Origin of the sequence: Pseudomonas lactucae, assembly GCF_036688725.1 — a bacterium.
Classification (GTDB): Bacteria; Pseudomonadota; Gammaproteobacteria; order Pseudomonadales; family Pseudomonadaceae; genus Aquipseudomonas; species Aquipseudomonas lactucae.
This window is the reverse complement of record NZ_JAQQPT010000018.1, coordinates 112,057-169,727: the sequence shown is the minus strand read 5'-3', so window position 1 is coordinate 169,727 and position 57,671 is coordinate 112,057. Positions and strand designations below refer to the sequence as shown.

The 57,671-nt window shown below is 61.4% G+C and carries 45 protein-coding genes and 1 pseudogene (2 of these 46 only partly in view); 24 read left to right on the top strand and 22 right to left on the bottom strand.

Going from position 1 to position 57,671, the window contains the following annotated elements:
• The 5 genes from clpX to V6M90_RS21020 form a co-directional block, all read left to right on the top strand.
• On the top strand, positions 1 to 477 hold the end of the coding sequence (clpX, locus tag V6M90_RS21040; RefSeq protein WP_003238279.1) for an ATP-dependent Clp protease ATP-binding subunit ClpX. 807 nt of this gene lie to the left of the window's left edge; 477 of the gene's 1,284 nt are visible here — the last part of the coding sequence; its start codon lies beyond the left edge, outside the window; it ends in the stop codon at positions 475 to 477.
• A gap of 160 nt (positions 478 to 637) precedes the next feature.
• A complete protein-coding gene (gene lon / locus V6M90_RS21035) occupies positions 638 to 3,034 on the top strand; it encodes an endopeptidase La (protein WP_003174820.1) in 2,397 nt (798 codons plus the stop codon).
• Between the two features lie 150 nt (positions 3,035 to 3,184).
• Positions 3,185 to 3,457 carry an HU family DNA-binding protein gene (locus V6M90_RS21030; protein WP_003174819.1) on the top strand — a complete coding sequence of 91 codons (273 nt, stop codon included), beginning with the start codon at positions 3,185 to 3,187 and terminating at the stop codon, positions 3,455 to 3,457.
• A gap of 231 nt (positions 3,458 to 3,688) precedes the next feature.
• Positions 3,689 to 5,563, top strand: coding sequence for a SurA N-terminal domain-containing protein (locus V6M90_RS21025; RefSeq protein ID WP_003174818.1), 1,875 nt, complete (start codon positions 3,689 to 3,691; stop codon positions 5,561 to 5,563).
• A gap of 206 nt (positions 5,564 to 5,769) precedes the next feature.
• Positions 5,770 to 6,585 carry a DUF2242 domain-containing protein gene (locus V6M90_RS21020; protein ID WP_332847083.1) on the top strand — a complete coding sequence of 272 codons (816 nt, stop codon included), beginning with the start codon at positions 5,770 to 5,772 and terminating at the stop codon, positions 6,583 to 6,585.
• Position 6,586: 1 nt separating this feature from the next.
• On the opposite strand, the pseudogene V6M90_RS21015 reads toward V6M90_RS21020, so the two are convergent.
• Positions 6,587 to 7,744 (bottom strand): annotated as a pseudogene (locus V6M90_RS21015) (transketolase-like TK C-terminal-containing protein); the annotation flags it as partial.
• A 37-nt stretch (positions 7,745 to 7,781) separates the two neighbouring features.
• On the opposite strand from V6M90_RS21015, the gene V6M90_RS21010 reads away from it, so the two are divergent.
• Positions 7,782 to 8,252 carry a MarR family winged helix-turn-helix transcriptional regulator gene (locus V6M90_RS21010; protein WP_003174814.1) on the top strand — a complete coding sequence of 157 codons (471 nt, stop codon included), beginning with the start codon at positions 7,782 to 7,784 and terminating at the stop codon, positions 8,250 to 8,252.
• Between the two features lie 193 nt (positions 8,253 to 8,445).
• Entirely contained in the window at positions 8,446 to 8,583 is a 138-nt protein-coding gene (locus V6M90_RS21005) for a hypothetical protein (protein ID WP_176156645.1), read from the top strand.
• Between the two features lie 8 nt (positions 8,584 to 8,591).
• Here the strand turns inward: V6M90_RS21005 and V6M90_RS21000 are convergent, their stop codons facing one another.
• Together V6M90_RS21000 and V6M90_RS20995 are read right to left on the bottom strand one after the other, a co-directional pair.
• Positions 8,592 to 9,626: an AraC family transcriptional regulator gene (locus tag V6M90_RS21000; RefSeq protein WP_003174812.1), complete on the bottom strand. Its 1,035-nt coding sequence runs from the start codon at positions 9,624 to 9,626 to the stop codon at positions 8,592 to 8,594.
• A gap of 4 nt (positions 9,627 to 9,630) precedes the next feature.
• Positions 9,631 to 10,761, bottom strand: a complete 1,131-nt coding sequence (locus V6M90_RS20995; protein ID WP_305427433.1) for a carbon-nitrogen hydrolase family protein — start codon at positions 10,759 to 10,761, stop codon at positions 9,631 to 9,633.
• A gap of 212 nt (positions 10,762 to 10,973) precedes the next feature.
• Here V6M90_RS20995 and V6M90_RS20990 point away from each other — a divergent pair, with 212 nt between their 5' ends.
• Together V6M90_RS20990 and V6M90_RS20985 are read left to right on the top strand one after the other, a co-directional pair.
• Complete coding sequence (locus V6M90_RS20990; protein WP_003174810.1) at positions 10,974 to 13,013, top strand: NADPH-dependent 2,4-dienoyl-CoA reductase; 2,040 nt, start codon at positions 10,974 to 10,976, stop codon at positions 13,011 to 13,013.
• 68 nt (positions 13,014 to 13,081) lie between these two features.
• Positions 13,082 to 13,972, top strand: coding sequence for a 1-aminocyclopropane-1-carboxylate deaminase/D-cysteine desulfhydrase (locus V6M90_RS20985; RefSeq protein WP_141064872.1), 891 nt, complete (start codon positions 13,082 to 13,084; stop codon positions 13,970 to 13,972).
• Here the strand turns inward: V6M90_RS20985 and V6M90_RS20980 are convergent.
• The 3 genes from V6M90_RS20980 to V6M90_RS20970 form a co-directional block, all read right to left on the bottom strand.
• A complete protein-coding gene (locus V6M90_RS20980) occupies positions 13,962 to 14,519 on the bottom strand; it encodes a cytochrome b (protein WP_003174808.1) in 558 nt (185 codons plus the stop codon). The two genes, V6M90_RS20985 and V6M90_RS20980, sit on opposite strands and share 11 nt — an antisense overlap.
• A 248-nt stretch (positions 14,520 to 14,767) precedes the next feature.
• Positions 14,768 to 15,595 (bottom strand): phosphonoacetaldehyde hydrolase, encoded by an 828-nt coding sequence (gene phnX / locus V6M90_RS20975; protein ID WP_332847082.1) that lies wholly within the window; start codon positions 15,593 to 15,595, stop codon positions 14,768 to 14,770.
• The gene (locus V6M90_RS20970; RefSeq protein ID WP_305427431.1) at positions 15,592 to 16,719 is read right to left on the bottom strand and encodes a 2-aminoethylphosphonate--pyruvate transaminase; all 1,128 of its coding nucleotides are present in this window, start codon (positions 16,717 to 16,719) and stop codon (positions 15,592 to 15,594) included. Before V6M90_RS20970 ends, phnX begins: the two co-directional genes overlap by 4 nt.
• A 111-nt stretch (positions 16,720 to 16,830) precedes the next feature.
• On the opposite strand from V6M90_RS20970, the gene V6M90_RS20965 reads away from it, so the two are divergent.
• Both V6M90_RS20965 and V6M90_RS20960 read left to right on the top strand, forming a co-directional pair.
• A complete protein-coding gene (locus tag V6M90_RS20965; protein WP_042945855.1) occupies positions 16,831 to 17,688 on the top strand; it encodes a LysR substrate-binding domain-containing protein in 858 nt (285 codons plus the stop codon).
• Between the two features lie 98 nt (positions 17,689 to 17,786).
• Positions 17,787 to 18,494 carry a YebC/PmpR family DNA-binding transcriptional regulator gene (locus tag V6M90_RS20960; protein WP_003174804.1) on the top strand — a complete coding sequence of 236 codons (708 nt, stop codon included), beginning with the start codon at positions 17,787 to 17,789 and terminating at the stop codon, positions 18,492 to 18,494.
• Positions 18,495 to 18,554: 60 nt separating this feature from the next.
• On the opposite strand, the gene V6M90_RS20955 is transcribed toward V6M90_RS20960, so the two are convergent.
• The 4 genes from V6M90_RS20955 to V6M90_RS20940 form a co-directional block, all read right to left on the bottom strand.
• Complete coding sequence (locus V6M90_RS20955) at positions 18,555 to 19,856, bottom strand: protein kinase (RefSeq protein WP_332847081.1); 1,302 nt, start codon at positions 19,854 to 19,856, stop codon at positions 18,555 to 18,557.
• A gap of 39 nt (positions 19,857 to 19,895) precedes the next feature.
• Positions 19,896 to 20,990 (bottom strand): cell division protein ZapE, encoded by a 1,095-nt coding sequence (zapE, locus tag V6M90_RS20950; protein ID WP_332847080.1) that lies wholly within the window; start codon positions 20,988 to 20,990, stop codon positions 19,896 to 19,898.
• Positions 20,991 to 21,068: 78 nt separating this feature from the next.
• Positions 21,069 to 21,806, bottom strand: a complete 738-nt coding sequence (locus V6M90_RS20945) for an anti-sigma factor family protein (protein ID WP_332847079.1) — start codon at positions 21,804 to 21,806, stop codon at positions 21,069 to 21,071.
• Complete coding sequence (locus V6M90_RS20940) at positions 21,803 to 22,309, bottom strand: sigma-70 family RNA polymerase sigma factor (RefSeq protein ID WP_003174800.1); 507 nt, start codon at positions 22,307 to 22,309, stop codon at positions 21,803 to 21,805. The genes V6M90_RS20945 and V6M90_RS20940 overlap by 4 nt, the downstream gene beginning before the upstream one ends.
• Before the next feature lie 169 nt (positions 22,310 to 22,478).
• Here V6M90_RS20940 and V6M90_RS20935 point away from each other — a divergent pair, with 169 nt between their 5' ends.
• Positions 22,479 to 23,561, top strand: a complete 1,083-nt coding sequence (locus V6M90_RS20935) for a catalase family peroxidase (protein ID WP_332847078.1) — start codon at positions 22,479 to 22,481, stop codon at positions 23,559 to 23,561.
• Positions 23,558 to 24,097, top strand: a complete 540-nt coding sequence (locus V6M90_RS20930) for a cytochrome b (protein WP_003174798.1) — start codon at positions 23,558 to 23,560, stop codon at positions 24,095 to 24,097. Before V6M90_RS20935 ends, V6M90_RS20930 begins: the two co-directional genes overlap by 4 nt.
• Before the next feature lie 56 nt (positions 24,098 to 24,153).
• On the opposite strand, the gene V6M90_RS20925 is transcribed toward V6M90_RS20930, so the two are convergent.
• On the bottom strand, positions 24,154 to 25,305 hold the full coding sequence (locus V6M90_RS20925; RefSeq protein ID WP_332847077.1) for a M14 family metallopeptidase: 1,152 nt from the start codon (positions 25,303 to 25,305) through the stop codon (positions 24,154 to 24,156).
• A gap of 460 nt (positions 25,306 to 25,765) precedes the next feature.
• Positions 25,766 to 26,116: a DUF6124 family protein gene (locus V6M90_RS20920; protein WP_003174796.1), complete on the bottom strand. Its 351-nt coding sequence runs from the start codon at positions 26,114 to 26,116 to the stop codon at positions 25,766 to 25,768.
• A gap of 130 nt (positions 26,117 to 26,246) precedes the next feature.
• On the opposite strand from V6M90_RS20920, the gene V6M90_RS20915 reads away from it, so the two are divergent.
• Positions 26,247 to 26,882 (top strand): LexA family protein, encoded by a 636-nt coding sequence (locus tag V6M90_RS20915; RefSeq protein WP_003174795.1) that lies wholly within the window; start codon positions 26,247 to 26,249, stop codon positions 26,880 to 26,882.
• Here the strand turns inward: V6M90_RS20915 and V6M90_RS20910 are convergent.
• The 4 genes from V6M90_RS20910 to V6M90_RS20895 are packed head-to-tail and all read right to left on the bottom strand — an operon-like array spanning position 26,879 to position 32,405.
• Complete coding sequence (locus V6M90_RS20910) at positions 26,879 to 28,804, bottom strand: acetyl/propionyl/methylcrotonyl-CoA carboxylase subunit alpha (RefSeq protein WP_332847076.1); 1,926 nt, start codon at positions 28,802 to 28,804, stop codon at positions 26,879 to 26,881. The genes V6M90_RS20915 and V6M90_RS20910 overlap by 4 nt on opposite strands.
• Positions 28,801 to 29,607, bottom strand: a complete 807-nt coding sequence (locus tag V6M90_RS20905; protein WP_003174793.1) for a gamma-carboxygeranoyl-CoA hydratase — start codon at positions 29,605 to 29,607, stop codon at positions 28,801 to 28,803. The genes V6M90_RS20910 and V6M90_RS20905 overlap by 4 nt, the downstream gene beginning before the upstream one ends.
• Positions 29,608 to 29,622: 15 nt before the next feature.
• The gene (locus tag V6M90_RS20900) at positions 29,623 to 31,230 is read right to left on the bottom strand and encodes a carboxyl transferase domain-containing protein (RefSeq protein ID WP_141064880.1); all 1,608 of its coding nucleotides are present in this window, start codon (positions 31,228 to 31,230) and stop codon (positions 29,623 to 29,625) included.
• 11 nt (positions 31,231 to 31,241) lie between these two features.
• Complete coding sequence (locus V6M90_RS20895) at positions 31,242 to 32,405, bottom strand: isovaleryl-CoA dehydrogenase (RefSeq protein ID WP_003174791.1); 1,164 nt, start codon at positions 32,403 to 32,405, stop codon at positions 31,242 to 31,244.
• A 150-nt stretch (positions 32,406 to 32,555) separates the two neighbouring features.
• On the opposite strand from V6M90_RS20895, the gene V6M90_RS20890 reads away from it, so the two are divergent.
• Both V6M90_RS20890 and V6M90_RS20885 read left to right on the top strand, forming a co-directional pair.
• A complete protein-coding gene (locus V6M90_RS20890) occupies positions 32,556 to 34,187 on the top strand; it encodes an AMP-binding protein (RefSeq protein ID WP_332847075.1) in 1,632 nt (543 codons plus the stop codon).
• 99 nt (positions 34,188 to 34,286) lie between these two features.
• Entirely contained in the window at positions 34,287 to 39,410 is a 5,124-nt protein-coding gene (locus V6M90_RS20885) for an NEL-type E3 ubiquitin ligase domain-containing protein (protein ID WP_332847074.1), read from the top strand.
• A 548-nt stretch (positions 39,411 to 39,958) separates the two neighbouring features.
• On the opposite strand, the gene V6M90_RS20880 is transcribed toward V6M90_RS20885, so the two are convergent.
• From V6M90_RS20880 to V6M90_RS20870, 3 genes are all read right to left on the bottom strand, one after another.
• Entirely contained in the window at positions 39,959 to 40,858 is a 900-nt protein-coding gene (locus V6M90_RS20880) for a hydroxymethylglutaryl-CoA lyase (protein WP_332847073.1), read from the bottom strand.
• 16 nt (positions 40,859 to 40,874) lie between these two features.
• On the bottom strand, positions 40,875 to 41,267 hold the full coding sequence (locus tag V6M90_RS20875; RefSeq protein WP_003174785.1) for a MerR family transcriptional regulator: 393 nt from the start codon (positions 41,265 to 41,267) through the stop codon (positions 40,875 to 40,877).
• A 138-nt stretch (positions 41,268 to 41,405) separates the two neighbouring features.
• A complete protein-coding gene (locus tag V6M90_RS20870; RefSeq protein WP_003174784.1) occupies positions 41,406 to 42,341 on the bottom strand; it encodes a LysR family transcriptional regulator in 936 nt (311 codons plus the stop codon).
• 166 nt (positions 42,342 to 42,507) lie between these two features.
• Between V6M90_RS20870 and V6M90_RS20865 the strand changes: the two genes are divergently transcribed.
• A complete protein-coding gene (locus V6M90_RS20865) occupies positions 42,508 to 43,737 on the top strand; it encodes an acyl-CoA dehydrogenase (RefSeq protein WP_003174783.1) in 1,230 nt (409 codons plus the stop codon).
• A gap of 115 nt (positions 43,738 to 43,852) precedes the next feature.
• Here V6M90_RS20865 and V6M90_RS20860 read toward each other — a convergent pair whose 3' ends face one another.
• Positions 43,853 to 45,184 carry a substrate-binding domain-containing protein gene (locus V6M90_RS20860; RefSeq protein ID WP_003174782.1) on the bottom strand — a complete coding sequence of 444 codons (1,332 nt, stop codon included), beginning with the start codon at positions 45,182 to 45,184 and terminating at the stop codon, positions 43,853 to 43,855.
• Positions 45,185 to 45,313: 129 nt separating this feature from the next.
• Positions 45,314 to 46,126, bottom strand: a complete 813-nt coding sequence (gene xthA, locus V6M90_RS20855; protein ID WP_078825242.1) for an exodeoxyribonuclease III — start codon at positions 46,124 to 46,126, stop codon at positions 45,314 to 45,316.
• A 169-nt stretch (positions 46,127 to 46,295) separates the two neighbouring features.
• Here xthA and V6M90_RS20850 point away from each other — a divergent pair, with 169 nt between their 5' ends.
• The 7 genes from V6M90_RS20850 to V6M90_RS20820 all read left to right on the top strand — a co-directional run bounded on the left by V6M90_RS20850 (position 46,296) and on the right by V6M90_RS20820 (position 57,247).
• Positions 46,296 to 46,946 (top strand): GNAT family N-acetyltransferase, encoded by a 651-nt coding sequence (locus tag V6M90_RS20850; RefSeq protein WP_003174780.1) that lies wholly within the window; start codon positions 46,296 to 46,298, stop codon positions 46,944 to 46,946.
• 63 nt (positions 46,947 to 47,009) lie between these two features.
• Positions 47,010 to 48,737 carry an autotransporter assembly complex protein TamA gene (locus V6M90_RS20845; RefSeq protein WP_141064886.1) on the top strand — a complete coding sequence of 576 codons (1,728 nt, stop codon included), beginning with the start codon at positions 47,010 to 47,012 and terminating at the stop codon, positions 48,735 to 48,737.
• Positions 48,737 to 52,408 carry a translocation/assembly module TamB domain-containing protein gene (locus tag V6M90_RS20840; RefSeq protein ID WP_332847072.1) on the top strand — a complete coding sequence of 1,224 codons (3,672 nt, stop codon included), beginning with the start codon at positions 48,737 to 48,739 and terminating at the stop codon, positions 52,406 to 52,408. Before V6M90_RS20845 ends, V6M90_RS20840 begins: the two co-directional genes overlap by 1 nt.
• A 173-nt stretch (positions 52,409 to 52,581) precedes the next feature.
• Positions 52,582 to 53,055, top strand: a complete 474-nt coding sequence (locus V6M90_RS20835) for a MarR family winged helix-turn-helix transcriptional regulator (protein ID WP_003174777.1) — start codon at positions 52,582 to 52,584, stop codon at positions 53,053 to 53,055.
• A complete protein-coding gene (locus tag V6M90_RS20830) occupies positions 53,052 to 54,503 on the top strand; it encodes an efflux transporter outer membrane subunit (protein ID WP_141064888.1) in 1,452 nt (483 codons plus the stop codon). Before V6M90_RS20835 ends, V6M90_RS20830 begins: the two co-directional genes overlap by 4 nt.
• A 15-nt stretch (positions 54,504 to 54,518) precedes the next feature.
• Positions 54,519 to 55,718 (top strand): HlyD family secretion protein, encoded by a 1,200-nt coding sequence (locus V6M90_RS20825; protein WP_003174775.1) that lies wholly within the window; start codon positions 54,519 to 54,521, stop codon positions 55,716 to 55,718.
• The gene (locus V6M90_RS20820) at positions 55,718 to 57,247 is read left to right on the top strand and encodes a DHA2 family efflux MFS transporter permease subunit (protein ID WP_141064889.1); all 1,530 of its coding nucleotides are present in this window, start codon (positions 55,718 to 55,720) and stop codon (positions 57,245 to 57,247) included. The genes V6M90_RS20825 and V6M90_RS20820 overlap by 1 nt, the downstream gene beginning before the upstream one ends.
• A gap of 108 nt (positions 57,248 to 57,355) precedes the next feature.
• On the opposite strand, the gene lpxH is transcribed toward V6M90_RS20820, so the two are convergent.
• A protein-coding gene (gene lpxH, locus V6M90_RS20815) for a UDP-2,3-diacylglucosamine diphosphatase (RefSeq protein WP_141064890.1) crosses the window boundary here: on the bottom strand, positions 57,356 to 57,671 show its 3' portion. Its footprint extends 434 nt past the window's final position; only the last 316 of its 750 coding nucleotides appear in the window; its start codon lies off the right edge, out of view; the stop codon is at positions 57,356 to 57,358.

Genomic DNA, 57,671 nt, shown 5'->3' with positions numbered 1-57,671 from the left:
GGTTTCAGTGCAGAAGTGCGCAGCAAGGAAGAAGGCAAGAAGGTGGGCGAGTCCCTGCGTGAAGTCGAGCCTGACGATCTGGTCAAGTTCGGTCTGATCCCGGAATTCGTTGGCCGTCTGCCGGTTCTGGCCACGTTGGACGAGCTGGATGAGGCTGCTCTGATTCAGATCCTCACCGAGCCGAAAAACGCCCTGACCAAGCAGTACGCCAAGCTGTTCGAAATGGAAGGCGTGGACCTCGAGTTCCGTACCGATGCACTCAAGTCGGTGGCCAAGCGGGCACTGGAGCGCAAGACCGGTGCACGTGGCCTGCGTTCCATCCTCGAAGGCGTGTTGCTCGACACCATGTACGAAATCCCCTCGCAGTCGGAGGTGAGTAAAGTGGTGATCGACGAAAGCGTTATAGAAGGTAAGTCCAAGCCACTGTATATCTATGAAAACAGTGAGCCGACCGCCAAGGCTGCGCCAGACGCGTAAGCGTTGCGCAGTTTCGGTACAGACAAGGGGCCTCCAGAGGCCCCTTTGTTTTTTCAGATTTTTTTACTGTGTTTAACTGCTGGCAATAAGCTTGTTTTTTTTGCATGCAGCCCCCATCTTGGCTTCATGCTTATTTTTCAACTGTCATAGAGGCGAAATCATGAAGACAACCATCGAATTGCCTCTCCTGCCGTTGCGTGATGTCGTCGTCTATCCGCACATGGTTATCCCGCTGTTCGTGGGGCGCGAGAAGTCTATCGAAGCCCTCGAGGCCGCGATGACGGGCGACAAGCAGATTTTGCTGTTGGCCCAAAAGAATCCAGCTGATGATGATCCAGGCGAAGACGCCTTGTATCGCGTCGGCACCGTTGCCACTGTTCTGCAACTGCTCAAACTGCCGGACGGCACCGTCAAGGTGCTGGTCGAAGGTGAGCAGCGCGGCGCGGTGGAGCGCTTCATGGAGGTGGATGGCCACCTGCGCGCCGAAGTGGCATTGATCGACGAGGTCGAGGCCCCTGAGCGCGAGTCCGAAGTCTTTGTACGCAGCCTGCTCTCGCAGTTCGAGCAGTATGTGCAGTTGGGCAAGAAAGTCCCGGCTGAAGTCCTCTCATCGCTCAACAGCATCGATGAGCCAAGCCGCCTGGTCGATACCATGGCCGCGCACATGGCCCTGAAGATCGAGCAGAAGCAAGACATCCTCGAAATCATCGACCTGTCGACCCGTGTCGAACACGTGCTGGCATTGCTGGATGCCGAAATCGACCTGTTGCAGGTCGAGAAACGCATCCGTGGTCGTGTGAAAAAGCAGATGGAGCGCAGCCAGCGCGAGTACTACCTGAATGAGCAGATGAAGGCCATTCAGAAGGAGCTTGGCGACGGTGAGGAAGGCCACAACGAAATCGAAGAGCTGAAAAAGCGCATCGACGCCGCTGGTCTGCCCAAAGATGCTCTGACCAAAGCCACTGCCGAGCTGAACAAGCTCAAGCAGATGTCGCCCATGTCGGCTGAAGCCACTGTGGTGCGTTCCTACATCGACTGGCTGGTGCAAGTGCCGTGGAAAGCCCAGACCAAGGTGCGCCTGGACCTGACCCGTGCCGAAGAAATCCTCGATGCCGACCACTATGGCCTCGAAGAAGTCAAAGAACGCATCCTCGAATATCTTGCCGTGCAGAAGCGCGTGAAGAAGATCCGGGGTCCGGTGTTGTGCCTGGTCGGTCCTCCTGGTGTGGGTAAAACCTCGCTGGCCGAGTCGATTGCCAGTGCCACCAACCGCAAGTTTGTGCGCATGGCCCTGGGTGGCGTGCGTGACGAGGCGGAAATTCGGGGGCACCGCCGTACGTACATCGGTTCTATGCCCGGTAGATTGATTCAAAAGATGACAAAAGTGGGCGTGCGCAACCCGCTGTTCCTACTCGATGAAATCGACAAAATGGGCAGCGACATGCGTGGCGATCCGGCATCGGCGCTGCTTGAAGTGCTCGACCCGGAGCAGAATCACAATTTCAACGACCATTACCTGGAAGTCGACTACGACCTGTCCGACGTGATGTTTCTGTGCACCTCCAACTCCATGAACATTCCGCCAGCGTTGCTGGACCGGATGGAGGTGATTCGTCTGCCGGGCTACACCGAAGACGAGAAAATCAACATCGCCGTCAAATACCTCGCGCCCAAACAGATTTCGGCCAATGGCTTGAAGAAAGGCGAGATCGAATTTGAGGTCGAGGCGATCCGCGATATCGTCCGCTACTACACTCGCGAGGCCGGCGTACGGGGCCTCGAGCGCCAGATTGCGAAGATTTGCCGCAAGGCAGTCAAAGAGCATGCGCTGGAAAAACGCTTCTCCGTGAAGGTCGTTGCCGACTCCCTGGAACACTTCCTGGGTGTGAAAAAATTCCGTTACGGACTGGCCGAGCAACAGGATCAGGTAGGGCAGGTGACAGGGCTTGCATGGACCCAGGTGGGCGGCGAATTGCTGACTATCGAAGCTGCGGTGATCCCGGGCAAGGGCCAACTGATCAAGACCGGTTCCCTGGGTGACGTGATGGTCGAATCCATCACCGCCGCGCAGACCGTGGTGCGCAGCCGCGCCCGCAGCCTGGGGATTCCCCTGGACTTCCACGAGAAGCACGACACCCACATCCACATGCCGGAAGGGGCGACGCCCAAGGACGGCCCTAGCGCCGGCGTAGGCATGTGCACCGCGCTGGTGTCGGCCCTGACCGGCATTCCGGTGCGCGCCGATGTCGCGATGACCGGGGAAATCACCTTGCGTGGCCAGGTATTGGCCATCGGTGGCCTGAAAGAGAAATTGCTGGCGGCACACCGTGGTGGTATCAAGACCGTGATCATTCCTGAAGAGAATGTTCGCGACTTGAAGGAAATTCCTGACAATATCAAGCAGGATCTGCAGATTAAACCGGTTAAATGGATTGACGAGGTCCTGCAAATTGCGCTGCAATACGCGCCGGAGCCCTTGCCGGATGTGGCTCCGGAGATAGTCGCTAAGGACGAAAAGCGAGAGTCTGATTCCAAGGAAAGAATTAGCACGCATTAATGCGATTTAGCCTGGGGGCTTCCTTGACAGTTTTTTAGAGCCCTTGTTATAAAGCGGCTCTTAAGTGTCTGTAGGCCATTCAGCACTGATTTTTTGCTGTTTACCAAAAAACTTAGAATCATACTCAATAGAAATATAAGGGGACTTAGAGTGAACAAGTCGGAACTGATTGATGCTATCGCTGCATCCGCTGATATCCCGAAAGCTGCTGCTGGCCGTGCGCTGGATGCAGTAATCGAATCCGTCACTGGCGCTCTGAAGGCCGGCGACTCCGTGGTACTGGTAGGCTTCGGTACTTTCTCTGTGACTGACCGCCCAGCTCGCACTGGCCGTAACCCACAGACTGGTAAAGCACTGCAAATCGCTGCTGCCAAGAAACCAGGTTTCAAAGCCGGTAAAGCCCTGAAAGAAGCCGTTAACTAAGCTTCGATCAAGCCTTTGCTTACCCGGGTCGGACGCAGGTCTGGCCTGGCAGCGGAGCGGTAGCTGACCCACGTATTCATTGGGTCGCCACGCCGGGGGTGAGAATTCAAATCCCCGTCCGCTCCGCCAGTTACGAGAAGGCGCATCCTCGGATGCGCCTTTCTTCTATCCGGACTCTACCCACGCTCCACGGTTGCCTATTTTTGAAGTTCAACCGTTTCTGGGGGACGCATGCTGCAAAATATCAGGGACAATTCACAAGGCTGGATTGCCAAGACCATTATCGGGATCATCGTCGCATTGATGGCGTTCACCGGTATCGAAGCCATTTTCCAGGCCTCGGGTACTAACAAGCAGGACGTGGCCAAGGTCAACGGTGAAGCCATCACCCAGCCCGAGCTGAGCCAGGCCGTCGATATGCAACGTCGCCAGCTGATGCAACAGCTCGGCAAGGATTTCGATGCTTCGCTGCTGGACGAAAAACTGCTGCGCGATGCGGCCCTCAAGGGGCTGATCGATCGCAAACTGCTGCTGCAAGGCGCGGCCGATTCGAAGTTCGGCTTCTCTGAAGCTGCGCTGGACCAAGTGATCCTGCAAACGCCGGAATTCCAGGTGGACGGCAAGTTCAATGCCGAACGCTTTGACCAGGTGATCCGTCAGTTGGGCTACAGCCGTCTGCAGTTCCGTCAGATGCTGACCCAGGAAATGCTGATCGGCCAGGTTCGCGCAGGTATTGCGGGCAGCGGTTTCGTCACTGATGCCGAAGTGCTGGCGTTCGCCCGTCTGGAAAAACAGACCCGCGATTTCGCCACCGTGAACCTCAAGGCCAACCCTGCGGCGGTGAAACTCACCGACGACGAGGTCAAGGCTTACTACGACCAACATGCCAAAGAGTTCATGACCCCCGACCAGGTGGTCATCGACTATCTGGAATTGAAGAAGTCGTCCTTCTTCGACCAGGTCACCGTCAAGGATGATGAGCTGCAGGCCGCCTACGAGAAAGAAACCGCCAACCTCGCTGAGCAGCGTCGTGCCGCGCATATCCTGATTGAAGTCAACGACAAGGTCACCGAGGCGCAAGCCAAGGCCAAGATCGAAGAAATCCAGGCACGCCTGGCCAAGGGTGAGAAGTTCGACGCCCTGGCCAAGGAGTTCTCCCAGGATCCAGGTTCGGCCAACAATGGTGGCGACCTTGGCTTTGCCGGCCCTGGTGTCTACGACCCGGATTTCGAAACCGCCCTGTACGCGTTGAAGCAGGACCAGGTCTCGGCGCCGGTACGCAGTACCTTCGGTTGGCACTTGATCAAGCTGCTCGGCGTTGAAGCACCTGAAGTGCCGACGTTTGCCAGCCTGAAAGACAAGCTGACGCGTGAACTCAAGGCCCAGCAGGTCGAACAGCGTTTCGTCGAAGCAACCAAGCAATTGGAAGATGCGGCATTCGAAGCGTCCGATCTGGCTCAACCCGCGTCCGACCTCAAGCTGACCGTGCATACCTCCGCGCCATTTGGCCGTGAAGGTGGCGAAGGTGTTGCGGCCAACCGTGCCGTGGTCACCGCCGCGTTCAGCCCGGAAGTGCTGGATGAGGGAGCCAACAGCACCGCCATCGAGCTGGATCCGGAAACCATCATCGTGCTGCGTGCCAAAGAGCACCGCAAGCCTGCACAACTGCCGCTGGAAAGCGTTGCAGCGGCGATCCGCACCCAGATGGCCAAGGAACGCGCCAGCGCGGCGGCCAAGACTCACGCTGACGAACTGATCGCCAGCCTGCGTGATGGCAAGACCCCGCTGAATCAGCCGGTCGACGGCCAAGCCTGGAAAGTCACCGAAGCGGCTAGCCGTAGCGCGGAAGCGGTTGATCCTGCCGTGCTGCAAGCCCTGTTCCGCATGCCCAAGCCTGCGGCCAAGGACAAGCCGACCTTTACCACCGTGACCCTGGCTGACGGTAGCCTGGTGATCGTGCGCTTGAACGGCGTGAACGAAGCGAGCGCCCCAACGGACGAAGAAAAGGCACAATACCGCCGCTTCCTCGCTTCCCGTGTCGGCCAGCAGGACTTCGCGGCTTACCGTAAGCAGTTGGAAACCCAGGCTGACATCAAGAAGTACTGATGGCGGTTTGAATAAAAGCCCCCGGCCTGAAAAGTCCGGGGGCTTTTTTTTGCGCCGAGGCCAGGATGGTAGAGCACCCCGCAGGTGGCAGCTGTTCCTGGAGGCCCCGTCGCATACGCCTGTGACGTTTTACCGACAGGAATGCGCGCGCCAAGGCCACTTTCTGTTGCACAATACCGGCCAGACCGTTTTCCTCAGGATTATCAATGTCGACATCATTTTACTTGCGCAGCCTCGGGGTGGCGCTGGTGTTGGCGGGCGCCGCGGGCTGCTCGTCACCCAAGACCGCTATTTACGAACATGAGAGCTTCGACGACTCCGGTACGTTTTCCCGGGATTACCCGGTCAGTGATACCGCTGCGTGCGAAGCTGCCCGGCGTGCCTTGCTGAGCCAGGGCTACATCATCACCAGCAGCGATCCGAAGCTGGTGGTGGGTAACAAGAGTTTCCAGCAGACCGGCGAAACCCATCTGCAGATCAGTTTCAACGTGGTGTGCGCCGATGACGGCAAAGGCACCCACCATTCGACGATGTTTGCCAACGCCTTGCAGGACCGCTACGCGTTGAAAAAGGTCAACAACTCGGCGAGCCTGGGTGTGGGCGTGCTGGGCTCGGTGTCGATGCCGATCGGCTCCACCGATGACTCGATGGTGAAAGTGGCCAGCGAGACCGTTTCGGCACCGAAGTTCTACGAGCGTTACTTTGCGCTGGTGGACGTGTTCCTGCCTCAGGAAGTAAAAAAGGCCGCGCATATTTCCGAGCAGCCGAAGGCGGAGCTGGGTGTGCCGGAACCCAAGGCCATACCGGCTGCCGAGAAGGTCGAAGCGCCGAAAGAGGACCCCGCCGCTTCGCAGCCTCTGGCACCGCCGGCCGAGCCTGCGCCGATCGCGCCTCAGCCAGAGCCGACAGCGGCACCGACCGAGACACCGACACAGGCACCGATACCTGCACCGGCGCCGACCAATCCGGACCTGCCTGCGCCGACAGAGGCGATTCCACCGCTGCCGACACCTGCGCAGTAAATCAGACTGCTGCGGGGTCGGCTTTGTCGACGTTGATCCCGTAGAGTTTGATCGCCCCACTGACTTTATTGCGACCGATCACGCCGTCATCGGCCAGTGCCTTCAAGGCCGCCAGTGCGATGAAGTGTCGATCCACTTCGAAGAATTCGCGCAAGGTTTCCTGCGTATCCGATTGCCCGAAGCCGTCGGTGCCCAGCGCCACGAAGCGTCGGTTCGGCACGAAAGGGCGGATCTGGTCGGCGAACAGTTTCATGTAGTCCGTTGCCACCACCACCGGCCCCGTGTGTCCGGCCAGGCCTTGCTCCACATAACTCACGCGTGGCGCATTTTCCGGGTGCAACAGGTTCCAGCGCTCGGCCGCCTGCCCATCAGTTGCACCTGGGCCTGCGGGGCGACGCTCAGTGGGTACATACCCTTGAGAATGCCTTCTTCCACACCTTCGGGCATCGCCGGGTGGGGGTAGTTTTCGTTGAGCAGGGTGATGTAGTAGTAAATGTCCTCTTGCTCCACATACATGCGCCGCATGCCTTCGCGAATGATCACCGCCAGTTCGTAGGCAAAGGTTGGGTCATAGGACACACAGCACGGAATCACCGAGGCCAGGATATGGCTATGCCCATCGTCGTGCTGCAAGCCTTCGCCCATCAGCGTGGGCCCGGCCGTAGCGCCCAGCAGGAAGCCACGCGCCCGCGCATCGCCTGCCGCCCAGGCCAGGTCACCGACGCGCTGGAAGCCGAACATCGAATAGAAAATAGAGAACGGCACGGTCATCAGGCCGTGGTTGCTGTAGGACGTACTCGCCGCAATCCACGAGGAAATTGCGCCGGACTCATTCAGGCCTTCCTGCATGATCTGTCCGTCTTTGCTCTCCTTGTAGTAGCTCAATTGCCCGGCGTCCTGGGGCGTATAAAGCTGGCCTACGGCGGAGTGGATGCCGATCTGCCGGAACAGGCTTTCCATGCCGAAGGTGCGTGATTCATCCGGCACGATGGGCACGATGGGCACGATCAGCTTGCCCACCTGTGGGTCTTTGAGCAGGGTGCCGAGGATGCGTACGAACGCCATGGTGGTGGAAATGGCACGCTCGCCGGTGTCCTTGAGTTGGGTGGCGAAGTTCGGGGATCTGCAGCGAGTCGACGGCACTGTGGCGCGCCGGCACGTTTGCAACCTTCTTGAAATCCCCCGGATGGTATTGCATGTCGTCGAAAGAGCCTGATGTCTGGTTCCGTTTTGTCCGGGCCCACAGGACGGTCTTCCGTGAAATCGAACGCCGCCTGGCCGAGGCAAACCTGCCGCCTTACGCCTGGTATGACGCCTTATGGGGCTTGGAAAGCGGCCCCGACGGCACCCGCCGCATGCACGAATTGGCCGATGTGCTGGCCATCGAGCGCTACAACCTCACGCGCCTGGTAGACCGCCTGGAAAAAGACGGCCTGGTGGTGCGTTCACGCTCCGATGGCGATGGTCGCGCGGCGTTTGCCTCGATTACCGAGGCCGGGCGGGTGTTGCGTAAAAAAATGTGGAAGGTCTACGAAAGCACGGTGGATGAACTGTTTTTGTCGCAGATCGAGCCGCAGCAGCGCCAGGGGTTTGCCGATGCGCTGGAGCGCACGGCGGGGCTGGCGATGGACGCGGGTGCGCAGACTCGCAGTCGACGCAAATCCTGAAGCATAACGAAGAGTCCCTGTGGGAGCTGGCGTTTCGAATCGTCGCACCGCTGCGATCAAACCCTTGCTACGCGTCATCCTGTTGATGTGATGTAGATACCTAAATCCGGATAACGCTGCTACGTTTAATCCTGAAGGGCGGGAATGTCATGACGCAGACTTTTTTTCGTCATGACGGCACTTTAGGCTGGCTATGCAGGTCATTAATCCTGCAACCGCTTTTAACAAAGAAGAGGAGTCCACGATGGACGATTATCAGGAAGAACTGCTGGAGTACCAGGCCTTTGAATGGGATCCGCTGGATCCGGCCGACGACGCCACCGAGCTGTAAGACCGACTTCAGGCGCAATGCCGTTGACTGCGGCGAAATTCGCCTGGGGTCTGGTTATTCCACCGCCTGAATGCCCGTTGAAACGCTTGGGCCGAGGCAAAACCGAGCAAGTAGGCGATCTCGCCGAACGCCAGTTCCGTATCGCGAATGTAGGTCATGGCCAGGTCGCGGCGGGTATCGTTGAGAATCGCGCGGAACTGAGTGCCTTCCTCGGCCAGTTTGCGGCGCAGTGTCCAGGTCGGCAGCTTCAAGCGTGCCGCCACTTCTTCAAGGTCGGGTTCCCGGCCGCCATGGAGCATCGGCCCGAGCAGTCGGGTAATGCGCTCGCGCAGGCTGCGGGTGCGCGTCAGTTGCTCCAGTTCCCGTTCACACAGTTGCAGCAACAGTTGCCAGGTGCTCGGGCAATGGTCCGGATTGCGCAGGGCCAGGGTTGGCTGGCTGAGGCGCAGTTGATTGGCAGCGGCGCCGAAGTGGATCGGGCTGGTACCCAACAGGCTGTAGTGCTCACTGTAGTCCGGGGCGTCGAATTCAATGTCGATCCGCTGCGCCTGTACCGGTTGTCGAGCCAGGCTGGAGAGCTGATGCAGCCAGCTGGACAGGATCGAATCGACCACAAAGCGGTTGTAGGCGTTATAGGGGCTGATGGAATAGAAACGCAGCCAGGCACCTTCCGCGTCCTCATGAAAACTCGATTGCCCACGGTAGTTGGACCCATACAGCGGCTCGAAGCGCGTCAGTGTGCGAGCGGCTTCGCGTACGGTGGGTGCCTGGGCGGCGGTGACTCCGGCCAGGCCCGCCTGGCTCAAACGGCTGAATTGCCCCATACGCAGGCCCAACGCTGGGTCGCCGGTCAGTTGGATGGCCGCATGGCCCAGGCGCATGTAGCGCGGGATCGACAACCGCGCGCCGGCTTCGGCGAGGCGGGCGGGGTCGAGACCGTATTGCAGCAGCAGCGGTTGCGGGTCCAGGCCGTGGCTGGCGACGGCATCGGCCAGGGTGTGTACGAAACCCACCGACAGATCTCCCAGACGCACCGGCTTCATGGCGTTACAGCCAGATATTCAGTAAGCGTGCGCCACGGGCGTCGCCGTCGGCGCTGATCTGCCCGTTGTGGCTCAGAAAGCTTTGCCCGGCGGTGCCCAGGTCCCAGAACTGTCCACGCAGGAAGACGCTCACGCCGGCGCCTGCCTGGCTCACCGGCGGCTGGCTGATCAAGGTGAGGCGACGCCACGCTTGGCCTTCGCTGAGTTCTTCGGGTTTGAGGCTGATTTCCTGCGGCGTAGACACGCTTTTGAAGCCGCGCCACGGGCGGTCCCAGGTCTCGCGGCCGAGCACAAAGGCCGGTACCGCGATCAATTGCGCGCCGTGCTCGTTGAGCTTGCGGTAGTTGTCCGGGTACCAGCTGTCACTGCCCACCAGCACACCGAGGCGACCGGCCGGAGTGTCGACCACGCTGATGATGTTTTCGTCGCCAGGCTCGATAAACCCACGCTCATCGTAGATCGGGTACAGCTGGCGCTGCGGATCACCGACCGGCAGGCCGTCCGCCGCGAACACCACGCTGGCGTTGTACAGCGCGCCGTGGCCGACCTGCAGTTGCCCCTGGCTCACACTGGGATTGGGCAGCGTGATGGAGCCGGCTACCAGCGTGACCCCGAACTCCTTGGCCAACCCACCAAACAGCACCTGGTAATCACGTGCCATCGCCGGCGCTTTCATGCGCAGGTAGGCATCGTTGGTGCGGTCATCGCCGGTAGCGCTGATCCAGGCGCGCAGGAACTGCAGCGGGTTGCTGATCGACAGCCAGTGCATGGCATCCTTGGCGTGCAGCGCCTGGTACACCTCATTTTTTTCGCCGGTCAGCATCAGCCAGGTGCCGATATGCTCGGGCAGCACCACGATGGTCTTGTCATTGATCAGGCCTTGGTCCCGTGCGTTGCGCAGGTAGGCGGCGAGTTTCAGGTGCAGGCGTTCCAGGCTCTGGTAGTCGGCGGGGAACAGCTCCGGCTGGATGCCCAGCAGGTTGCCGCGGTCGGCAGGCTGGCCCTCGTTGACCGCGAGGGTGCTGCGCAGGTCCGACAGGTAATGCGCCACGGGGCGCTCCTGAGTCCAGACCAGGTACGCGGCAACGGCGGCAACCAGAGCCAGGGTGACGGTAAAAGCGAGAAGTTTGCGCATGGGGCAACAGACAACAGACCGGGTGCAGGGTTCGTTGACTAGGGTAGGGCCCCGGCAGCGGCTTGCCAAGGGGTGCTGTGCATTTGGATCAATAAGTTGTGAGTTTCGGTCATTGAGCGGTAGGGCACCGACTCTTAGTCTGTGGGATATAAACCGATGGGGCGTCATTCGAACGTCCCACGTCCCGTGATGATCCGTTGTGGAGCTGTACCATGACCGCTGCTGCCTATCCGCATCTGTTGGCCCCGTTGGACCTGGGTTTTACCACCTTGCGCAATCGTACCCTGATGGGTTCGATGCACACCGGCCTTGAAGAAAAGCCTGGCGGTTTCGAGCGCATGGCCGCCTATTTCGCCGAGCGCGCCCGTGGCGGCGTGGGCCTGATGGTTACCGGTGGCATTGGCCCGAACGATGAAGGCGGGGTGTACGCCGGCGCGGCCAAGTTGACCACCGACGAAGAAGCGCAGAAGCACAGGATCGTCACCCAGGCGGTGCACGCGGCGGGCGGTAAGATCTGCATGCAGATCCTTCACGCCGGCCGTTATGCCTACAGCCCCAAGCAGGTGGCGCCAAGCGCGATCCAGGCGCCGATCAACCCGTTCAAGCCCAAGGAGTTGGACGAAGAGGGCATCGAAAAGCAGATCCGGGATTTTGTCACCTGCTCGCTCTTGGCCCAGGTGGCCGAGTACGACGGCGTGGAAATCATGGGTTCCGAAGGTTATTTCATTAACCAGTTCCTGGCCGCCCACACCAACCACCGCACCGACCGTTGGGGCGGCAGCTATGAAAACCGCATGCGCCTGGCGGTGGAAATCGTCAGCCGTGTGCGCGCAGCGGTTGGTCCGAATTTCATCATTATCTTCCGCCTGTCGATGCTCGACCTGGTGGAAGGCGGCAGCACCTGGGAAGAAATCGTGCAGTTGGCCAAGGCCATCGAGCAGGCCGGCGCGACGATTATCAATACGGGTATCGGCTGGCACGAAGCGCGTATCCCGACCATTGCCACCAAGGTGCCGCGTGGCGCGTTCAGCAAAGTGACCGCCAAATTACGCGGTGCGGTGCGGATTCCGTTGATCACCACCAACCGCATCAACACCCCTGAAATCGCCGAGCGGATCCTTGCCGAAGGCGATGCGGACATGGTCTCCATGGCGCGGCCGTTCCTGGCTGACCCGGAGTTCGTCAACAAGGCCGCCGCCGGCCGTGCCGATGAAATCAACACCTGCATCGGCTGCAACCAGGCCTGCCTGGACCACACTTTTGGCGGCAAGCTGACGACCTGTCTGGTTAACCCGCGCGCGTGCTACGAGACCGAACTGAATTACCTGCCGGTGCAACAGATCAAGAAAATTGCCGTGGTCGGCGCCGGCCCTGCCGGCCTGGCCGCTGCGACGGTCGCGGCCGAGCGGGGCCACCAGGTGACGCTGTTCGATTCGGCCAGCGAAATCGGCGGTCAGTTCAACATCGCCAAGCGCGTGCCGGGCAAAGAAGAGTTTTTCGAAACCCTGCGCTACTTCAAACGCAAGTTGCAGACCACCCATGTCGAACTGTGCCTCGACACCCGTGTGGATGTGGCGCAACTGACGGCCGGTGGCTACGACGAAATCATCCTGGCCACTGGCATTGCGCCGCGTACGCCGGCCATTCCAGGCGTGGAAAACGCCAAGGTACTGAGCTACCTGGACGTGATCCTTGAACGCAAACCGGTGGGCAAGCGCGTCGCGGTGATCGGCGCCGGTGGTATTGGTTTTGACGTGTCGGAATTCCTCGTGCATCAAGGTGTGTCCACCAGCCTGGACCGCGAAGCGTTCTGGAAGGAGTGGGGCATCGACACCCAGCTGCAAGCCCGTGGCGGCGTGGCCGGGATCAAGCCCGAGCGCCATGCGCCGGCGCGTGAGGTATTCCTGCTGCAACGCAAGGCGTCCAAGGTCGGCGACGGCCTGGGCAAGACCACCGGCTGGATCCACCGCACCGGGTTGAAGAACAAGCAGGTGCAAATGCTCAACAGTGTCGAGTACCTGAAAATCGACGATGACGGCCTGCATATCCGCATCGGCGCCGAAGGCGAGCCACAGGTGTTGGCGGTGGACAACATCGTGATTTGCGCCGGCCAGGACCCGTTGCGTGAACTGCACGACGGCCTGGTCGCGGCCGGCCAGAACGTGCACCTGATCGGCGGTGCGGACGTGGCGGCCGAGCTGGATGCCAAGCGCGCCATCAACCAGGGCTCGCGCCTTGCCGCCGAGCTGTAAAGAGCGAGCGGTCAACCAAAGGTGCGGTGTTAGACTACCGCACCTTTTTTCATGCAGATGCGCCCCCCATGGGTCCCTTCGATTGGCTGCCCCAGGCTCCCCTTGAACCCTTGCAGTTGGACTGGCTGAACGGGGTCGAACTGGCCGTGCTGCGCCTGGACCGCATCGACCCGCTGATCAGCGGCAACAAGTGGTTCAAGCTCACCGAGCACCTGACCCAGGCCCGACAGGCCGGTGCCCACGGCATCATCAGCCTGGGGGGTGCCTACTCCAACCATCTGCACGCACTGGCGGCGGCGGGCAAACGCTTTGGTTTTCCCACCGTCGGCCTGCTGCGCGGCCATCGGCAAGACACACCCACCGTCCTGGACTTGAAAGCGTTCGGCATGCAGCTGCATTGGCTGGGTTACGGCGGCTATCGCGCGCGTCATGAGCCGGGTTTCTGGGCGTCGTGGCGTGAGCTTTATCCGCACCTGTTTCCCGTGCCCGAAGGGGGCGGCGGATTGGCCGGCGCAACAGGTTGCAGGGTGCTGGTCGAACAGGCCCGCGCGCAATTGAGCAACCTGGGCTGGCCCGACTACGACGCCTGGTGGCTGGCGGCGGGCACCGGCACCACACTGGCCGGGTTGGTACTGGCCGAGGCGGGCGCGCATCCGGTGTACGGCGCGCTGGCCGTGCCGGACGATCACGGGGTGGCGCAGAACGTGAGCGCCCTTGTGTCAGGCGGCTATGAACTGGTGGACGCCAGCCGCGGCGGTTTCGCCAAGGTCGATCCGGTGTTGCTCGACTTCATTGAAACCACCGAGCAAGCCTGCGGGCTGCTACTGGAACCGCTCTACACCGGTAAGGCCCTGCTGGCGTTGAAACAACAGATCGAGGCCGGACGTATCGCACCCGACACTCGCCTGATCTTCGTGCACACCGGCGGCCTGCAAGGTCGCCGAGGGTTTACAGCCTAGCGCGCTTGCCCGGCATCATGCGCAAGGCGGTGTTATCGCGCACTACGTAATGGTGAAAGATGCCCGCCAATGCATGCAGCCCGATCAGCCAATAACCGAGCTTGCCGAACCACACGTGCCAGCCTTCAATCTGCTTGGCCAGGGCCTTGTTCTCGCCAATCAACGGCGGCAACTCCATGCCGTAGAACAGCACCGAATGCCCTTCGGCGCTGACGACCAACCAACCGGCGATCGGCATACCGATCATCAATGCGTAAAGCGCCAAGTGCATCAGCGTGGCCAACAGGCTTTGCCATTGCGGCGGCGCCGGTTCGATCTTCGGTGCAACTCCCAGGCTGCGTGCAAACAGTCGCAGCCACACCAGCACAAACACGGTGAGGCCGAGCATGAAGTGCATCTCGACGATCAGCGTGCGGGCGCCGCTGCCTTTGGGGAACTGGCCGCGTAATTCAATGCAGGCGTAGACCACCGCCAGCAGCACCACCATCAACCAGTGCAGCGCAATCGACATGGTGCTGTAGCGCGTATCGGAATTTTTCCACGGCATCGCTGGGTTTCCTCATTTCATCAGGGCAAGCCTGTGGTGAGGGAGCTTGCTCCCGCTGGACTGCGTAGCAGTCCCCATTCTTTGTAAACAAAGAGCGGGCCGCTTCGCGCCCCAGCGGGAGCAAGCTCCCTCGCCACAGGCACAGGTTTTTCACGGAACAGCATTGCGTTCTTTGGTGACGCAGTGTTTTAACTGTATGCCTGTTTTGATCGGATTGCCCGGTGCGAATGCCGCTGTTTTGACCTCTGTCAGTGGCTTTGCGGCATTTCACCGCGGGCCAGGCGCTGGTTGATATCGGCGATCACCGTCGGCAGGTCGGCGAGCGTGTCGATCAGGTAATGCGGGCGTGAGCCGTCGAACATCGCCTCGATGCGCTTGCGCTCGCTGGCCAGTGTGGCGTTGTCCAGGACGCGGAACTGCTCATAGGTCAGGCCCAGTGCATTGCCGGAGCAGGTCAGCGCCACGGTCCACATCCCGGCGCGACGGCCTTCGAGGATGCCCGGCACGGTGTCGTCGACCTTCACGCATGCCGCCACATCGTCTATGCCCAGCGCGATGACGTTGGCCAGCGCCTGGGCCGGCCAGGGTCGGCCGTTGGGCACTTCGTCGGTGGCCACCACATGGTCGGCGATGTAGCCGTTGGTGGCCGCCAGTGCCACGACCTTGTCCATCACTTGTTTGGGGTAGCCGGAGCAGGAGCCAATTCTGAGACCGTGCGCACGCAGCTGGGCGATGGTGTCGAGGGCGCCGGGGATCAGCGCGGAGTGCTCGGCGATCTTTTCGATCTGCAACGGCATGAAGCGCTGGTAGATCGCGGTTACGTCGTCGTCGGTGGGCGTGCGGCCGAACGCCTCGCGGTAGCGCTCGGCGACCTGCGGCTGGTTGCACAGGGTGCGGATGTGGTCCCACTTGCCCATGCCCATCGGGCCTCGGGCTTCTTCGATAGAGACTTGCACACCGAACTCGGCGAAGGCCTCGACAAAGATCTGCGTGGGTGCGAAGGAGCCGAAGTCGACCACGGTGCCGGCCCAATCGAGGATCACGGCCTGGAGCGTGTTGGGGGCTTGATAGTTCATGGGTGCGATCCAAAGGATGAGAGGGTGATGCCCATCGCTTGCAGTGCCTGGGCGATGGCGGTAACGGCGGCGCGCATGTCGGCTGCGTCGACATGGCCGATGCAACCGACGCGGAACGTCTCCAGCCGGGTCAATTTGCCGGGGTACAGAATGAAACCCTGGGCCTTGACCCGTTCATAGAATTCCTTGAAGCGGTAGCGCGGGTCTTGCGGGGCATGGAAGGTGACGATGATCGGCGCCTGGATATCGGCCCGCAGGAAGCTGCGCAAACCCAGCCCGGCCATGCCGTCGAGCAACGCCTGGCAGTTGTTGGCGTAGCGTCGATGGCGTGCGGGCAGGCCACCGTCCTCGGCGTATTGCCGCAGCGCTTCGTGCAGGGCGGCGACCACGTGGGTCGGCGGAGTAAAGCGCCATTGGCCGGTCCTGACCATGTAGCTGTGCTGGTCGAAGAGGTCCATCGCCAGGGAATGGCAGTTGCCTTCGGCGGCGGCCAGCGCCTGTTTGTCGGCGAAGACGAAACCCATGCCCGGTACGCCTTCCAGGCACTTGCCCGAGGCAGCGATCAGCGCGTCGAACGGCACTTGGCGAGCATCGATAGGCAGCGCGCCGAAGGAACTCATGGCGTCGATGATCAGCCGTTTGCCGTGGTTGTTCACCACTTGGGCAATCTGCGCCAGCGGGTTGAGAATGCCGGTGCTGGTTTCGCAGTGGATCAGCGCGACATGGGTAATGGTCGGATCGGCGCCCAGCAGGCGGTCTGCATCGGCGGCGGTGGTGGGTTGGTCTTCGGCGGTTTCAAAGGTGCTGAAGTCGCGGCCGAGCACCTCGCAGATCTTCGCCAGGCGCTTGCCGTAGGCGCCGTTGATCAGCACCAGTACCTTGCCGTTGCGTGGGACCAACGTGCCGATGGCCGCTTCGACGGCAAACGTGCCGCTGCCCTGCAACGGCACGCAGTGGTGGCTGTCGGCGCCGTGGATGATCGCCAGCAGTTGCTCGCGGACGCTGGCGGTGAGTTGGTTGAAATCCTCGTCCCATGAACCCCAATCCACCGTCATTGCCTGACGGGTTCGAGCAGACGTGGTCAGTGGCCCGGGGGTGAGCAGGATGGGCGCGGCGGTGGTCATCGGGTGTCCTCGCAAAACAACGGGTTGACTCTACGGCGCCTAAATTGCAGTTTGGCTTGTTATCAATCAAATTGTTTGTTGTTATGCGAGCTATCAGTGAGGCCGATAATGATGAACCTGTTCCAACTGCGCGCATTCGATGCCGTGGCCCGCGAGGGCAGCTTTACCCAGGCCGCCAAGCGGCTGTTTATCAGCCAGCCGGCGGTGACCGGGCATATCAAGGCCCTGGAGGAGCATTACCAGATCCCGCTGCTGCGCCGCACCGCGCGACGGGTGGAATTGACCGAGGAAGGCGTGCGCCTGGCGGCGATCACCCGCTCGATCTTCGGCCTGGTGGACGAGGCACAGGCGCTGTTGGAAGCCAATCGCCAATTGCTCACCGGGCGCCTGGAAGTGGCGGCGGACGGTCCGCACCTGGTGATGCCATTGATCGCGCGCCTGCGCGCGCGTTACCCAGGCATTACCGTGAACCTGCGTCTGGGCAATGCCCAGGAAACCCTGGCCGCGTTGTTGTCCGAGCACGTGGATGTGGCGGTGCTCACCGAGGTGGAACCGCGCAATGGCTTGTACCTGCAGCCCTTGAGCGCGTCACGGATCTGTGCGCTGGTGCCCAGCGGGCATCCATGGGCAACGGCGGACAAGGGCATTGAATTGGCGCAACTGCACGAGGTGATCATGGTGCTGCGCGAACCTGGCTCCATCACCCGCCGCACCTTTGATGGCGCTTGCCTTGCAGCCGGTGTGCAGCCCAACGTGCTGCTGGAACTGGACAGCCGTGAGGCGGTGACCGAAGCCGTCGCGGCGCAATTGGGGGTGGGGGTGGTGTCGTCGATGGAGGTCAGCCCGGACCCTCGCGTGCAGGCGATAGCAATCCAGGGCGCTGGGCTGGTCAATCGGCATTTGCTCGGTTGTATGGAGCGGCGTCGCTCATTGCGCTTGATCCAGGCGTTTTTCCAGTTGGCGCCCTGAGGGTTTTTGGTGGAACGATGCGTTCTTGCGCTATAAACTCTGCCCCCAAAGCGCCGGCCAGTAGACGTCTCGGCGCTATGGATATTAGAGAGTGAGTCATGGGCGCACAGTGGAAAGTCAAACATAAAGAAGCGGCAGCCAATGCCAAGGGCAAGATCTTCGGCAAGCTGGTGAAAGAAATCACCATCGCCGCCCGCAACGGTGCCGACACCGCGACCAACGCCCACTTGCGGCTGGTGGTGGAACAGGCCAAAAAAGCCTCGATGCCCAAGGAAACCCTGGACCGCGCGATCAAGAAGGGCGCCGGTCTGCTCGGTGAGACCGTGCAATACCACCGTGTGACTTACGAAGGGTTTGCCCCGCACCAGGTGCCGCTGATCGTTGAATGTGTAACCGACAACATCAACCGCACCGTGGCGGAGATCCGAGTGGCGTTCCGCAAGGGCCAACTGGGGGCTTCGGGCTCGGTGGCCTGGGACTTCAACCATGTGGGCCTGATCGAAGCCTCGCCGGACACGCCGGACGCCGATCCGGAAATGGCCGCCATCGAAGCCGGTGCCCAGGACTTTGAAGCAGGTGAGGAAGAGGGGACGACCCTGTTTATCACCGAGACCACCGACCTGGATGCGGTCCAGAAAGCACTGCCGGAGCAGGGTTTTACCGTGCTGTCGGCCAAGCTCGGCTACCTGTCGAAAAACCCGGTGAGCGGTTTGACCGATGAGCAGATGGCTGAAGTCGAGGCGTTCCTGGAAGGTCTGGACAACCATGATGACGTGCAGGATATGTTTGTCGGTTTGGCGGGCTGATTTATAACTGAATAGACACTGTTCAAATGAGGGAGGGGCACAGCCCCTCCCTCGTTGGTTTCAGGGGTGTTGGCTAGATTCGAGCAAGACCTCGATCTCTTCAAAGCTTGGTCGCGCCAACACATCCGGCTGACAGCAGGTTCTTTGCAGTTCCTGCAGTTCGTCGCCCAGTCCTCCCTCAACCCGCTCCAGCAACTCCCCCAGCAACACCCCGAACGCCCGCACTTCAATGCGCTGCAGCGCCCGTGTTTCGAGGGTATCCGCCGTGGCATGGAACGACGCCGCGCCAAAATCCCCGAGCAGGCAATCCCCGGCTTCATTCCACAGGATGTTGTGGCCGTAGAGGTCGCCATGGGTAATGCCGTGCCGGTGCAGATGCGCGGCCACCGAGGCGATGCCCCGTGCCATACGCAAGGCCACTTTGGCGCTGAAACGCGTGTCGGGCGCGTAGATGTCACGGGTACACGAGGCCAGGCTCGGCAGGGCCGCCAGGTTGCGGTAGCTCGGGTCGATCAGGTCCATCACCAGCGCAGCCTGGTCATCGGGGTGGCCGATGACGCGGCCCTGCACCCTGATCAGGTTGGGGTGCAGCCCGGCGGCGATGCAGGCTTGCATTTCGTGCAACGGCGAACCGTCGCTGGTGATGGTGCCTTTGTAGAGCTTGACGGCAACGGGCGTGCCCGTGGGTTTACGCAGCGCTTTGCGAATCACCCCCGAAGCGCCTTCGCCCAGCACTTGGGCCAGTTCCAGCTCGGCCCAAGGAATGTCGGGCGTGGCGTCGTCCACCGCTACATCCACCGCCATTTCCACCGGGTTACCGGCATAGGCCAGCCAGGTCAGGCTGGGCAGGGTCAACAGCCACGCCGGCAGCTGGGTGAAGCGGTTGGACGCGATGCGCAGCAATTCGAGGTGGTGACAGTGACTCAGGTTCGGCGGCAGATGCGCCAATTGGTTGCCGGCCAGCATCAGTTTTTGCAGCAGTGGGCGCTCGCCCAATTCATCGGGCAATTGGCTGATACGGTTGTCGGTGAGGATCAGCCAGCGCAGCAACGGCGGCAGCGCGGCGGCGGGCACGTGGCTGATCTGGTTGGCCTTGAAACCGATCATGCTCAGTTGCGCGCACTGGCCCAGGCATTCGGGCAGTTCGGTGAAGGCGTTGTCCGAGCAGAACAGTACCCGCAGGTGTGGCAGGCGATGCAGGTCGTCGGGCAACCGGCTCAGGGCGTTACCGCTGAGGTTGAGGATCTCCAGGGAGTCGGCCAGTTCGAAGATTTCCCGGGGAAATTCAGTGAGCCCGCAGGACAGGTCCAGGCGCTGGATACCGGCCAATTGGCCGGACTTGAGTTGGGCGAGGGTATGCATCAGCGGCGCGGTCACTCGGCTAGGGGGCGTAAAGGGCGCTCATGATACCGGGTCGGGCACCGGTTGCGGGCTGGCCTGTTGCAATTGGTTCAGGCGGCTGGCGGTGCGGGCGAGGTCGATGGCCTCGCCACTCATCGCCTGTGCCAGTGGCTGTTCACCGATCAGCACCAGGTGCTTGTCTTTGTCGTAGAGCACGTCCACCAGGTTGATAAAGCGCTGCTGCACGGCAATCGGACACTCGGCCAGGTGAGGCAGGCCGTCGATGATCCAGTGGTCGAAATCTTCGCACAGCAGCAGGTAATCCATCACGGCCGTCAGTTGTTCGCAGAGGTCGCTGAAGGTGAACGCGACCGTTCGCGCCTGATGGTAGCGGCAGGCCAACTGCCGGTTGCCCACTGCCAGGGGATGCGCCGGGCCATCCGTGGCGGGGAGGCCGAGCGTCGCGCGTTGGGCCGCGGTGCCGGGCCACACATACTGCCCCGTGGTAAAGCGTTGCGTGGCGTGGGCCTGGGGCAAGCGGCGAAAATCCTCGGGGGAGCTGACTTCCAAGACGTCCATGCGCGCGGCGATCAAGTCGATCACCGGCTTGAAACGCTCGTGGTACAGAGGGTTGGGCAACAGGCCTTCAGGCGGATAGTTGGAGGTGACCAGCACCCAGACACCGCGCCGGAACAGGGCCTGGAACAGCCGCGTGATCAGCATGGCGTCGCCGATGTCGTGGACGTGGAACTCGTCGAAACACAGCACCTGGCAGCCGTCGAGCAACTCATCGAGGGTCATGGCGAGCGCATCGTCCACGGCCCGGTGGGCGAACATGCCGCGGTGCAAGCGCGCGAAAAACTCATGGAAATGCACACGCTGTTTCTCGGCGATGGGCAGCGCCTGGAAGAAACCGTCCAGCAGCCAGCTTTTGCCACGTCCCACCGGACCGTGCAGGTACAGGCTTCGAGTGGGCCGGCGGGCGAGCCGGTGCCGGGTTTCGCGTGCCATGGCGGCGATTGCCCGGACCTGGCCGGCGCTGAGGGTGTAACCCTGTTGCCGGGCCTGGTTCTCAAAGAATGCCTGGATGGGCGAGGTGTCGTGGGGGGCGCTGTGTTTACCGAGTAAACGACGGAGCAGGGGAAGCACGGCCAATGCGAGTCACTCTGTAGTGCGGTGGTCGCTCACTTTAGGGCGCTCGCGCTGATTTGACCAATACAGGAGCGCCCGCGCCTAGAACTGCAACAGGTGTGCGGGCACCTGGTCCGCCGGGCTGACGACCGCATAGTTGTAGCCGCCGCCGGACCAGTATTGCGCTTGCAGCCCATCTGCGGTGCGGCTGCCACGCGGTAGAAAACCGTTGTTCGGCCCCGGCGGCCGGATATAGAAACTGATGCGCCGGCCTTGCGCGTCCTGGTAAAGCACCATGGCGGCAGCGCCTTGCTCGGTGCTGAGCAAACGCCCGCTGACCGGCTTGAACCCCGATGGGCTCAAATCCGGCAGGCGATGGGCCTGGTTGAAATAGCGGTCGAGCCAGGCCTGCATGGTGCCGCTGTCCTGGGCGTTGTAATCGGCGGGCAGGATGCCGTCCTGGGCAAACAGCCGGAACGCTTGCATCGCGTCGGCCATTGGCTGTTGGGGTGATTGCGTGGCTTCACGGGCATGCCAGCCGCCGAGGCCGCCAAGGCTCACGGCGATCAGCAACACGGCGACCGTGGCGAAGTGGCGGCGCGACCGGTGCTGGATGCGCTGGCGAATCAGCGCCGGGTCAAGGTTGGGGTTGGCCGGCTGTTGCAGGGCGCCGCTCAATGACGCGCGCAGCAACTGCGCATCCTGCTGCCAGGCATGCACTTGGGCCGCGACGTCGGGGTGCGCGGCCAGCCACGTTTCGAGAACACGGCGATCGCTCTCCAGGAGTTGGTGATCGACGTAGGCATGCAGGTCGCGTTCGCTGGGGGGCAGGCTGATCATTTGAGTATCCGCAGGGAAGGGCTGGCAATTTCGCCGTCGCTGAGTTGCCGCAGGGCTTGGCGGGCGCGGGACAGGCGTGACATCACGGTGCCAAGCGGCACGTCGAGTATTTCGGCGACTTCCTTGTAGCTCAAGCCTTCGACCGATACCCACAGCAACAACGCGCGTTGTTCGGTGTTGAGTTGATCGAACGCCTGCAGGGTCGACTGGGCGATCACCGTGCGCTCGACCGACGGCTGCGCATCTTCGCGGCCGGTGAAGAATTCCAGCATGCGCGCATAGCGCCGGGTGCGCCGGTGGGCATCGAGGAACTGGCGGTAGAGGATCGAGAACAGCCAGGCGCGCAGGTCGCCTTCGATGCGTTTGTCGGCCCAGCGGGTGATCGCCCGCTCCAGGGTCGACTGCACCAGGTCATCGGCACTGCTGGCGTTACGGGTCAGGGACACAGCAAAACGCCGCAGCCTGGGGATGAGTTCACGTAACGGTTCGTCGAGTTCATGCATGGGGTGTCTGGCTGGTCACTACGCTGGGACTAGAGAGACGCCCGGCGCCGGCGGTTATTCCAGGCCACGAAAAATAAATCCGTGCCCAGGGAATAGGGTGGGGCGGTGTTCGTCTCAATACACCGACCTTATGTTCACCCCCTAAGGCCACTGGCCCTGGAGTTTGTTTATGGTAGATCACTCATCACCGCCGCGTCCCCCGTTGAGCAAGGCGAGCCTGATCGCGCGGCTCGCCGGTATCGGTGCCGTGGTTGCTGTTGTGGCAGGGGCATTTGCCTACGTCAACGGCACGCTTGACCCACAGCGCCTGCGTCCGAAAACTCTGGTCAACGCGCTGGAAACCAATAACGGCGTGCATCCGGGCTTTCGGCGCAACCATGCCAAGGGCGTGTGCGTGGCCGGGTATTTCGAGAGCAGCCCCGAGGCCCGTGCGTATTCCAGTGCGCAGGTGTTCAGCGAGGCCAGGACCCCGTTGATCGGCCGGTTCGCCTTGCCCAGCGGTAACCCGTATGCGCCGGACAGCAGTGTGCCGATCCGCAGTTTTGCCGTGCAATTCAGCCAGGCTAACGGCCAGCAATGGCGCACGGGAATGAACAGTATGCCGGTGTTTCCGGTGGGCACGCCCGAGGCGTTTTACCAGTTGCTCAAAGCGGGCGCGCCGGACCCCGCCACCGGCAAGCCGGACCCTTTGAGCATGCCGGCGTTTTTTGCCGCGCATCCGGAGACTGCGCCGTTCCTGGCGTGGGTCAAGACCGCCAAGCCGTCTGCCAGTTACGCCACCGAGACCTATAACGGCATTAACGCGTTCTATCTGGTCAGTGCCGATGGCAAGCGCCAGGTGGTGCGCTGGAGCGTGGTACCACAGCGTCAGGATGCGCTGGGCGATACTGCGCCGGCCGGCGCAGACTTCCTCGAAAAAGACCTGGTGCAACACCTGGCCGCCGGGCCGTTGCGTTGGCAATTGAACATGACCCTGGCCAACCCCGGCGACCCGCTGGACGACGCCAGCAAGACCTGGACCGGCGAGCACAAAGTGTTGAACGCCGGCACCCTGGTGGTGCAGAGCAGCCAACCCCAGGCTGACGGCGATTGCCGCGACATCAACTTCGATCCGTTGATCTTGCCCAGCGGTATCGAAGCCTCCAATGACCCGCTGCTGGCCGCTCGTTCGGCCGCGTATGCCAGTTCCTACCTGCGCCGTGCCGGTGAAGTCAGCCCGTTGCACAGCGCCCCTCAGGAGTCGAAACCATGAATGCACAACCACGGTTTTTCGCGCCCCTGGCGCGGCTGCTGCATTGGCTGATGGCGCTGATGATCATCGCCATGCTGTTTATCGGCGCGGGTTTGGCGGCGTCCGTTTCCGAGCGGCATGAATGGTTGATCCACCTGCACAAGCCGCTGGGCATCGCGATCCTGGCGTTGGTGATCGTGCGTCTGGTGGTGCGTTTCTCCACTCGCCAACCGCCGTTGCCGTCTGATCTGCCCCTGTGGCAACGGCTGGCCGCCAAGGCGTCCCATGTGCTGCTGTATACATTGATGCTGGTATTGCCGCTGCTGGGCTGGGCGATGATTTCGGCGGCGGGCGACCCGGTGATGCTCAGCAGTTCGGTGCAGTTGCCGGCATTGGTGGGCGCTGATGCACCGTTGTTTGCACTGCTGCGCAAGGCCCACGGGTTTTTGGCCTACCTGCTGTTTTTGACCGTGCTGGTGCACCTGGCCGCGGCGCTGTTCCATGGGTGGATTCGGCGTGACGGTGTGCTGCAGAGCATGACCGGTACCAAGGGCTGAGCAAGTCAGTGTGGTCAACTCCTGCACCACACTGATTCAACGGGGTACGCCCACTATCAGCGCAGGACACCGACGATATCGGCGACGGTGCTCAGCACATCCTTGCCCAGTTGCTTGGAGCGTTCGCCTGACCAACCGGTGTGGGGGTTGGGGGCGTCGTCGTTGTCCTTGAAGGGCATTTCCAGGGTCAGTGACAGGCAGTCGTATTTCTCGCCGACGGCATTGCAGGCCAGGGTCATGTTGGCTTCGCCCGGCAGGTCGCGGGTGTAGCCGTGGGTGGTCTGGAAATCGCGGGTCAGTGCGCTGAGGTGGCGGCGAAAGTGTTTTTCCAGGGCTTCGATGCGTGGGGTGTAGCCGGGGTTGCCTTCGCACGCGGCGGTGAACACGTAGGGGATTTCTTCGTCGCCGTGGATATCCAGGAACAGGTCGACGCCGTATTTTTCCATTTGTTGCTGTACGAACAGTACTTCGGGGCTGGTTTCCGGGTTCGCGCTTTGCCAGGCGCGGTTGAGGTCCTGGCCTGCGGCATTGGTGCGCAGGTGGCCGTGGAAGGCGCCGTCGGGGTTCATGTTCGGTACCAGGTACAGGTCGGCGACGGCCAGCAGTTTTTTCATCTGGGCATCACCATCCTGTTGCAGGCGTTCGATGATGCCTTCCATAAACCATTCGGCCATGTGCTCGCCGGGGTGTTGCTGGGCGATGATCCAGATATTGCGTCGGCCTTCGCCACCTTTGCCGCGACGCAGCAGTTGGATGCTGCGGCCTTCGACACTTTTACCGGTGGCCAGCAGTTGGGTGCCGGCGTATTTCAATGCTTGCTCGATCAGCCCGTCGTGGCGCTCGCGGCTATAGGGTTCGAAGTATGCGAACCACGCGTGTTTCTCGCGGGTTTGCAGGCTGATGTGCAGGATCTCGCCGTCAAACACCGTCGGCACCCGAAACCAGTTGATGTGGTCATAAGACGCGACAGCCTTGTAGCCGCTCCACGCATGCCTGTAGGAAGATTTACCGGCATTGCTCAAGCGAAAAGTGTGGGTGTGGCCCACGTGCATGCCTTCGGCCTTGAAGTGGAACCATTGGAAATGTTGGCTGCGGGTATCGGGTTTGATTGCCAGCAGCAACTGGTAGGCATCGCTGGCGTCGAGCACCTGGATATTGCCACTGTCGAAGTTGGTGCTGATCTTGATGGAGGTCAAGGCCACGGTCATAGTCTGGTTGCCTGAATATGAGTTATGGCGGCTATATTACACAGGACGCTGGTAAAGGCTGGACGCAAAATTGTTGCGCAGGAGGGGGCATCATCCCTGACGCGGCCGCAGCTTAGGTCCTATGAGATTGATTCTCAAGCGCTATTTCGCAGAGATGTGAGCCAGAGCGCTCGGCTGGGTTTCTTTGGGCGATGGTCTTTTGCTACCATGCGTGTCATCAAGCAACACACAGTCTTCATTAGCCTGAAGCCATGCCAGGGAAACTGGCAAAAAAAAGACCCGGCCAAAGAGCCGGGTCAAAAACCGTGATTAGCCTGATGAGGAGATATTCCAAGAGTCCGACCTAAGGTCCCTTGGTCTATCGACTGATCTCGCGATCAGCTGGTCCCAATAATAATCATTATCATTTGCAAGTCAAATGTTTTTATCCGCCGGATAGAAATATTTTTCTTTCGCGTCGTTATACGTTTGCCTGACTCGGCGGCGGCTGCAACGAACGCTCCACCATCGCCTTCGCCATATCGATCAAATACACCACCGAAAACGCCAGGTCCCGCTGATTGCCCTGATGGCTGCTCGCCGACTCATAGGCCGTGGCCGCTGCGCTGCGCAGCAGGTCGGAGGCATGCACCAGGGCTTCTTCCTGGCTGATGCCGGGTTTTATGGCGAACAGGGTCTGATCCGCCGTCGCGGCCGACATTTCTTCTTTCAAGTAAAAATCCAGCGCACGCTGGGCAGCGCCGCTGCTGCGCAGGTGTTGCAGGTCGTTGTCTTCGAGTGTTTCGGGCAGGAGATACGGGCTCGTCGTCATAAGGGGCGGTACTCTGTGTGGGTGTCGAAAACCTTATGCCTGATGATAGTACGTATCGTATTTATGTCGTTTTATGGATTACTACAAACTGTTTATTGCCCTGAAAACTGGCTGACGTATCGTCGCGTCCATGGATAACTGGATAGCGTTGGTCAAGGCCAACATGAAAGACCGCAAGGTCACGCAAGGTGAGCTGGCTGAGCGCCTGGGGATGTCCCAGGGCGGTGTCGGCCACTGGCTCAACAAGCGCCGCGTACCCAGCCTGGAGGACATGAACCGGGTGTTGGAGGCTCTGGGGCTGGGCTACCTGGAGGTGGTGCAGCAGGTGCGAGAGAGGGCCGATGAAGCACCGGCCCTGGTCAAGCGGTACAACCCGTATTTCCGTTATCCGGTCAGTGACTGGGACGCCCTGTGTGAAGTCTGCGATGAGCGCCCGGCCTATGGCGATGCGCGCTTCGAACTGAGCGATTACCACGCTCGGGGCGATGCCTTCTGGCTACCGGTGACAGGCGATGCCATGACCGCGCCCACAGGCCTGAGCATCGCGGCGGGTATGCTGATTCTGGTGGACCCAGCCCTTATCGCCGAACCCGGCAAACTGGTGGTCGCCCAATGGGCCGACAGTCCCCAGGCCACCTTCCGCCAGTTGCTCGAAGAAAGCGGCCAGCGTTACCTGGTACCGCTCAATCCCACCTATCCGAAACAGCGGTTCACCGTCGATTGCCGCATCCTCGGCGTGGTGGTGCAGGCTTGCGCGAAGTTCTAGTCCGCGCTTTCCAGCTCCACCAATGCGCAACCCTCTGCAACCATTTCGCCTTCCTGGCAGAACAGCGCCTTGACCACCCCGGCCTGCGGCGCGCGGATGCTGTGCTCCATTTTCATCGCCTCCAGTACCACCAGTTGCGCGCCGGCCTCGACCGCTTGGCCCACCGCCACCAGCACGCGCACGATGCTGCCGTTCATCGGTGCGGTGAGGCCGCCCTGATGAGCCTGGCTGGCGTCCACCGCCGCAATCGGGTCGAACAGGCTGACGCCGTGCATCTCGCCGTCCCAGCGCAGGAATACTGAACCTTGGCTGCGTATTGCCAGATGTGAACGCCGTACGCCCTCACGTTCGATCAGCAACTGCTCACCGCGCAACTGCGCCGCAGTGCCCGCCAAGGTCACCAGCCGATCCTGCCCATTGCAGCTCAGATGCAACGACACCTCAGCGGGCAAACCGGCGCGAAAACCGCGTGTATCCGCCCACGGCCCGTCCCCCACTGGCAAGCTCTGCATAAACGCCGAGCCCGCCGCCTGCCAGAATGCGTCGCTCAACTCGCCGGGCACGGGTAGCAACTGATCCTGATAACGCGGAATAAACCCGGTATCCAGTTCGGCCGCCGCAAACGCCGGGTGCCCGATGATGCGCCGCAGGAAGCCCAGGTTGGTCTTCAGCCCACCGACGGCAAATTCGTCGAGCATGCTCAGCAAGCGCAGCCGCGCCTGCTCGCGGTCTTCGCCCCAGGCAATCAGCTTGCCGAGCATCGGGTCGTAGAAGGGCGACACGCTATCGCCTTGCTCGACGCCACTGTCCACCCGTCGGCCAGGGCCCGCGGCAGACTCGCGGTACAGCGCCAGGTGCCCGGTGGCGGGCAGGAAATCATGGGCCGGGTCTTCGGCATACAAGCGCACTTCAATCGCGTGGCCGATCAGCGGCACCTGTTCCTGGGTGATCGGCAGCGCCTCACCCTGGGCCACGCGAATCTGCCAGGCCACCAGGTCCAGGCCGGTGATCGCCTCGGTCACCGGGTGTTCCACCTGCAACCGTGTGTTCATCTCCATGAAGAAAAACTCGCCGCGTGCGTCCAGCAGGAACTCCACGGTGCCGGCACCTACGTAGCCGATCGCCTGGGCCGCGCGTACGGCGGCTTCGCCCATGGCCCGGCGTTGTTCAACACTGAGCCCTGGCGCCGGTGCTTCTTCGACGACTTTTTGGTGGCGACGTTGAATCGAACAATCGCGTTCATTGAGATACAAACAATGCCCGTGTTGATCGGCAAATACCTGGATCTCCACGTGGCGCGGCTTGAGCAGGTATTTCTCCACCAGCATCTGCCCATTGCCAAACGACGACAGCGCTTCACGCTGGGCCGAGGCCAGGGCTTCGGCGAGTTGGTCGACGTGCTCGACCACCTTCATGCCCTTGCCACCGCCGCCGGCGGTGGCCTTGAGCAGCACCGGGTAGCCAATGCGCGCGCAGGCTTCGCGGAAGGTTTCCAGGTCCTGGGCTTCGCCGTGATAACCCGGCACCAGCGGCACACCGGCGGTCTCCATCAGCGCCTTGGCGGCGGATTTGCTGCCCATGGCGTCGATGGCCGAGGCGGGTGGACCAAGGAAGATCAGGCCCGCGCTTTCAATCGCACGGGCAAAGGCGGCGTTTTCCGACAAAAAGCCATAGCCCGGATGAATCGCCTGGGCACCGCTGGACTGGGCGGCGGCAATGAGTTTGTCGATCTGCAGGTAGCTCTCGGCAGCCTTGCTGCCGCCCAGGTCGATGCGGATATCCGCCTCGCGGCTGTGCCGTGCATCGCGGTCGATGGCGCTGTGCACGGCGACGGTGGTCAAGCCCATGGCCTTGGCGGTACGCATCACCCGGCAGGCGATTTCGCCACGGTTGGCCACCAGTACAGTGGTCAATGTGTTCATGAACGCGGCTCCTGCGACTGCCAACTCGGCGCACGTTTTTGCAGGAAGGCCCTTAACCCCTCCTGGCCCTCGGCGCTGACGCGAATCCGCGCGATGGCATTTTCGCAATAGCGGCGCAGGGCAGGGGTGAGGGCGCCGTTACCCACCTCACGCAGCAGGTCCTTGCTGGCGCGCATTGCGGCCGGGCTGTTGTGCAACAGATTGGCGATCCACTGCTCTACGTGCGTGTTCAACTCCTCCGCTGGGTAGCTTTCCGCCAGCAGGCCGATGTCGCGCGCGCGCTGGCCGCCAAAGCGTTCAGCGGTCAGGGCATAACGGCGTGCCGCGCGTTCGCCGATGGCCTGCACCACGAAGGGGCTGATCACCGCCGGTGCCAGGCCGATGCGCACTTCCGATAAACAGAATTGCGCGTCATCGGCGCCAATCGCCATGTCGCAGCAACTGATCAAGCCCAGCGCGCCGCCGTAGGCCGCGCCTTGTACCACCGCCAGGGTGGGGATTTTCAGTTTGGCCAGGTTGTACATCAGCTCCGCCAGTTCGCGGGCGTCGTCCAGGTTGGTGTGATAATCCAGCTCGGCCGACTGCTGCATCCACGCCAGGTCCGCACCGGCGCTGAAGTGCTTGCCGCGCCCGCGCAACACCAGAAAGCGCAGGGAGGCGTCGCCTTGTACCTGGTCGAGGGCGATGATCAGTTCGCGGATCATTTCGGCGTTGAACGCGTTGTTCTTGGCTTCACGACTGAGCCACAGCGTGGCAAAGCCACGACGGTCGGTGATCAGTTCGAGGGTGTTGAAATCGCTCATGGGGTACAGCTCCATTTACATGCGGAACACGCCGAAGCGGCTCGGCTCGATGGGGGCGTTCAGCGCGGCGGACAGGGCCAGGCCCAGTACGTCGCGGGTCTGCAACGGGTCGATCACACCGTCATCCCACAGTCGCGCACTGGAATAGTAGGGGTGTCCCTGGGTTTCATACTGATCGAGGATCGGCTGCTTGATGGCGGTTTCTTCCTCGGCACTGAAGCCGTTACCGGCACGTTCGGCCTGCTCGCGCTTGACCTGCACCAGCACGCCGGCGGCCTGCTCGGCGCCCATCACGCCGATGCGCGCGTTGGGCCACATCCATAAAAAACGCGGGTCGTAGGCACGGCCGCACATGCCGTAATTACCGGCGCCAAAACTGCCGCCGATGATCACGGTGAACTTCGGCACCCTGGCGCAGGCCACGGCGGTGACCAGTTTGGCGCCGTGCTTGGCGATGCCGCCGGCTTCGTATTTCTGGCCGACCATAAAACCGGTAATGTTCTGCAGGAACAGCAGCGGAATCCCGCGCTGGCAGGCCAGTTCGATAAAGTGCGCGCCTTTCTGCGCGGCTTCGGCGAACAGAATCCCGTTGTTGGCCAGGATCGCAATCGGGTAGCCCCGCAGGTGTGCAAAGCCGCACACCAGGGTGGTGCCGAACAGCGCCTTGAACTCATCGAACACCGAACCGTCCACCAGCCGCGCGATCACTTCGCGCACATCGAAGGGCTGCTTGGCGTCGGCCGGGATCACGCCGTACAACTCTTCGCCGCTGTACAACGGTGCCACCGGCGCGCGCTGCGCCAACTGGCCCAGTTTGCGCCAATTGAGGTTGGCCACGCTGCGGCGGGCCAGGGCCAGGGCGTGTTCGTCACTGTCGGCGTAGTGGTCGGCCACGCCGGAAACCTTGCAATGCACATCGGCACCGCCCAGGTCCTCGGCGCTGACCACTTCACCGGTGGCGGCTTTCACCAGCGGCGGGCCGGCGAGGAAGATGGTGGCCTGCTGGCGCACCATGATCGCTTCGTCGGCCATGGCCGGCACATAGGCGCCGCCGGCGGTGCATGAACCCATGACCACGGCGATCTGCGGGATGCCCTGAGCGCTCATGTTGGCCTGGTTGAAGAAGATCCGCCCGAAGTGCTCGCGGTCGGGAAACACTTCGTCCTGGCGCGGCAGGTTGGCGCCGCCGGAGTCCACCAGGTAGATGCACGGCAGGCGGTTCTGCTCGGCGATGGTCTGGGCGCGCAGGTGTTTTTTTACGGTGAGCGGGTAGTACGAGCCGCCTTTTACCGTGGCGTCGTTGGCCACGATCATGCATTCGACACCTTCCACGCAGCCGATCCCGGCGATCACCCCGGCGGCGGGCACGTCTTCGCCGTACACCTGATGGGCGGCCAGTTGGCTGAGTTCCAGAAACGGCGAGCCCGGATCGAGCAGGCGATTGATGCGCTCACGCGGCAACAATTTGCCCCGAGAAGTATGCCGCTCCTGAGCCTTGGCGCCGCCGCCTTGCTGCACGTGGGCAAGTAAGGTGTGCAGGGCGTCGACCTGCTGGCGCATCGCCGCGCTGTTGGTGGCGAATTCCGCCGAGCGCGGGTTGAGCTGGGTGTGCAAGGTGGCCATGGCGCGCTCCCTCAGCGGGTTTCGTTGAACAGTTCGCGACCGATCAGCATCCGCCGAATCTCACTGGTGCCGGCGCCGATTTCGTACAGCTTGGCGTCGCGCAATAAGCGTCCGGCGGGGAATTCGTTGATGTAGCCATTGCCCCCCAGGATCTGGATCGCATCCAGGGCCATTTGCGTGGCGCGTTCGGCGCTGTAGAGGATCACCCCGGCGGCGTCCTTGCGTGTGGTTTCGCCACGCTCGCACGCCTGGGCCACCGCGTAGAGGTAGGCGCGGCTGGCGTTGAGTTGGGTGTACATGTCGGCGACCTTGCCCTGGATCAGCTGGAATTCGCCGATGCTCTGGCCGAACTGTTTGCGGTCATGGATGTAGGGCACGATCAGGTCCATGCAGGCTTGCATGATCCCGGTGGGGCCGCCGGAGAGCACCACGCGTTCGTAGTCCAGGCCGCTCATCAGTACTTTCACGCCGCCGTTGAGCGCGCCGAGGATATTGGCTTCGGGCACTTCCACATCATCGAAGAACAACTCGCAGGTGTTGGAGCCGCGCATGCCCAGCTTGTCGAACTTGTTGCTGCGGCTGAAGCCTTTCCAGTCGCGTTCGACGATAAACGCGGTGATGCCGTGCGGGCCCTTTTCCAGGTCGGTCTTGGCGTAGATCACATAGGTGTTGGCGTCGGGGCCGTTGGTGATCCAGGTCTTGCTGCCGTTGAGCACGTAGCGGTCGCCGCGTTTGTCGGCGCGCAGTTTCATCGAGACCACATCGGAGCCGGCGTTGGGTTCGCTCATGGCCAGGGCGCCGACGTGTTCGCCGCTGATCAGTTGGGGCAGATAGTTGAGTTTCTGTTCGTGGGTGCCGTTGCGGTTGATCTGGTTCACGCACAGGTTCGAGTGCGCGCCGTAGGACAGTGCCACCGAGGCCGAGCCACGGCTGATCTCTTCCATGGCCACCACGTGGGCCAGGTAACCCAGGCCGGCGCCGCCGTATTCTTCCGGCACGGTTATGCCCAGCAGGCCCATGTCACCGAACTTGCGCCACAGGTCGGCGGGGAACAGGTTGTCGATGTCGATCTGTGCCGCGCGGGGGGCAACTTCCTTGGCCACGAAGGATTGCACCTGGTCGCGCAGCATGTCGATGGTTTCACCGAGGGCGAAGTTCAGGGACGGGTAACTCATGGACAGGCACCTTAATGTCAGCGTTGTTGTTGTGTGGAGCATGCGCCAGGGGAGGGCGCTAACCTTTACGTTAACGTAAGCTTGCGTTAGCGCGCTGTCAATCGTAGTTTACGTTTACGTCAACCTACAAAAAAGACAACAGGGGTCGTTATGGATCAACCACACCCGAGCTACAGCCGTGGCTCTCAGGACAAGACCTTGCTGGCCATGACCATTGGCCAGGCCTTTGATAAAACCGTCGCGCAGTACCCGGAAGGTGAAGCCCTGGTGGTGCGCCATCAGTCGCGTCGTTATACCTGGCGTCAACTGGCCGAAACGGTTGAGTTGCACGCCCGTGCGTTCCTGGCCCTGGGCATGCAGACCGGCGACCGCCTGGGGATCTGGGCGCCCAATTGTGCCGAGTGGTGCATCAGCCAGATCGCCAGCGCCAAGCTCGGTGTGATCCTGGTCAATATCAACCCGGCGTATCGCAGCAGCGAGCTGGATTACGTGCTCAAACAGTCCGGCTGCCAGTGGCTGGTGTGCGCCGGGTCGTTCAAGACCTCCGACTACCACGCCATGTTGCAGGCGCTGGACCCAGACCTGCGCGGCCTTATCAGCCTTGATCCCAGCCCGCCCCCGGGCTTTATGCCCTGGGCGCAACTGGCGGCTCTCGGCGCAGGCGTGCCGCCCGAGCAATTGCACAGCCGCCAGGCCAGCCTGCATTTCGACCAGCCCGTGAATATCCAGTACACCTCCGGCACCACCGGCTTCCCCAAGGGCGCCACCCTCAGTCATCACAACATCCTCAACAACGGTTACATGGTCGGCGAAAGCCTGGGCCTCACCGCGCAGGATCGCCTGGTGATCCCGGTGCCGCTGTATCACTGTTTCGGCATGGTGATGGGTAATTTGGGCTGCATCACCCACGGCACCACCATGATCTACCCCAATGATGGCTTCGACCCGCTGCTGACCCTCAACGCCGTCGCCGAAGAACGCGCCACCGGCCTGTACGGCGTGCCCACCATGTTTATTGCCCTGCTCGACCACCCGCGGCGTGGCGAGTTTGAATTATCCAGCCTGCGCACCGGCATCATGGCGGGCGCCACGTGCCCCATCGAAGTCATGCGCCGGGTCATCGACGAAATGCACATGGTCGAAGTACAGATCGCCTACGGCATGACCGAAACCAGCCCGGTGTCGTTGCAAACCGGTGCCAATGACGACCTGGAACGCCGCGTCACCAGCGTCGGCCGCACTCAGCCGCAACTGGAAAACAAAATCATCGACGCCGCGGGCAACACGCTCGCGCGCGGTGAGATCGGCGAGTTGTGCACCCGGGGCTACAGCGTGATGCTCGGCTACTGGAACAACCCCGAAGGCACCCGCGACGCCATCGACCCGGCCGGCTGGATGCACACCGGCGACCTGGCAACCATGGATGAGCAGGGCTACGTGTGCATCGTCGGGCGCAACAAGGACATGATTATCCGCGGTGGCGAGAACGTGTATCCACGGGAGTTGGAGGAGTTTTTCTTCACGCATCCAGCGGTGGCCGACGTGCAGGTCATCGGCATTCCCGATAAACGTTATGGCGAAGAGATCGTCGCCTGGGTCAAGTGCCATCCCGGCCATGAAGTAAACGAGCTTGAGCTTCTGGACTGGTGCAAGGGCCGCATTGCGCATTTCAAGACGCCCAGGTACTTCAAGTTCGTGGATGAATTCCCGATGACGGTGACGGGCAAGATCCAGAAGTTTCGCATGCGCGAGATCACCCTGCAGGATCTCGGCCGCGGTTGACACACTTCGGCATACGCAGGGCGATACTCGTGTGCCGCCTGTGTGCCCGTGCCACAGCCTAGGGTAGCGAACCTATTTCGCTCCCCCAGGGTTATGCACGTGACACAGACCACTTCAGACCAGAATGAACAAAATGTTCACCTTCATACCATCAGAGACAACACACCCGACTGGTACACCGACGCGCTGGCTGAACACAAAACGCAATTGGCCCTCCAGCCGCTGAACATTCCGGATTGGTACCGACACGCACCAGATCCCGCCAGGGACGCGCTCAAGGCGGTCCATGTACGGAGCCGGCACTCATTGAATCAGTTGGATCGACTGCTGATCGGCTTGAACAGTGCCGCTGACTTTGCCGAACCCTTGCTGGTCGAGGCCATCAAGAAAACCTTCGGTCTTCAATTGGACGTCAGGCAGGTTTTTTATGCACGCAAGATAGAACAGAAGGAATGCGAGCGCCTGCCCGACGAAGTGTCCCGAAGCAGTGAGCCCTCACTGGCGTCAGCGTTCTACTCCTACAAAGGGGTTAGCCTGCTTGAAGCGGCACTTTGCAACTTCAGCGAAGATGAAACCCGGGTGCCTGTCTGCCAGGACTGCCACCTGATTACCCGATACAACTTTCATGGGCGTTCTTTGCGCAAATGGCCGGAGGCCGGCAACGTCAGGTCCTTGCCGGTGGGAATCAAGGCCCACGAGTTTGCCCGCATGTGCAGGACGCTCGATTTGGGGGCGCAGTATTACGAGCATGTGCGTGCCACGCTCAATGCCCGGATTACCTCGACAAACCCGGAGGCAGCCGCCGGTAAACTCTACAGCGCGATGATCACCGCGCATCGCAACCAGTTGGAGCTGGCCGCGCAGATCGCGGTGATGAAGCAGGACATCCAGAATGATGGCCATGCCTTGATCAAGGATGTCCTGGTTAACCAGAGCGGCCGGCAATTGGATGGGGAGGCTATTAAGTTCTCCAGGTTTTCACTGTGCGCATTGGCGCTGGAAAATATTCTGGTCATCGGGCCCGTAGTGTTTAAGGCCCACTTCAGGAATGCGTCGATTCAGCCCCGTCGATGCTGGGTCTACATCCCGGGCGATCCGGAGTGTGTATTGAAGGAATATCCCAATCTCGATTGGTTTGCCGATGATCTGACCACACGTTTGTGCAGGGTCGAGTACCGGACGTTCTTCAGCCAGTTCGTGCCGCTTGCCGAGCAGCAGGCGTTTTTCACCAAGCTCAAGACACTGCTTGATCCTAAGGGAACGTTCACTCAGTCCGAGGATTTCGCCCCGGCGTCCAAGCGCAGAATCAGCAACCCCGCCGACTACGGCTACGGTCCGTCATTAAAGGATGTGTGGCAGGACAGCGCGTTGCAGAAAATCCGTTTGATCATGGCCAACTCCAGTATCGCAGCCGTTTCGACAGGGGACGTGGATAATCGTGTCACACGTGCCAGGCTGTTGTTGTGGGGAAACAGGCTGCTGGACGTTCTGAATCTGGCCGGGCTTGTGGTACCGGGTCTTGGCGAAGTCATGCTGGCCGTCGGAGCGATGCAAATGTCCTATGAGCTTTTCGAAGGAATCGAGTCCTGGTCTGACGGGCAGGTGCAAGAGGGCTGGGCACACTTTTCGACGGTATTGCTGGGTGTGGCGGGGCTGGCGGTTCCCAAGGCACTGCTGGTGGCGAAGGAATCGGCGCTCGTCAAACGCTTGGTCCGCGTCGAATTTGCGGGCGCAAAAGTCCGCTTGCTTGATTCCGATCTGCGGGCTTTCAGGCACTCGGTCACCCTGCCTGCCGAGCTCAAGCCTGATGCCCGGGGGCTGTACGCGCATGCCGGCGAAAGCTATCTGCCGGTGGAGGGCGGGCACTACAAAGTCGCAGACACCCACAACGATACCCGGCTTATCCACCCAGACGACGCTTCGCAGTATTCACCGCGCATTCGGCATAACGGCGGCGGTGCCTGGGTGCATGAGTTCGAGCAGCCCCTGAGCTGGGATCGTAGGACTTTGTTGCGCCGTATCGGGCACAGTGTCGATGCCTTGAGCGATACAGACTTGGAGCAACTCAGGGTCATGAGCGGGGTGACGGATGAAGAGCTGCGCAGCATCTACATCGATCAGCAGTTGCCCCCACCGCTGTTCAGGGAAGTCCTGAGACACTTTGAGGCAAACGCCAAACACCAGGCGTTGCTCGATAAATTGCGCAGCACGGACCCGCAAGCGCTAACACGCGTAGACGGGTATGCGCAGCTCAAGTTGATCATGCGCGAGGGCGTGTGGCCTGGCACCAAGGCGCTGCAGATCGACAATGCGGCGGGAGATGCCGTATGGAGTTCTTTTAATGGAGACACAGAAAAGCAAGTCGTCCTGCTGCACGAAAAAGACGTGCTTGCCGGGCACATCCTGCCGTCGCTTCTGGCACAGCTGGAGCTGACTGAAGCGCGTCAGTTATTGGATGAAGGCATTGCGCGCGATACGGTAATACTCGATCTGTTGATCGGTGAGACAGAGGTCGAATTGCCGGATCACTTGCAACGCCCTCTTGCCAAGCGGGCTCTTGAAGTGCCTTCTGACGCCAAACGGCTTGTCACCTACCAGCGTCGCTTGCTGCAACTGGCAGACGAACATCGTCATGAACTGCTCGAGCGTGAGCTGGAGACAGGCAACCTGTCCAGTGACGTCAATGTGCAGTTGCTGCAGCGCGACTTTCCCAGCCTGCCCAAGGGGGTCATCGAAGAGTTGCTGGCCAATGCCAACAGTCAGGAGCTGGCATACATTACGCAGCACTCGCGCGTGCCGTTGCGGCTGGCGGAAGAGGCGCGCCGCTACCTGCCGCGAGTACGCATTCTGCGGGCGCATGCCGCGCTTGATTTTGACGGCCCACTCACGATGGATACTGTGCAACTGGCCTTGCACAAGCTGGCGGCTATGCCCGGTAACTCGCAGGCGTTCGGCATCGAGTTGCGTGCCGACAGCCTTACCGGCGCGTTGCTCGATCGCGTCGGCAGCAAGGACGCCCCCCTACAGCGCCGGTTGGTTCGGGTCACCCTGGCCCATTGGGAAGTCTTTGATGAGTCCGGTAAAAAGCTGTATGCACGAAGCGATAAAGACGCTTTCTACAGCGCCCTCTGGTTCGCCGCAGGCGGTAAGTACACGGCTAGGGAAGCGCTGCGCATCGACACGCAGGCGCTGAAACTCAAGCTTGTGCGACAACCCTTGACCGACGCGCAGGCCCGGCGTGCATTAGCGCTGCAACCCATCAAGCCAGGTTACAAATCCCCCATGCGCCTTGCGGATGGGCGTTTTGGTTATCCATTGAGCCCGGTGGGGGGCGCCACGCAGCGACCTTTGGCACTTGAGCTTGCTGCGGTGAACATCTACCCGTCCAGAACGCTTGATGAGGTGCGCGCCTTTTTGGGATACGAGGGGCGTAGCGACGCTGACTTCCACGCGAAGCTGACTGAGCTTGGGGTTGAGTTTGAACACCTTCAAACGGTGCTGAGCACATGGGTTGGCGCGGCGGGTTCGGGGTATGCAGGGGCCAGGCGCAGGGTCGCCGGCACCATCAAACTCGCTTGGCAGCGCAGCTCCCCCTCGGCATTTGCAGGTGGGCATATCCTCGATTTGTCTGATGAGATGATCGAAGAGCTTCCCGCGATCAGCGCAAATATGGACCACGTGAGCGATTTGCGTTTGAGCCGTATGGCGCTGAGCGATGAATCGTTGGCGTTCCTGCAGGCCTTTGGCGGCTTGCGACGGCTGCGGCTCGAAAATAACAACCTGACCCAATTGCCGGAATTTGCCGATGGCGGCGTCAACCTCATTGAGCTGAACTTGAGCGCCAACGATATCCGCCTGACGGAACAAACAGTCGCGCGCCTTGAGGGCATGCGCAGTCTGCAAGACCTTGACCTTTCCCATAACACCCGGTTGGGATGGACCCCCAACTTGAGTACCCTGCGACGCCTGAACCGGCTTAACCTGCGTCGTACCGGGACAGTAACATTCCCCACGGGTTTGCAGCATTTGCCGCAGCTTGTCGATATCGATTTGCATACCAACCAGATCAGCACGGTGCCCGATTACGTGTTCGAGCAACGTGAACGCATCAACCTGCACGACAATCCGTTATCCGCAGAGAGCCTCCAGCGGCTGGGGCTCCAGGCCCCCGTGGTTCAACCCAGCTGGGAGCATGTAACGGCTGCCGAAGGGCGGGAGTCATGGTTGCGCGGCTTGGAGCAAACCGAGCGATCACGCTGTGAAACGATCTGGGACTCGCTCACCGCCAATCCGGAATCGAGCGCATTGTTTACGGTCGTGGCCGATACCACACGGTCCGCCGAATACCGCAAGGTGACCACTCGAGCGCAATTGAGGGCGCGCGTTTGGGAGATGCTCAAGGCCGTCAGTGAGCGCGAGAGTGTCCGCAATGGCTTGTTCGCGATTGCCGATGACAGGGCTACCTGTGGTGATGGCAGTACGCTTGAGTTCATGAACCTGGAGCGTGAATTGTTCGTGCTGGACGTTATGGATCTGGCGGATGGGCCGCAGATCGAGACGCAGTTGTTGAACGCTTCGAAAAAACTGTTTCGACTGAAGTTGGTAGATGACATTGCGCAACGAGATGTCATCTCTAGAGGCGCTGCGTTTACCGAACAGACTGAAGTGATTCTGGCGTATCGAATTGGATTGGCGGACAAGCTGGGGTTACCGGTCAAGTCGCGGGATATGTTGTTTTCTCAGACGGCCGGTGTCAGCCAAGCGGCCATCGATGACGCCTACACTCAAGTACTGACAGCGGAAGCGGTCAGCAGCGACCAGGAAACGTTTCTGGTTGAACAAGCATTCTGGGACAGATACCTGCGTACGCACTACAGCGATGAGTTTGAAGCGCTGATCGCCCCCGGAATCAAGCGTATAGATGAACAGAGTGATGCGTTGTTTGAGTTGTCTAGATTGCAGGAGGGGGCCGGTGCTCAAACGGATCAAGCGGCAAAGGATGCCTGGCAAACGAAACGAGACAACGCGGTCGACGCAGTGGTCAGTGCGCTGGGCATCAGCCGCGACGAAATGCTGGTCGATGGCTCGATGCAACGTGACTTTTATGTAAAGCAGATGGACGCACTCAGCATTGCACGAAGGAGAGAGGAAAACCTGGGGCTAAAACGATTGACGCGAAAAGCGCTCATTAATCACGCGGCGGAGCATGGCTTGCAGCTCTGAAACATCCTGCGCAGAAAGCACAAAGGGGACCCGAAGGTCCCCTTTAATTTGTCGTTGCGTGCTCTTTTTTTATTATTGAGGGGCGGCCTGTTGTTGTTTTTGGCAGCCGTGACCCTTACCGCTGTTTTTGTCGACCCCCATGCGGGGTCAAGAGCAAACGTATTTTTTTGAGCGCTGATCTGCTTCTTCGCACGCGATCCAACCAGTGGGTAGCTACCTGAGGTAGTTTTATTTTTCTCTATCCGGTTGCGGGTTTCGGCGAGCCGTACCCTGCGAAGCACATCTTCTCCAAAAAAATCTGTTAGCTGCGTCTCTGCCGTGTTGTTTTTGTTATGTCAGAGTCGTTTCGTCTTATTTTTATTAGGTTTGGCGCTTTTTATTCTTGTTATGCCATAGAGATAGCAGAAGCCGTGCCAACTTTAAAAAATTGTTTAAAATCAATGGCTTGTATTTTTGTGAGGAAATACCCCGCAGCCAACACGAGAAAATATGTTCCCGTGTTACTCGATGTGTAGGCGCGCGGTAACACATTGTCACAGGCGCTCTACTCACACGGCGTTACGCGCCTTGGCCACCCGTGAGCCGCTGGGGCGTCCGAGTACCTGGCTGATTTGCCGGCCCGCGAGAATCAGCGCCTCCAGGTCGATACCGGTGTCGATGCCCAGCCCGTCGAGCAGGTACACCACATCCTCGGTGGCGACGTTACCGCTGGCGCCCTTGGCATACGGGCAGCCGCCAAGGCCTGCGATAGAGCTGTCGAACACATGGATACCTTCGAGCAGGCCGGCGTAGACGTTGGCAATCGCCTGGCCGTAGGTGTCATGGAAGTGGCCGGCCAGCTTGTCCCGCGGCACCTGCGCACCTACGACTTCAAACAGCCGCCGCGTGTCGCCTGCGGTGCCTGTGCCGATGGTGTCGCCCAGGGACACCTCATAGCAGCCCATGGCAAACAGCTCCCGTGCGACCGCCGCCACCTGTTGCGGGGCGACCGTGCCTTCGTACGGGCAACCCAGCACGCAGGACACATACCCGCGCACACTCACCCCGTGTTCCTTGGCCGCCGCCATGATCGGCACAAACCGCTCCAGGCTTTCGCTGATGGAGCAATTGATATTGCGCTGGGAAAACGCCTCGGACGCCGCCGCAAACACCGCGACTTCCTTCACCCCGGCCGCCAGCGCATCTTCAAAGCCGCGCAGGTTCGGCGCCAGCGCGCCATAGGTCACGCCGGGCTTGCGCTGGATCTGCGCAAACACCTCGGCCGAACCGGCCATTTGCGGCACCCACTTGGGCGAGACAAAACTGCCGACCTCGATATAACTCAAACCGGCGGCGCTGAGTGCGTCCACCAACTGCACCTTGTCGGCCACGCTGATGGGTTGGGCTTCGTTCTGCAGACCGTCGCGCGGGCCGACTTCCACCAGGCGTACGTGTGAGGGGAGGGACATGGCGGTTACCTTCTGATCAATGGCCGGCCTGGCTCATGGTGTGCGCAAGGGCCTGGGTGCAGCGCTCTTCGGCGGTGTCCAGTTCCAGTTTCATTTGTTCGATATCCAGCAGTTGCTGTTCCAGCTGTTCGCGGCGCTCGGCGATTTTCGCCAGCATGCTGTTGAGCTGGATGTGGTTGCCGCTGGTGGGGTCGTAGAGTTCGATCAGCTCGCGGCATTCGGCCAGGGAGAAACCGATGCGTTTGCCGCGCAGGATCAACTTGAGGCTGACCTTGTCGCGCGCCGAGTAAATGCGCTCCTGGCCCCGGCGTTCCGGGGCCAGCAGGCCTTGCTCTTCGTAAAAGCGAATGGCGCGGGTCGTGATGTCGAGCTCGCGAGCGAGGTCGGAGATGCTGTAGGTGGTGCTCATGACGGTGCTCAAGGGTGGCTTGAGCGTTAGGCTAGTGGCTGGTTTACGTTAACGTCAAGGGCTGCTTTGCAGCCCGGCGCAGGGCAAGCCTGCTCACCCCAACAAGCCTGCCTGCTGCAGCAAGCTCTCTTGTGCGGGTCAAGCCTGCTTGCCATCGAGCTTCTTCTCATGAGCGGTAACCTGCTGGCACAGCTCGATCATCTGCTCACGCATCCAGCGGTTGGCCGGGTCCTGGTCGGTGCTTTCGTGCCAGTACAAGTGCGTTTCCACCGCGGGTACGTCGTTGACCGGTAAATTGAACCAGTGCAGTTCGTGGCGTCGGGCGAAGCGTTCGGGCACGGTCATGACCATGTCGGTCTGCTGCAGCACTTGCGAGGCCATCAGGTAATGCTGGGAACGCAGGGCGATCTTGCGTTGCAGGCCCATCTTGCCCAGGGCCAGGTCGACGTGGCCCAGGCCGTTGCGGCGGCTGGAAATATGGATATGGGTCAGCCCCAGATAATCGTCCAGGGTCAGCTTGTCCTTTGTCGCCATAGGATGACCCTTGCGCATGGCGCATACGTAGCGGTCTTCCATCAGCTTGACGTGACGCACTTGCGGGTCGGTGTTGAGCGGTGCGTCCACCGCAAAGTCCAGACGGCCGGCCGCCAGTTCCTTGGTGGTTTCGCGACGTTTGGACAGGAAGCTTTCGATCACCACCGTCGGCGCCAGGCGACGCAGGCGCTGGAACAACGCCGGCAAAATCACCGCCTCGGTAAGGTCGGTCATGCTGATGCGGTAGGTCTTGGCCGCCTGTTGCGGGTTGAAGATGCGGCTTTCCTGCACCGACACCCGCAGCAACGACAACGCGTTGCGCACCGGACCAATGATGTTCTGCGCCATCGGCGTGGGCACCATGCCCTGGGCGGTGCGCACGAACAGCGGGTCGTTGAAGGTTTCGCGCAAGCGCGCCAACGCGTTGGACACCGCCGGCTGGGTGATGCCGACGATCTGCCCGGCGCGGGTCAGGTTGGCTTCGGTGTAGATCGCGTCGAAGACGATAAACAGGTTGAGGTCGACCTTGCTCAGATTCATGGGGTTGCGCTCTTATTGTTAGATGGCGATTTATTACGGGCTGAGGCGCCGATCATATATCGGTGATGAATGTTAATACACGCCGAGAATAGGCTAGGTAAATTATCAACGCTGTTCTAGCATCGATTGCATGACCTAAACAACCTCTCAGAGAAGGGAGCTGCTCATGGATTTCGCCTATTCGCCCAAGGTTCAGGAACTGCGTGAACGCGTCACCGCATTCATGGACGCTCATGTCTACCCCGCCGAGCCGGTGTTCGAACGCCAGGTCAGCGAAGGCGATCGCTGGCAGCCCACCGCCATCATGGAAACATTGAAAGCCCGCGCCAAAGCCGAAGGCCTGTGGAACCTGTTCCTGCCCGAGTCCGAACTGGGCGCCGGCCTGACCAACCTTGAGTACGCACCGCTGGCCGAAATCATGGGCCGATCCTTGCTGGGCCCGGAACCGTTCAACTGCTCAGCGCCCGACACCGGCAACATGGAAGTGCTGGTGCGCTACGCCAACGAAGAGCAGAAACACCGCTGGCTCGAACCGCTGCTGCGCGGCGAGATCCGTTCGGCGTTCGCCATGACCGAACCGGACGTGGCCTCATCGGACGCTACCAACATGGCCGCCCGCGCCGAACGCCAGGGCGACGAATGGGTGATCAATGGCAAAAAATGGTGGACCTCCGGCGCCTGTGACCCGCGCTGCAAGATCCTGATCTTCATGGGCCTGAGCAATCCGGATGCGCCGCGTCACCAACAGCACTCGATGATCCTGGTGCCGGTGGACACCCCCGGGGTGAAAATCGTACGGCCGCTGCCGGTGTTCGGCTACGACGACGCCCCCCACGGCCACGCCGAAGTGCTGTTCGACAACGTGCGCGTGCCGTATGAAAACGTTCTGCTCGGCGAAGGTCGCGGCTTTGAAATCGCCCAGGGCCGTCTTGGCCCAGGCCGTATCCACCATTGCATGCGTTCGATCGGCATGGCCGAGCGTGCGTTGGAGTTGATGTGCAAACGCTCGGTCAGCCGCAGCGCATTCGGCAAGCCGTTGGCCCGTTTGGGCGGCAATATCGACAAGATCGCCGACTCACGCATGGAAATCGACATGGCGCGCCTGCTGACCTTGAAGGCGGCCTACATGATGGACACCGTGGGTAACAAAGTGGCGAAAAGCGAAATCGCCCAGATCAAGGTGGTGGCGCCGAACGTGGCCTTGAAAGTGATCGATCGCGCGATTCAGATCCATGGCGGTGCCGGCGTGTCCAACGATTTCCCGCTGGCCTACATGTACGCCATGCAACGAACCCTGCGCCTGGCCGACGGCCCGGACGAAGTGCACCGCGCGGCGATTGGTAAATTCGAGATCGGCAAGTATGTGCCCAAGGAACTGATGCGCGGCGGGCAGTAACACCGAGTCGCCTGTATCGGGAGCAAGCCCCTCCCACACAAAATGTGGGAGGGGCGGTGCGACGATTCGACTTGCCCCCGATGAGGCCGGATCAGGCAATGAAGATCCAGCAGGTTCAATACACCCAAACCTCCACCCGCCGATTCTTGATCCGCCCCTCATCCGCCGTATTCGCCGCCACCGGCATCTGCGCGCCAAACCCGCGAATCTCCCTCAGTACCACGCCGTTCTTCACCAATTCGCGACGCACCGCCATCGCCCTCAGCTTGGACAGCAACGCCGCCCGCTGCGGATCGTTCTTGGCATCGCCGAACCCCACCAGCGTGACCTGTTTGTCGAGTTTGTCGTGGCCCTTGAGGTACGCCACTACCCGCCGCAGATCCTGGCGCGCCTTGTTATCCAGGCTGGCGCTGCCTTCCTCGAAACGAAAATTCACGCTCAGGCGCTGGGCGTCACGGGCGATGGCTTGATAGTCCTCGGGCATCGATGCGCGCGGTTCCACGGCCATTGCCTGCACTTGCTGCGCAATGAAGCCGTTGGCCGCGACGATGGCCTGGCCTTTGCCGCTTTGGGCAAACGCTACCAGCGCCTTGGCCCATGGGTTATGGCTTGACGGCGGCAGGTAGAGAAACAACCGGCGGGACAGCGGGTAATCTTCGGTGGCGATCAGGCTGTTGAGCGGCAACATCGGCTGCGAGTCGCCGTCCACAATCGCCACGGCCTTGGCTTGGCGTACGTAGGGCAGGCCAATAAAACCGATGCCTTGGGGATTCTGGCTCACCGCGTCGGACAATTGCTCGCTGGACTCGTAGCGTTTGGCCGAAGCGACGAGCGGCTTGCCGCGCAGGCGCAGCACCAGCTCCTTGAACGTGTCGTAGGTGCCGGACTGATCGTCCCGCGCGTACACCTCAATGGGCCCGCCGATACCACCCAGCGCCTCCCAGGTGCTGATTTCACCATTGAAAATCTGCGCCAGTTGCTCGGTGTTCAACGTGTTCAGCGGGTTGCGGGGGTTGAGAATGATGGCCAGGCCGTCGATGGCGATCACCTGTTCGGCTTCAGGGCTTTTCAGGTCGCCGAGCGGTTCGAGTTCGACCAGTTCGCTGTCCTTGATCGGGCGAGACGAAGCGGCGAGGTCAGCCGTGGCATTTTTTAGCGCCGCGAAACCGGTGCTGGAACCATGCGCCGCCACTTCGATCGTGATCGACTTTCCCTGGCGAGTCGTACCGATCACACGCTGTTCGTTGGCGCCGGCCGGTTCACTGTGTATCGCCTGCAAGCCCTGTTGCTCCATCAATCCCTTGACCAATGCAGGGCCCAGTGCAGCGCCGATGGTGTTGGAACCCTGGATGCGTAGCGCAGGACCTTGTTCGGGGACGGGTAGGGCAGTTGCCACAGCGGAGAGGGACAACGCGCAACACAACAGAAACAGAACGCGCAGCGTCATGCCGGCACCTTCTCAAGCCAAAGGGAGTGCCGCGAGATTAAGTCAGTTGGGTTTCAATAATGTGACTGGCGATCAAGCGATCAAATGTGGGAGGGGCCTCCCACATTCAACTCCAACACGGTCAGGGGGTCAGCTCAGTTCAAGCCAGATCGGCGCATGGTCCGATGGTTTCTCCAAGCCGCGCAGATCGTAATCCACCCCGGCATCCTTGACCCGGTGCACCAGTCCCGTGGACGCCATGATCACGTCAATGCGCAGCCCGCGCTTGGGCTCGTCTTCAAACCCACGGCTGCGGTAGTCGAACCAGCTGAAACGGTCGGTCACGTCCGGGTTGAGGTGGCGGAAACTGTCCACCAGGCCCCAGTTTTTCAAGCGGGCCATCCACTCGCGCTCTTCCGGCAGGAAGCTGCATTTGCCGGTTTTCAGCCAGCGCTTGGCGTTGTCGGCGCCGATGCCAATGTCGCAATCTTCCGGGGAAATATTCACATCGCCCATCACCACCAGCGCCTGGTCATTGCTGAACTGGCTTTCCAGCAGGTGCTGCAAGTCTTCATAGAAACGCTGCTTGGCCGGGAACTTGGTGGGGTGATCGCGGCTTTCGCCCTGCGGGAAGTAGCCGTTCATGACCGTGACGGGGTTGCCGTGTTCATCGGCGAACGTGCCCCAGATAAAGCGGCGCTGAGCGTCTTCCTCATCGCCGACAAAGCCTTTGTGCACGCTCAAGGCTTCTTGGCGCGACAGCAGGGCCACGCCGTAGTGGCCTTTTTGGCCGTGGTAATACACGTGATAGCCAAGGGCTTGTACTTCGGCCAGGGGGAACTGGTCATCGTGGACCTTGGTTTCCTGCAGGCCGATCACGTCCGGTTGGTGCTTTTCAATCAGCGCCGCCAGCTGATGAGGGCGGGCGCGAAGCCCGTTGATATTGAAGGAGACGATTTTCATGGTCGGCGGTCCGGTCCTGGCAAAAAGGCGATGCTAGCCGACAAGTCGGACGGGGGCCAGCGTGGCGCTAGCACTGTTGCGCTGCTAAGGTCTGGGAACGACTCGCGCTGCACAGGTTCGTACCCATACGAACGCCATCGTTTAAATGGCGCCCAGGGAGATTCACCGTATGCCTGACACTTCGACTGCCATTGCTGAAATTCGCCTGCTCAACAGCGGCTATTCGCGCGAGGCCCGTTCCCTGTTGTACCAGGCCTATCGGCACGAGCCGACGTTCGCCTACATTTTCGAGGCCGAGCGCGCCGGCTATGAACAGCGGGTACGCGCCACCGTGCGCGAGCTGGTCAAGCAGCATTTTTTCCAGAAACTGCCGGCCATCGGCCTGTTCGTCAATGACCGATTGATCGGCATCGCCCTGATCGCTCCGCCGCAACGACGCCTGGGGATTACCGAGAGCTGGGCCTGGCAATTGCGCATGTGGCTGAGCACTGGCGTGCGCGGTACGCGGCGGTATCTGGACTACCATCACGCGGTCATGGCGTGCCTGCCCGGTGAGTCGGTGCATGTGCTGCCGTTGCTGGGCATCCATCCGCAATTCCAGGGCAAGCACTACGGTGAGCAGCTGCTGGAAGCGGTGCACAACTGGTGCGCCGAAGACCCGCATTCCTCCGGCGTGGTGTTGGATACGGGGAATTCACGTTATCTGGACTTCTATAAGCGTCAGGGCTACGAGGAAATCGGTGAAGTTGCTGTAGGGCCTATCCTGGAGCACGTGTTTTTTCATCCCAATCCGCAGCCGTCACAGACAGCGACGGCTTAAGACAGAATTATTCAGACAATTCTCAGTTCAAAGAGTCCCCCCAGCTCTGTAGCATCCGCGCCTATGAAATTTCCAGGAAGATACACCAGCGGCTTGGTTCTGCTGTTTATAAGCTGCGGCGTAGTGGCGCAAAGCGAATTGGACGTGCGGATCAAGCCCTCGAACGACGCGCTGAAAGCCAACATCGAAGGCTACATCGGTGGGGTGGGCGATCGTGACGAAGAAGCCTTGCTGCGGTTCAGCCATGGCGCCGAGGAGCAGGCGCGTAAAGCGGCCCAGGCCTTGGGCTTCTATCAGCCACGCATCGACAGCGATGTGAAGGGCGGCAAGAACCCGCGCCTGATCCTCAACATCGACCCCGGCGAACCGGTGCATTTGCGCGACGTAACCATTCGGGTCGACGGCCCTGCGGCGAACCTCAAGGCGTTTCGCGTGCCCGCCAGTGACGAGCTCAAATCCGGTGCCGTGCTCAACCACGGCCATTACGAAGAGGCCAAGCGGCTGATCCAGAACCAGGCCTCGCGCTATGGTTTTTTCAGCGGGCGTTTTACCAGCCAGAAACTTGCGGTGGACCCGCAGGCGGGCGTCGCCGATATCGAACTGGTGTACGACAGCGGCCCGCGCTACACCCTGGGCAAGGTCAACTTCGCCGGCGACACGCCGTTCGACGAAGACCTGTTGCAGCGCATGGTGCCGTTCAAGGCCGGCGAGCCCTACGATTCCGAACTGATCGCCGAACTCAACCAGAACCTGCAGGCCAGCGGTTTTTTCGAAGGCGTGCGCGTGGATGCCGCGCCGGCTGCGTCGGCCAACGATGTGATCCCGGTGGCCGTGCGCCTGGAAACCCGCAAACCACGCACCATGGGCCTGGGCCTGGGGTTTTCCACCGACGTCGGCCCACGGGGCAAGGCCAACTGGACCCGCCACTGGGTCAACCCTCAGGGCCACAGCTACGGTTGGGAAACCGAGTTGTCGGCGCCACGGCAGAACGTCGGGCTGTGGTACGACATTCCGCTCGACCCACCGATTACCGACAAACTGCGGTTCGCCGGTGGCTACCAGAATGAAGAACTGGCCGGTACCGACACCTTGAGTAAATTGCTCACCGTGGGCCCGGAATGGCACAGCAAATTACCCAGCGGCTGGACCCGGGTGATCTCGCTCAAGTACCAGCGTGAAGAATATCGCCTGGGCAATGACTCGGGCCTGAGTAACCTGGTGATGCCGGGAATCAGCTATTCCTACCTGCGCAGCGACAACCGCATCGACCCCCACCACGGCTACCGTCTGCAATTCGACACCAAAGTGGCCAAGGAAGGCTTGGGCTCGGACACCAACCTGCTTTACGGCACGGCCATGGTCAAGGGCCTCACCACCCTGTGGGACAACCACCGTTTCCTGGCACGGGCGCAGGTCGGCGGCAGCGCCACCAATGGCTACAAGTCGGTACCGCCGTCGCTGCGTTTCTTTGCCGGTGGCGACCAGAGCGTGCGCGGCTACGAGTACCAGACCCTGTCACCGGAGAACGACCGTGGGGATCGCATCGGTGGGCGCTACATGGTGGCCTTGAGCGCCGAGTATCAATATTCCATCGCCGAGAAATGGCGGATCGCGACCTTTATCGACCAGGGTAACTCCTTCAACAATCTGGAGCTGCCCAGTCTGAAAACCGGCGTGGGTGTCGGCCTGCGCTGGGTGTCGCCGGTCGGTCCGATCCGCCTCGACCTGGCCCATGCCCTGGACGAACCGGGCGGCGTTCGTTTGCACTTTTCCATGGGGCCTGAGCTGTGATGCGCGGTTTGAAAATAGCGGGACTCGCCGTGCTGGCTGTCCTGGTTTTGCTGTTGTTGGCGCTGTGGACGGTGCTGGGTAGCCAGGCCGGCAGTCGCTGGGCCTTGAATCAGGTGCCGGGCTTGAGCGTGGAAAATTTCCAGGGCCATCTGGGAGGCCAGTGGCGTGCCGATCATCTGCTGTGGCAGCAAGACAGCAGCCGTGTCGAGCTTAAAGCGCCAATATTCGATTGGTCGCCGGCCTGCCTGATGCGCATGACCCTGTGCGTCAATCGGTTGGATGTGGAACAGGTCAGCCTGCAGTTTCCACCGAGTACCGAAGACAGCGGCGGCCCTATCACGTTGCCGGATCTTGAATTGCCGGTTGCCCTCCAGTTGGGCGACATTCGCATCGGTAGCCTGCTGTTTAACGGCAGCGAAGAGCTCAAGGGCCTGCAACTGGCGGCGCATTGGACCGCCGCCGGCCTGCAGATCGATTCGGTGCACCTGCAACGGGACGATCTGGTGCTGGACCTGGCCGGCCTGCTGCAACCCACTGGCCAGTGGCCGCTGACCGTCAGCGGCAACCTGAGCCTGCCTTATGCACCCGGCGGCGCGCCGTGGAACGTCGCACTCAAGGTCGATGGCGACCTGCTCAAGACCCTCAAGCTCGACGCCGACAGCAGCGGCTATTTCCCAGCCAGGCTTAGCGGCGAGTTGCAGCCGCTGGTGGAAAACCTCCCGGCCTCCGTGCACATCACCGCCGATGGCTTCAAGCCCAGCGCCGAGTTGCCCGACACCCTGCAACTCAACCAGCTCGATCTCACCGCCAAAGGCGACCTGAAAAACGGTTACCAATTGCTCGGAAAGGCCGTGCTGCCGGCGGAAAAAGGCCCGGTGGACCTGTTGCTGCAAGGCAAGGTCGACGCCAACGGCGCGCAGATTGCCGGCCTGGACCTGACGGCCGGCGACAAGCAGAGCCTCAAGCTCGCGGCCCAGCTGGATTGGCAACAAGGCTTCAGTGCCGACGCCAGGATCGATTGGCTCGACTTCCCGTGGCATCGCCTCTATCCGGTGATTGACGAGCCGCAGGTTGCATTGCGTACGTTCACGGGTGAAATTTCCTATAAAGACGGCAACTACCTGGGCAATCTCAAGGCCGACCTCGACGGCCCGGCGGGCAAATTCAATGTGGTCACGCCGTTCAGTGGCGACCTCACGCAGATCTTCCTGCCCGAACTCAAACTGACTGCCGGTCAGGGCAAGGCCGAAGGGCACCTGAACCTGCAGTTCGCCGATGGCATCGTCTGGGACACCGCGCTGGACCTGTCGGCGCTGAACCCGGCGTACTGGGTGGCGGAACTGCCCGGTACCCTGGCCGGCCCACTGCGCAGCAAGGGTGAGTTCAAGCATGAGCAACTCAAGCTCAACGCCGACCTCGACCTCAAGGGCCGCCTGCGTGGGCAAACCGCTGTGTTCGCCGCCAAGGCCGACGGCGCGGGCGAGCAGTGGACCCTGGCCAACCTGGATATCCGCCTGGGTGACAACCGCATCAACGGCAGCGGCAGCCTGCAACAGCGCCTGGCCGGGCGGATCGACATCAAACTTGCGCGCCTGGCCCAGCTATGGCCGCAATTGCGCGGCCAGGTCAACGGTCGCCTCGACGTGGCCGGCAGCCTCAAGGCGCCACACGGCAAACTCGACCTCAAGGGCCAGCAACTGGCGTTCGCCGACAACCGCCTGCAAAGCCTGAGCCTCGGCGCCACCCTGGATAACGCCCAGCGCGCGAGCATCGAACTCAAGGGCAGCGGCATCCAGAGCGGCGACACCCAGGTCGGCACCCTCACGGCCAGCGCCCAGGGCGATATCAAGCATCAAAAAGTCCAACTGGACCTCGCCGGGCCGTTGGTCAAGCTGGCCCTGGCCCTGGACGGCAACCTCGACAAAGGCAACTGGCGCGGACGCCTGGCCAGCGGTGACGTACAAGCCGGTGGCCAGGACTGGAGATTGCAGGCCCCGGCGAAGATCGAGCGCCTGGCCGACGGCAAGCTGACCTTTGCCGCCCATTGCTGGGTCTCCGGCGCGGCCAGCCTGTGCGGCGAAGACCAACGGCTGATGCCGGAACCCCGGTTGCGCTACCACCTCAAGCAATTCCCCCTCGACAGCCTGGCGGCGTTTTTGCCCAAAGACTTCGCCTGGCAGGGCAAGCTCAATGCCGACCTGCAGCTGGACCTGCCCGACAGTGGCCCCAAAGGTCTGGTCTCGGTGGATGCCGGTGGCGGCACCTTGCGCGTCAAGGACAAGGACCAGTGGCTGGATTTCCCCTATGACACGCTCAAGCTGGAAACCACCCTCAATCCCAAACGCATCGATGCCCAGTTGAACTTTCGCGGTGGCAAACTCGGTGAATTGCTGTTGCAGGCGCAGATCAACCCGCTGCCGAAGAACAAGCCGATCACTGGTAATTTCAGCCTTACCGGCCTCGACCTTGCCGTGGCGCGACCGTTTGTGCCGATGGTGGAAACCCTCAGCGGCAAACTCAACGGCAATGGGCGCATCTCTGGCGGCCTGCTGGCGCCCCAGGTCAACGGCAGCGTGAACCTGATCGGCGGCGAAGTCTCCGGGCCCGAACTGCCGGTCAGTTTCGAAGGCCTGAACGTGCAGGCGCAGATCGCCGGCGACGGCGTCCAGCTCAACGGTGGCTGGCGCAGCGGCAAGGCCGGGCGGGGCAGCCTCAAGGGGCGGATCGACTGGGGCCAGGCACTGGCGGTAGACCTGAGCCTGCAAGGCGCGTACTTGCCAGTGACGGTGGAGCCTTACGCCGAACTGGAAGTGGCGCCAGACCTGAAGATCACCCTCAAGGACGACAAACTGGCGATTGCCGGCAAGGTACAGATCCCGCGAGGCAACATCACCGTGCGCGAACTGCCGCCATCGACCGTCAAGGTCTCGGATGACACCGTGATCATCGGCGGCCAGACCGAAGAGGGCAAGCCGCCGATGGCCATGGCCATGGATATCGACGTGGCAGTGGGCGACGACCAGCTCAACTTCGCAGGCTTCGGCCTCACCGCCAAGGTGCAGGGTCATGTGCATATCGGCGACAACCTGGACACCCGTGGCGAGTTGTGGCTCAACGACGGCCGCTACCGCGCCTACGGTCAGAAACTCGACGTACGCCGTGCGCGCCTGCTGTTCGCCGGGCCCCTGGACCAGCCGTACCTGGATATCGAAGCTATCCGCAAGGCCGACGACGTGGTGGCCGGTATCCGTCTTAGCGGCAGCGCCGAACACCCCACCACGCAAATCTTCTCGGAACCGGCCATGAGCCAGGAGCAGGCGCTGTCCTACCTGGTGTTGGGGCGCCCGCTGAGCACCACCGGCGAAGACAACAACATGCTCGCCCAGGCCGCCCTGGGCCTGGGCTTGATGGGCAGCGCCGGGGTCACGTCCGACCTGGCCAAGAACCTGGGCATCCAGGATTTTGAACTCGATGCCCAGGGCAGCGGCAACAACACCGCGGTGGTGGCCAGCGGCAAGATCACCGAGAAGCTCAGCCTGCGTTACGGGGTAGGGGTGTTCGAGCCGGCCAGCACCATTGCCTTGCGCTACCTGCTGAGCAAGAAGGTCTACCTGGAAGTGGCCAGTGGCGTGGCCAACTCGCTGGATATCTTCTACAAGCGGGATTTTTGATCCTGTCGCGGTAAAAAATGTGGGAGGGGCACTGCCCCCCACATTGTTCGGTATTTCAATCCTCTTTCCTGAACAAATACCAAGCAACCTAATTATTCCATTTGACTTTCGCTGCCTAGGCAGTAACATCTCGTCATACATTCACTGCCTAGGCAGTAATAAGGTGACTTCCGATGCCCCACTTCACCCCGGACAACTTCCATAACTGCCACCTCGGCCTGTTGCTCGGCCGCGCCGCGATCCTCAAGGACCGCATCATCGACACCCATATGGAACCCCACGGCATCACCGCCGCGCAGTTCAAGGTGTTGATCATCATGGCGCAATTCGGTGTCGACACCCCGGCGGAGCTGTGCCGCCACCTGTCGCTGGACAGCGGCTCGATGACCCGCATGCTCGACCGGCTGGAGCAAAAAGACCTGCTCAGCCGCAAGCGCTCGGAACTCGACCGTCGTCAAGTGCAGTTGGTGTTGACCCCTGACGGTCAGCGCCTGGCGGACCTGCTGCCGTTCATCGGCGCCCAGGCGTTGAACCAGTTGGCCGGCGTACTGGAGCCGGGCGAGCTGGAAACCCTGGAGCGGATCCTCAAGAAAATTCTGATAGCTGCCGGTGACCCCATCACTATCCAGCGGGTAGGTAATAAATGAATACACGTGCCCTTTGCTTGGTGCTCGCGGCCATGAGCCTGGCCGGTTGCGCCAACTACAGCGGCCTTGACACCCAGGGCCAGCGCCTCGACGCCAACACGCTGCAGACCGGCAAGTCCCTGAGTGGCGTGGCCTTGTCGCCCGCCGCCTGGCCGGCGGCCGATTGGTGGAAAAGCCTCGGCGACCCACAACTCGATGGCTTGATCCGCGAAGCCCTGCAAAACAGCCCCGACATGCAAGTGGCCGACGCCCGTGCCCATCAGGCCCAGGCGGCTGCCTATGCCGCGAACGCTGCGCGCATGCCGACGCTGGACGCCAGCGCCGGTGTCAGCCGTTCGCGTCTGGCCAGGGACCAGGACCCGCGAGGCGAGGGCGATGCCTATTCCACCGTGCGCAATATCAGCGCCAGCTTCAATTACACCTTCGACCTCTGGGGCGGCCAGCGCGCCACCTGGGAAGCCGCGCTGGGCCAGGCCCGCGCCGCCGAAGTCGACCAACAGGCCGCGCGCCTGACCCTCGCCGCCGACGTGGCCAAGGCCTACAGCGACCTGGGCCAGGCGCACATCGTGCGTGACCTGGCCGCCGATGACCTCAAGCGCACCCGGCAAATGCTCGACTTGAGCAAGCGCCGCCTGGATTCAGGCATCGACAGCCACTACCAGTACCAGCAGACCGAGAGCCTGGAAGCCAGCTCGCAGTCGCAACTGATCGACGCGGAAAAACAACTGCAGAGCGCCAGGATTGCCTTGGCGGTGTTGCTGGGCAAAGGTCCGGATCGCGGCAATGAACTGGCGCGCCCCAACGTGTTGAGACCTGCCGCCGTCGCCGTGCCTTCGGTGCTGCCCGCCGAACTGCTGGGCCGTCGTCCTGACCTGATCGCCGCGCGCTGGCGAGTCGAGGCCGCGAGCAAGGACATCGCCGCCAGCAAGACGCGCTTCTACCCCAATCTCAACTTGAGCGCGAGCGCCGGGGCCGAGTCGTTGCTGGGGGATGCGATGTTTGGCTCGGCTAGTCGCTTCTTCAATATTGCACCCACTGTTTCGCTGCCGATCTTCGACGGCGGTCGCCTGCGCGCCGACCTCGATGCCCGCGACGCGGACTACGACCTGGCCGTGGCGCAGTACAACAAAACCCTGGTGCAAGCCCTGGGCGACATCGGCGACACCCTGTCGCAACTGCGCGAAACCGGCCGGCAGATCCAGGCCCAGCAACACGCGACCGACATTGCCCAGCAGTCCTACGACACCGTGGTTCAGCGCTATGGCTCCGGAATCGGTAGCTACCTGGACGTGCTCAGCATCGAGCAGCAACTGCTGCAGGCCCAGCGTCAGCTGGCGAGCCTGAATGCCGGGCAGATCACGCTGTCGATCCAATTGATGCAGGCCCTGGGCGGCGGCTTCAACGCCGCCAACGTGGCGTCGACCACCCCAGCCACACGCACCGAATAATTCGAGGTATTTGTCATGGCCACTGCCGAAAACACCAACGCAACTGAACAACCGACAGACAACAACCCGCGCAAACGCAAAGTCATGCTGATCGGTCTTGCACTGGTCGTCATCCTCGGCGCCGTCGGCGTATGGGGCTGGTATGAGTTTTACGGGCGCTTCAACGAAAGCACCGACGATGCCTATGTAAACGGCAACGTGGTGGAAATCACCCCGCTGGTCACCGGCACCGTGGTCAGCATCGGCGCCGATGATGGCGACCTGGTCCATGAAGGCCAGGTGCTGGTCAATTTCGACCCCAACGATGCCGCGGTCGGTCTGCAAAGCGCCCAGGCCAACCTGGCGCGCACCGTGCGCCAGGTGCGGGGCTTGTACAGTAATGTCGACGGCATGAAAGCTCAGGTCAATGCACAGAAAGCCGACGTGCAAACCGCCCAGGACAACTACAACCGTCGTAAAACCCTGGCCCAGGGCGGGGCGATTTCCCAGGAAGAACTGTCCCACGCCCGTGACAGTCTGACCGCCGCGAAGAACGCGCTGACCAACCTTGAGCAGCAACTCAAGACCAGCAATGCCCTGGTGGATGACACGGTGATTTCGTCTCACCCCGATGTGCAGGCCGCCGCCGCGCAACTGCGCCAAGCCTACCTGACCAATGCCCGCAGCACCCTGATCGCGCCGGTGACCGGCTACGTGGCCAAGCGCACCGTGCAACTGGGCCAGCGCGTGCAGCCGGGCACCGCGTTGATGGCAGTGATCCCGCTGAACCAGTTGTGGATCGATGCCAACTTCAAGGAAACCCAGCTGCGCGACATGCGCATCGGCCAGCCGGTGGACATCGAGTCGGACATCTACGGCAGCGACGTGAAGTTCAGCGGCACCGTCGATAGCCTCGGCGCCGGTACCGGCAGTGCGTTTGCCCTGTTGCCTGCGCAGAACGCCACCGGTAACTGGATCAAGATCGTGCAGCGTGTACCGGTGCGCATCCACATCAATGCCGAAGAATTGGCCAAGCACCCGTTGCGGGTGGGCTTGAGCACGGTGGTCAATGTGAACCTGCACGACCAGAGCGGCCCGGTACTGGCGCAACAACCGCCGCAAAAAGCCTCGTTCACCACCAACGTGTATGACCGCCAATTGGCCGAGGCTGACGCCATGATCACCCAGTTGATCCATGACAACAGCGTCGCCGCTCCCAAGGCTGTGCAACGCTGATGAGCAATAACGCCTCGTTCACGCCACCCAGCCTGTTGATGGCCACCATTGGCCTGTCGCTGGCGACCTTTATGCAGGTGCTCGACACCACCATCGCCAACGTGGCGTTGCCGACCATCTCCGGCAACCTGGGCGTGAGTTCGGAGCAGGGCACCTGGGTGATCACCTCGTTTGCGGTGAGCAACGCCATTGCCTTGCCGCTCACCGGCTGGCTGAGCCGGCGCTTTGGCGAGGTGAAGCTGTTTCTGTGGGCAACCGTACTGTTTGTGCTGGCCTCGTTCCTCTGCGGTATTTCCACCTCGATGCCCGAGCTGATCGGCTTTCGGGTGCTGCAAGGCCTGGTCGCCGGGCCGTTGTACCCAATGACCCAAACCTTGCTGATCGCGGTGTATCCGCCCGCCAGGCGCGGCATGGCCCTGGCGTTGCTGGCGATGGTTACGGTGGTGGCGCCGATTGCCGGCCCTATTCTTGGCGGCTGGATCACCGACAGCTACAGCTGGCCGTGGATCTTCTTTATCAACGTCCCCATCGGCATCTTTGCGGCGATGGTGGTGCGTTCGCAGTTGAAGAAACGCCCGGTAGTCACCAGCTATCAGCCGATGGATTACGTGGGCTTGTTGAGCCTGATCGTCGGCGTCGGCGCTCTGCAGATCATCCTCGACAAGGGCAATGACCTGGACTGGTTCGAATCCAATTTCATCCTCATCGGCGCGGCGATTTCGGCGATTGCCCTGGCGGTGTTCGTGATCTGGGAAATGACCGACAAGCACCCGGTGGTCAATCTGCGCCTGTTTGCCTACCGCAACTTTCGCATCGGCACCATCGTATTGATCGGCGGCTATGCGGGTTTCTTCGGCATCAACCTGATCCTGCCGCAGTGGTTGCAGACCCAGATGGGCTACACCGCCACCTGGGCCGGGCTGGCGGTGGCGCCGATCGGTATTCTGCCGGTGCTGATGTCGCCGTTCGTGGGTAAATACGCGCACAAGTTCGACCTGCGCCTGCTGGCGGGGCTGTCGTTCCTGGCGATGGGTTTAAGTTGCTTCATGCGCGCCGGTTTCACTAACGAGGTGGACTTTACCCACATCGCCCTGGTGCAGCTGTTCATGGGCATCGGCGTGGCGCTGTTCTTCATGCCGACCTTGAGCATCCTGATGTCCGACCTGCCGCCGCAGCAGATTGCCGACGGCGCCGGCCTGGCCACTTTCCTGCGGACCCTGGGCGGCAGCTTTGCGGCGTCGCTCACCACCTGGATCTGGATCCGCCGGGCCGACCAGCACCATGCCTACATGAGCGAGAACATGACCGTCTATGACTCGGCCACGCGCGATGCCTTGCAGGCGCTGGGTGGGGCAGGGCAGAAGGCGTATTCCCAGCTGGATCAGATTCTCACCAGCCAGGCGTACATGATGTCCACCGTGGATTACTTCACGTTGATGGGGTGGATCTTCGCCGGGTTGATGCTGCTGGTGTGGCTGGCCAAGCCGCCGTTTACCGCGAAGGCGGGGCCTGCGGCTTCAGGTCACTGACCGCTGAAGCGTGGAATGGGATCACTGTGGGAGGGAGCAAGTCGAATCGTCGCACCGCCCCTCCCACATTTGGATCTCTGTTCACATTTGAACGACGGTGTACTTGAGTCAGGCGCCAGGCAAAGCCAACTGCGGGTTCACAAAATCAAACGCCGCCAACGCGAACCCCTGCTCATCCACCTGCAACGCCCAACCCTGCTTGTCCCAATCCCCCAGCACGATGCGCTTGGCCGCCTGGTCGCCAATCTGCAGCTTATGGATCGCCGGGCGGTGGGTGTGGCCGTGGACCAGGGTGCGCACGCCAAAATGCTGCATCACCCGTGGCACTTCCTCGGGCGTCACGTCGACAATGTCGTTGGCCTTCATGCGTGTTTGCGCGCGGCTTTCACTGCGCAGCTTGCGCGCCAGCTTGTGCCGGGTGCGC

Coding starts and splice junctions, on each gene's coding strand:
- V6M90_RS20865 (WP_003174783.1), top strand. CDS start 42,508: ATGGATTTCGCCTATTCGCCCAAGGTTCAGGAACTGCGTGAACGCGTC.
- V6M90_RS20895 (WP_003174791.1), bottom strand. CDS start 32,405: ATGAGTTACCCGTCCCTGAACTTCGCCCTCGGTGAAACCATCGACATG.
- V6M90_RS20845 (WP_141064886.1), top strand. CDS start 47,010: ATGAAATTTCCAGGAAGATACACCAGCGGCTTGGTTCTGCTGTTTATA.
- V6M90_RS20980 (WP_003174808.1), bottom strand. CDS start 14,519: ATGCCGTGGAAAAATTCCGATACGCGCTACAGCACCATGTCGATTGCG.
- V6M90_RS20870 (WP_003174784.1), bottom strand. CDS start 42,341: ATGAATCTGAGCAAGGTCGACCTCAACCTGTTTATCGTCTTCGACGCG.
- phnX (WP_332847082.1), bottom strand. CDS start 15,595: ATGAACTATCAAGCCCCCAACACGCTCCAGGCCGTGATCCTCGATTGG.
- V6M90_RS20825 (WP_003174775.1), top strand. CDS start 54,519: ATGGCCACTGCCGAAAACACCAACGCAACTGAACAACCGACAGACAAC.
- V6M90_RS20925 (WP_332847077.1), bottom strand. CDS start 25,305: ATGACCGTGGCCTTGACCTCCATCAAGATCAGCACCAACTTCGACAGT.
- V6M90_RS20930 (WP_003174798.1), top strand. CDS start 23,558: ATGAATGCACAACCACGGTTTTTCGCGCCCCTGGCGCGGCTGCTGCAT.
- V6M90_RS20830 (WP_141064888.1), top strand. CDS start 53,052: ATGAATACACGTGCCCTTTGCTTGGTGCTCGCGGCCATGAGCCTGGCC.
- V6M90_RS20965 (WP_042945855.1), top strand. CDS start 16,831: ATGAACCTGTTCCAACTGCGCGCATTCGATGCCGTGGCCCGCGAGGGC.
- V6M90_RS20945 (WP_332847079.1), bottom strand. CDS start 21,806: ATGATCAGCCTGCCCCCCAGCGAACGCGACCTGCATGCCTACGTCGAT.
- V6M90_RS20935 (WP_332847078.1), top strand. CDS start 22,479: ATGGTAGATCACTCATCACCGCCGCGTCCCCCGTTGAGCAAGGCGAGC.
- V6M90_RS20820 (WP_141064889.1), top strand. CDS start 55,718: ATGAGCAATAACGCCTCGTTCACGCCACCCAGCCTGTTGATGGCCACC.
- V6M90_RS20850 (WP_003174780.1), top strand. CDS start 46,296: ATGCCTGACACTTCGACTGCCATTGCTGAAATTCGCCTGCTCAACAGC.
- V6M90_RS20860 (WP_003174782.1), bottom strand. CDS start 45,184: ATGACGCTGCGCGTTCTGTTTCTGTTGTGTTGCGCGTTGTCCCTCTCC.
- V6M90_RS20990 (WP_003174810.1), top strand. CDS start 10,974: ATGACCGCTGCTGCCTATCCGCATCTGTTGGCCCCGTTGGACCTGGGT.
- V6M90_RS20920 (WP_003174796.1), bottom strand. CDS start 26,116: ATGACGACGAGCCCGTATCTCCTGCCCGAAACACTCGAAGACAACGAC.
- V6M90_RS20915 (WP_003174795.1), top strand. CDS start 26,247: ATGGATAACTGGATAGCGTTGGTCAAGGCCAACATGAAAGACCGCAAG.
- V6M90_RS20875 (WP_003174785.1), bottom strand. CDS start 41,267: ATGAGCACCACCTACAGCATCTCCGACCTCGCTCGCGAGCTCGACATC.
- V6M90_RS20880 (WP_332847073.1), bottom strand. CDS start 40,858: ATGTCCCTCCCCTCACACGTACGCCTGGTGGAAGTCGGCCCGCGCGAC.
- V6M90_RS20985 (WP_141064872.1), top strand. CDS start 13,082: ATGGGTCCCTTCGATTGGCTGCCCCAGGCTCCCCTTGAACCCTTGCAG.
- lon (WP_003174820.1), top strand. CDS start 638: ATGAAGACAACCATCGAATTGCCTCTCCTGCCGTTGCGTGATGTCGTC.
- V6M90_RS21025 (WP_003174818.1), top strand. CDS start 3,689: ATGCTGCAAAATATCAGGGACAATTCACAAGGCTGGATTGCCAAGACC.
- V6M90_RS20970 (WP_305427431.1), bottom strand. CDS start 16,719: ATGACCACCGCCGCGCCCATCCTGCTCACCCCCGGGCCACTGACCACG.
- V6M90_RS21020 (WP_332847083.1), top strand. CDS start 5,770: ATGTCGACATCATTTTACTTGCGCAGCCTCGGGGTGGCGCTGGTGTTG.
- V6M90_RS20955 (WP_332847081.1), bottom strand. CDS start 19,856: ATGCATACCCTCGCCCAACTCAAGTCCGGCCAATTGGCCGGTATCCAG.
- V6M90_RS20910 (WP_332847076.1), bottom strand. CDS start 28,804: ATGAACACATTGACCACTGTACTGGTGGCCAACCGTGGCGAAATCGCC.
- V6M90_RS20900 (WP_141064880.1), bottom strand. CDS start 31,230: ATGGCCACCTTGCACACCCAGCTCAACCCGCGCTCGGCGGAATTCGCC.
- V6M90_RS20905 (WP_003174793.1), bottom strand. CDS start 29,607: ATGAGCGATTTCAACACCCTCGAACTGATCACCGACCGTCGTGGCTTT.
- V6M90_RS20940 (WP_003174800.1), bottom strand. CDS start 22,309: ATGCATGAACTCGACGAACCGTTACGTGAACTCATCCCCAGGCTGCGG.
- V6M90_RS20840 (WP_332847072.1), top strand. CDS start 48,737: ATGCGCGGTTTGAAAATAGCGGGACTCGCCGTGCTGGCTGTCCTGGTT.
- V6M90_RS20890 (WP_332847075.1), top strand. CDS start 32,556: ATGGATCAACCACACCCGAGCTACAGCCGTGGCTCTCAGGACAAGACC.
- V6M90_RS20835 (WP_003174777.1), top strand. CDS start 52,582: ATGCCCCACTTCACCCCGGACAACTTCCATAACTGCCACCTCGGCCTG.
- xthA (WP_078825242.1), bottom strand. CDS start 46,126: ATGAAAATCGTCTCCTTCAATATCAACGGGCTTCGCGCCCGCCCTCAT.
- V6M90_RS21010 (WP_003174814.1), top strand. CDS start 7,782: ATGTCGTCGAAAGAGCCTGATGTCTGGTTCCGTTTTGTCCGGGCCCAC.
- V6M90_RS20995 (WP_305427433.1), bottom strand. CDS start 10,761: ATGCGCAAACTTCTCGCTTTTACCGTCACCCTGGCTCTGGTTGCCGCC.
- V6M90_RS21000 (WP_003174812.1), bottom strand. CDS start 9,626: ATGAAGCCGGTGCGTCTGGGAGATCTGTCGGTGGGTTTCGTACACACC.
- V6M90_RS21005 (WP_176156645.1), top strand. CDS start 8,446: ATGCAGGTCATTAATCCTGCAACCGCTTTTAACAAAGAAGAGGAGTCC.
- V6M90_RS20960 (WP_003174804.1), top strand. CDS start 17,787: ATGGGCGCACAGTGGAAAGTCAAACATAAAGAAGCGGCAGCCAATGCC.